48 protein-coding genes, 1 other RNA gene and 2 pseudogenes (1 of these 51 cut by a window edge) are annotated in these 57,671 nt (G+C 72.5%); 37 read left to right on the forward strand and 14 right to left on the reverse strand.

What is annotated here, in order from left to right:
* Positions 1-104 precede the first annotated feature (104 nt).
* Positions 105-1,073 carry a DUF8094 domain-containing protein gene (locus ABD811_RS29925; protein WP_344954459.1) on the reverse strand — a complete coding sequence of 323 codons (969 nt, stop codon included), beginning with the start codon at positions 1,071-1,073 and terminating at the stop codon, positions 105-107.
* A gap of 107 nt (positions 1,074-1,180) precedes the next feature.
* Positions 1,181-2,299 (reverse strand): peptide chain release factor 2, encoded by a 1,119-nt coding sequence (prfB, locus tag ABD811_RS29930; protein ID WP_344954461.1) that lies wholly within the window; start codon positions 2,297-2,299, stop codon positions 1,181-1,183.
* Positions 2,300-2,417: 118 nt separating this feature from the next.
* Here prfB and ABD811_RS29935 point away from each other — a divergent pair, with 118 nt between their 5' ends.
* Positions 2,418-3,533, forward strand: coding sequence for a DUF8094 domain-containing protein (locus ABD811_RS29935; protein WP_344954463.1), 1,116 nt, complete (start codon positions 2,418-2,420; stop codon positions 3,531-3,533).
* 74 nt (positions 3,534-3,607) lie between these two features.
* Here ABD811_RS29935 and ABD811_RS29940 read toward each other — a convergent pair whose 3' ends face one another.
* Positions 3,608-3,790 carry a hypothetical protein gene (locus ABD811_RS29940; protein ID WP_344954465.1) on the reverse strand — a complete coding sequence of 61 codons (183 nt, stop codon included), beginning with the start codon at positions 3,788-3,790 and terminating at the stop codon, positions 3,608-3,610.
* Between the two features lie 1,568 nt (positions 3,791-5,358).
* Between ABD811_RS29940 and ftsE the strand changes: the two genes are divergently transcribed.
* The 9 genes and pseudogenes from ftsE (at position 5,359) to ABD811_RS29985 (ending at position 15,618) form a co-directional block, all read left to right on the forward strand.
* A complete protein-coding gene (gene ftsE / locus ABD811_RS29945) occupies positions 5,359-6,048 on the forward strand; it encodes a cell division ATP-binding protein FtsE (RefSeq protein ID WP_285492260.1) in 690 nt (229 codons plus the stop codon).
* Positions 6,049-6,219: 171 nt separating this feature from the next.
* Positions 6,220-7,125, forward strand: coding sequence for a permease-like cell division protein FtsX (ftsX, locus tag ABD811_RS29950; RefSeq protein WP_344954468.1), 906 nt, complete (start codon positions 6,220-6,222; stop codon positions 7,123-7,125).
* 106 nt (positions 7,126-7,231) lie between these two features.
* A complete protein-coding gene (locus ABD811_RS29955) occupies positions 7,232-8,500 on the forward strand; it encodes a S41 family peptidase (RefSeq protein WP_344954470.1) in 1,269 nt (422 codons plus the stop codon).
* 4 nt (positions 8,501-8,504) lie between these two features.
* On the forward strand, positions 8,505-8,978 hold the full coding sequence (smpB, locus tag ABD811_RS29960) for an SsrA-binding protein SmpB (protein ID WP_344954472.1): 474 nt from the start codon (positions 8,505-8,507) through the stop codon (positions 8,976-8,978).
* Positions 8,979-9,101: 123 nt separating this feature from the next.
* Positions 9,102-11,012 carry a penicillin-binding transpeptidase domain-containing protein gene (locus ABD811_RS29965; RefSeq protein ID WP_344954474.1) on the forward strand — a complete coding sequence of 637 codons (1,911 nt, stop codon included), beginning with the start codon at positions 9,102-9,104 and terminating at the stop codon, positions 11,010-11,012.
* A 343-nt stretch (positions 11,013-11,355) separates the two neighbouring features.
* Positions 11,356-11,728, forward strand: a transfer-messenger RNA (tmRNA) gene (gene ssrA, locus ABD811_RS29970).
* Positions 11,729-12,817: 1,089 nt separating this feature from the next.
* Positions 12,818-12,963: pseudogene (locus ABD811_RS29975) on the forward strand (transposase); the annotation flags it as partial.
* Between the two features lie 104 nt (positions 12,964-13,067).
* A complete protein-coding gene (locus tag ABD811_RS29980) occupies positions 13,068-13,964 on the forward strand; it encodes an HD domain-containing protein (RefSeq protein ID WP_344954476.1) in 897 nt (298 codons plus the stop codon).
* 670 nt (positions 13,965-14,634) lie between these two features.
* Positions 14,635-15,618 (forward strand): MBL fold metallo-hydrolase, encoded by a 984-nt coding sequence (locus tag ABD811_RS29985; protein ID WP_344954478.1) that lies wholly within the window; start codon positions 14,635-14,637, stop codon positions 15,616-15,618.
* Positions 15,619-15,685: 67 nt separating this feature from the next.
* Here ABD811_RS29985 and ABD811_RS29990 read toward each other — a convergent pair whose 3' ends face one another.
* The 3 genes from ABD811_RS29990 to ABD811_RS30000 all read right to left on the reverse strand — a co-directional run bounded on the left by ABD811_RS29990 (position 15,686) and on the right by ABD811_RS30000 (position 18,630).
* Positions 15,686-16,936 (reverse strand): MFS transporter, encoded by a 1,251-nt coding sequence (locus tag ABD811_RS29990; protein ID WP_344954480.1) that lies wholly within the window; start codon positions 16,934-16,936, stop codon positions 15,686-15,688.
* Between the two features lie 135 nt (positions 16,937-17,071).
* Complete coding sequence (locus tag ABD811_RS29995; protein WP_344954482.1) at positions 17,072-17,797, reverse strand: haloacid dehalogenase type II; 726 nt, start codon at positions 17,795-17,797, stop codon at positions 17,072-17,074.
* Between the two features lie 116 nt (positions 17,798-17,913).
* Positions 17,914-18,630, reverse strand: a complete 717-nt coding sequence (locus ABD811_RS30000; protein ID WP_344954484.1) for a GntR family transcriptional regulator — start codon at positions 18,628-18,630, stop codon at positions 17,914-17,916.
* Between the two features lie 236 nt (positions 18,631-18,866).
* On the opposite strand from ABD811_RS30000, the gene ABD811_RS30005 reads away from it, so the two are divergent.
* Genes ABD811_RS30005 through ABD811_RS30060 form a run of 12 tightly spaced genes read left to right on the forward strand, consistent with a single transcriptional unit; the run spans position 18,867 to position 31,557 of the window.
* Complete coding sequence (locus ABD811_RS30005; RefSeq protein WP_344954486.1) at positions 18,867-20,051, forward strand: ABC transporter substrate-binding protein; 1,185 nt, start codon at positions 18,867-18,869, stop codon at positions 20,049-20,051.
* A gap of 24 nt (positions 20,052-20,075) precedes the next feature.
* Entirely contained in the window at positions 20,076-21,848 is a 1,773-nt protein-coding gene (locus ABD811_RS30010; RefSeq protein ID WP_344954488.1) for an ABC transporter permease, read from the forward strand.
* Positions 21,841-22,248, forward strand: a complete 408-nt coding sequence (locus tag ABD811_RS30015) for an ABC transporter ATP-binding protein (RefSeq protein ID WP_425549476.1) — start codon at positions 21,841-21,843, stop codon at positions 22,246-22,248. Before ABD811_RS30010 ends, ABD811_RS30015 begins: the two co-directional genes overlap by 8 nt.
* Positions 22,249-22,282: 34 nt before the next feature.
* Positions 22,283-22,969 carry an ABC transporter ATP-binding protein gene (locus tag ABD811_RS30020; protein ID WP_344954979.1) on the forward strand — a complete coding sequence of 229 codons (687 nt, stop codon included), beginning with the start codon at positions 22,283-22,285 and terminating at the stop codon, positions 22,967-22,969.
* A gap of 36 nt (positions 22,970-23,005) precedes the next feature.
* On the forward strand, positions 23,006-24,085 hold the full coding sequence (locus tag ABD811_RS30025; RefSeq protein ID WP_344954490.1) for an isocitrate/isopropylmalate dehydrogenase family protein: 1,080 nt from the start codon (positions 23,006-23,008) through the stop codon (positions 24,083-24,085).
* Entirely contained in the window at positions 24,085-24,792 is a 708-nt protein-coding gene (locus tag ABD811_RS30030) for an aspartate/glutamate racemase family protein (RefSeq protein WP_344954491.1), read from the forward strand. The genes ABD811_RS30025 and ABD811_RS30030 overlap by 1 nt, the downstream gene beginning before the upstream one ends.
* Positions 24,789-26,039 carry a 3-oxo-tetronate kinase gene (gene otnK, locus ABD811_RS30035; RefSeq protein WP_344954493.1) on the forward strand — a complete coding sequence of 417 codons (1,251 nt, stop codon included), beginning with the start codon at positions 24,789-24,791 and terminating at the stop codon, positions 26,037-26,039. The genes ABD811_RS30030 and otnK overlap by 4 nt, the downstream gene beginning before the upstream one ends.
* Complete coding sequence (gene otnC / locus ABD811_RS30040; RefSeq protein WP_344954495.1) at positions 26,036-26,671, forward strand: 3-oxo-tetronate 4-phosphate decarboxylase; 636 nt, start codon at positions 26,036-26,038, stop codon at positions 26,669-26,671. Before otnK ends, otnC begins: the two co-directional genes overlap by 4 nt.
* Entirely contained in the window at positions 26,671-27,744 is a 1,074-nt protein-coding gene (locus tag ABD811_RS30045; protein WP_344954497.1) for an Ldh family oxidoreductase, read from the forward strand. The genes otnC and ABD811_RS30045 overlap by 1 nt, the downstream gene beginning before the upstream one ends.
* Entirely contained in the window at positions 27,732-28,058 is a 327-nt protein-coding gene (locus ABD811_RS30050; protein ID WP_344954498.1) for a putative quinol monooxygenase, read from the forward strand. Before ABD811_RS30045 ends, ABD811_RS30050 begins: the two co-directional genes overlap by 13 nt.
* A gap of 41 nt (positions 28,059-28,099) precedes the next feature.
* On the forward strand, positions 28,100-30,781 hold the full coding sequence (gene acnA / locus ABD811_RS30055) for an aconitate hydratase AcnA (RefSeq protein ID WP_344954500.1): 2,682 nt from the start codon (positions 28,100-28,102) through the stop codon (positions 30,779-30,781).
* 59 nt (positions 30,782-30,840) lie between these two features.
* A complete protein-coding gene (locus tag ABD811_RS30060; RefSeq protein WP_344954502.1) occupies positions 30,841-31,557 on the forward strand; it encodes a MerR family transcriptional regulator in 717 nt (238 codons plus the stop codon).
* On the opposite strand, the gene ABD811_RS30065 is transcribed toward ABD811_RS30060, so the two are convergent.
* Positions 31,550-33,055, reverse strand: coding sequence for a DUF4419 domain-containing protein (locus ABD811_RS30065; protein ID WP_344954504.1), 1,506 nt, complete (start codon positions 33,053-33,055; stop codon positions 31,550-31,552). The two genes, ABD811_RS30060 and ABD811_RS30065, sit on opposite strands and share 8 nt — an antisense overlap.
* Positions 33,056-33,147: 92 nt before the next feature.
* Entirely contained in the window at positions 33,148-33,444 is a 297-nt protein-coding gene (locus ABD811_RS30070) for a hypothetical protein (RefSeq protein WP_344954506.1), read from the reverse strand.
* A 191-nt stretch (positions 33,445-33,635) separates the two neighbouring features.
* On the opposite strand from ABD811_RS30070, the gene ABD811_RS30075 reads away from it, so the two are divergent.
* Both ABD811_RS30075 and ABD811_RS30080 read left to right on the forward strand, forming a co-directional pair.
* A complete protein-coding gene (locus ABD811_RS30075) occupies positions 33,636-33,842 on the forward strand; it encodes a hypothetical protein (protein ID WP_344954508.1) in 207 nt (68 codons plus the stop codon).
* Positions 33,843-33,879: 37 nt separating this feature from the next.
* Positions 33,880-34,332, forward strand: coding sequence for a cysteine dioxygenase (locus ABD811_RS30080; RefSeq protein ID WP_344954510.1), 453 nt, complete (start codon positions 33,880-33,882; stop codon positions 34,330-34,332).
* 49 nt (positions 34,333-34,381) lie between these two features.
* On the opposite strand, the gene ABD811_RS30085 is transcribed toward ABD811_RS30080, so the two are convergent.
* Positions 34,382-36,511: a hypothetical protein gene (locus tag ABD811_RS30085; RefSeq protein WP_344954512.1), complete on the reverse strand. Its 2,130-nt coding sequence runs from the start codon at positions 36,509-36,511 to the stop codon at positions 34,382-34,384.
* 95 nt (positions 36,512-36,606) lie between these two features.
* Between ABD811_RS30085 and ABD811_RS30090 the strand changes: the two genes are divergently transcribed.
* The 10 genes and pseudogenes from ABD811_RS30090 to ABD811_RS30135 form a co-directional block, all read left to right on the forward strand.
* Positions 36,607-37,134, forward strand: coding sequence for an ArsR/SmtB family transcription factor (locus ABD811_RS30090; RefSeq protein WP_344954514.1), 528 nt, complete (start codon positions 36,607-36,609; stop codon positions 37,132-37,134).
* A 26-nt stretch (positions 37,135-37,160) separates the two neighbouring features.
* Positions 37,161-38,006 (forward strand): M23 family metallopeptidase, encoded by an 846-nt coding sequence (locus ABD811_RS30095; protein WP_344954515.1) that lies wholly within the window; start codon positions 37,161-37,163, stop codon positions 38,004-38,006.
* 179 nt (positions 38,007-38,185) lie between these two features.
* Positions 38,186-38,995 carry an EI24 domain-containing protein gene (locus ABD811_RS30100; RefSeq protein WP_344954517.1) on the forward strand — a complete coding sequence of 270 codons (810 nt, stop codon included), beginning with the start codon at positions 38,186-38,188 and terminating at the stop codon, positions 38,993-38,995.
* Between the two features lie 52 nt (positions 38,996-39,047).
* Positions 39,048-40,247, forward strand: a complete 1,200-nt coding sequence (locus ABD811_RS30105; protein WP_344954519.1) for a hypothetical protein — start codon at positions 39,048-39,050, stop codon at positions 40,245-40,247.
* Positions 40,248-40,359: 112 nt separating this feature from the next.
* A complete protein-coding gene (locus ABD811_RS30110) occupies positions 40,360-42,486 on the forward strand; it encodes an acyl-CoA dehydrogenase family protein (RefSeq protein ID WP_344954521.1) in 2,127 nt (708 codons plus the stop codon).
* Positions 42,487-42,570: 84 nt separating this feature from the next.
* Positions 42,571-44,244, forward strand: a complete 1,674-nt coding sequence (locus ABD811_RS30115) for an MmpA family trehalose lipid delivery protein (protein ID WP_344954523.1) — start codon at positions 42,571-42,573, stop codon at positions 44,242-44,244.
* Positions 44,244-44,375, forward strand: coding sequence for a hypothetical protein (locus tag ABD811_RS30120; RefSeq protein ID WP_344954525.1), 132 nt, complete (start codon positions 44,244-44,246; stop codon positions 44,373-44,375). Before ABD811_RS30115 ends, ABD811_RS30120 begins: the two co-directional genes overlap by 1 nt.
* 36 nt (positions 44,376-44,411) lie before the next feature.
* On the forward strand, positions 44,412-45,224 hold the full coding sequence (locus tag ABD811_RS30125; protein ID WP_344954527.1) for a glycosyltransferase: 813 nt from the start codon (positions 44,412-44,414) through the stop codon (positions 45,222-45,224).
* Positions 45,221-46,534 carry a glycosyltransferase family 4 protein gene (locus ABD811_RS30130; protein WP_344954529.1) on the forward strand — a complete coding sequence of 438 codons (1,314 nt, stop codon included), beginning with the start codon at positions 45,221-45,223 and terminating at the stop codon, positions 46,532-46,534. The genes ABD811_RS30125 and ABD811_RS30130 overlap by 4 nt, the downstream gene beginning before the upstream one ends.
* A 55-nt stretch (positions 46,535-46,589) precedes the next feature.
* Positions 46,590-49,703: pseudogene (locus ABD811_RS30135) on the forward strand (alpha-(1->3)-arabinofuranosyltransferase domain-containing protein); the annotation flags it as partial.
* 1,027 nt (positions 49,704-50,730) lie between these two features.
* Here the strand turns inward: ABD811_RS30135 and ABD811_RS30140 are convergent.
* Together ABD811_RS30140 and ABD811_RS30145 are read right to left on the reverse strand one after the other, a co-directional pair.
* Positions 50,731-52,023, reverse strand: coding sequence for an acyltransferase family protein (locus ABD811_RS30140; RefSeq protein ID WP_344954531.1), 1,293 nt, complete (start codon positions 52,021-52,023; stop codon positions 50,731-50,733).
* A complete protein-coding gene (locus ABD811_RS30145) occupies positions 52,023-52,820 on the reverse strand; it encodes a class I SAM-dependent methyltransferase (RefSeq protein ID WP_344954533.1) in 798 nt (265 codons plus the stop codon). Before ABD811_RS30145 ends, ABD811_RS30140 begins: the two co-directional genes overlap by 1 nt.
* Positions 52,821-53,003: 183 nt before the next feature.
* On the opposite strand from ABD811_RS30145, the gene pgfA reads away from it, so the two are divergent.
* Positions 53,004-54,176: a cell envelope lipid trafficking protein PgfA gene (gene pgfA / locus ABD811_RS30150; RefSeq protein ID WP_344954534.1), complete on the forward strand. Its 1,173-nt coding sequence runs from the start codon at positions 53,004-53,006 to the stop codon at positions 54,174-54,176.
* A 97-nt stretch (positions 54,177-54,273) separates the two neighbouring features.
* A complete protein-coding gene (locus tag ABD811_RS30155) occupies positions 54,274-55,389 on the forward strand; it encodes an NAD(P)H-dependent flavin oxidoreductase (protein ID WP_344954536.1) in 1,116 nt (371 codons plus the stop codon).
* Between the two features lie 85 nt (positions 55,390-55,474).
* On the opposite strand, the gene ABD811_RS44060 is transcribed toward ABD811_RS30155, so the two are convergent.
* Both ABD811_RS44060 and ABD811_RS30160 read right to left on the reverse strand, forming a co-directional pair.
* A complete protein-coding gene (locus tag ABD811_RS44060) occupies positions 55,475-55,879 on the reverse strand; it encodes a DUF6247 family protein (RefSeq protein WP_425549477.1) in 405 nt (134 codons plus the stop codon).
* Entirely contained in the window at positions 55,842-56,150 is a 309-nt protein-coding gene (locus ABD811_RS30160) for a DUF6247 family protein (RefSeq protein WP_344954538.1), read from the reverse strand. Before ABD811_RS30160 ends, ABD811_RS44060 begins: the two co-directional genes overlap by 38 nt.
* A gap of 204 nt (positions 56,151-56,354) precedes the next feature.
* Between ABD811_RS30160 and ABD811_RS30165 the strand changes: the two genes are divergently transcribed.
* Entirely contained in the window at positions 56,355-57,149 is a 795-nt protein-coding gene (locus ABD811_RS30165; RefSeq protein ID WP_344954540.1) for an oxidoreductase, read from the forward strand.
* Between the two features lie 372 nt (positions 57,150-57,521).
* Here the strand turns inward: ABD811_RS30165 and ABD811_RS30170 are convergent, their stop codons facing one another.
* Positions 57,522-57,671, reverse strand: the end of a protein-coding gene (locus tag ABD811_RS30170; protein WP_344954542.1) for a TetR/AcrR family transcriptional regulator. Its footprint extends 471 nt past the window's final position; the window shows 150 of its 621 coding nt (coding positions 472-621); its start codon lies beyond the right edge, outside the window; its stop codon occupies positions 57,522-57,524.

The following is a 57,671-nucleotide window of genomic DNA, read 5'->3' on the forward strand; positions in this document are numbered from 1 at the left end:
CCGGGACGCCCCGGGCGAGGACGAGTGAGGTGACCGTCGGGCGCCGGTGCGTCTCCACGGCAGCGGTCGGTGACGAGGGGGACCGCACCGGCACCCGACGGTGATCAGGAGGCGTTCGCCGCGACGGCCTTGCGGTACATGCCGCCGACGGCGGCGTGCCCCGTGGCCGGCACGGTGGCCAGGTACTGCACCAGAACGGTGGCGTCCAGCCGGGTGCGGGCCGCCTTGGCGGGGGCCAGGCCGGTCAGGTCACCGGTGACGGCGAGCCTGCCGAGCCGGGCCGACCGGTAGCTCTCGTGCTGGCGCAGCACGTACCACACCAGCGCGCCCCCGTCCTTGGTGCGCAGCGCGTACACGGGCGAGGAGTCGGGGACGAACCGGGTCTGCAGCCGCACGCCGTTCTTCCGCAACCCCAGCCGGGCCTGCCGCAGCGCGTCGTAGGACTGCGTGGTCTGCGGGCCCGGCGCCAGCACCGACGCGCCCGGCGCCTGCGGCCCGCCGCTCAGCAGCGCCGCGTGCGCCGCGCCGATCCGGGACGGGCTGACCGCCAGCCCGGACGCGCCCGGCGCCACCGCCTGGGCGTAGCCGTCGCCGTCCAGCCGCACCCGGGAGATCTCGTCGCCGCCCGGATACGGGGACGCGGCCAGCAGCCACGGCGCCCCCGCCCCGGCCTGCGTGAACACCAGCGCGTGCCGGGTGGTGCGGGGCTCCTTGGCACCGGGCCGCGTCGCGGAGGTCACCGTGTCGGCGGCGAACCAGCGCGGGTACCCGTCCATCCGCGGGATGTAGAACGCGGACTTGACGAAGCGCACCGGCGTGAACGGCTGCCGGGCGGCGCGGCCCAGCCGGAACGCGGCGCGGTCCATGGAGAGCTGCGGGTCGGTCTCGACGGCGGCGAGCGCGGTGCCGTCCAGCCGCTGCCCGGCCTTGTTGGCGGCGTCGGCGTAGCGCGCCAGCACGCGCTGCGCCTCGTCCTTGCTCAGCGCCGGAGCGGGCTCGGACCCGCCGCCCCCGCACGCGGCGGCGAGCAGCAGAACCGGGACGGGCAGGGCGACGGCAGGGCGGACGCGCATGGCAGGCCCCCATGAGGACGAGTGCAGAACCGTCCGTCATCATCGCAGAGTGACCATGAGGCCACGCAGCGAATTCGGAGAACGGCCCGAACTCGGGGGCCTCGCGGCTACTGGGCGGCCTCGGCCTCGCGCTGCCGCATCCAGCGGATCTCGGCCTCGATGAACTCGTCGATCTCGCCGTCCAGCACCGCGGCGGGGTTGCCCGCCTCCACGCCGGTGCGCAGGTCCTTGACGATCTGATACGGGTGCAGCACGTAGTTGCGGATCTGCGTGCCCCAGCTGGTGGTGCTCTCGCCGCGCAGCGAGGAGATCTTCTCCGCCTCCTCCTGCCGCTTGCGCTCCAGCAGCTTGGCCTGCAGCACGCCCATGGCGGTGGCCTTGTTCTGCAGCTGGCTGCGCTCGTTCTGGCAGGACACCACGATCCCGGTCGGGATGTGCGTGATCCGCACCGCCGAGTCGGTGGTGTTCACGCCCTGGCCGCCGGGCCCGGACGAGCGGTACACGTCGATGCGCAGGTCGTTCTCGTCGATGTCGATGTGGTCGCTCTGCTCCACCACCGGCACCACGTCCAGCCCCGCGAACGAGGTCTGCCGCCGTCCCTGGTTGTCGAACGGGGAGATGCGCACCAGCCGGTGGGTGCCGTGCTCGCCGCGCAGCGTGCCGTAGGCGTAGGGGGCCTTGACCGTGAACGTCGTCGACTTGATGCCGGCCTCTTCGGCGTAGGAGGTCTCGTAGATCTCCGTCGGGTAGCCGTGCCGCTCGGCCCAGCGCAGGTACATGCGCTGCAGCTGCTGCGCCCAGTCGGCCGCGTCCACCCCGCCCGCCTGGGCGTTGATGGTGACCAGCGCCTCGCGCTCGTCGTACTCGCCCGACATCAGGGTGCGCACCTCGAGCTGCTGGATCTCCTTGCCGAGCGCGGCCACCTCGTCGTCCGCCTCGCGGCGGGTGTCGGCGTCGTCCATCTCGGTGGCCAGCTCGTACAGCGTGGCCACGTCGTCCAGCCGCTGCCGCAGCCCCTCGACCCGGCCGAGCTCGCTCTCCAGGTACGACAGCCGCCGCGTCACCTGCTGCGCGCGCTCCTGGTCGTTCCACAGCTCGGGGTCGGCGGACTGCTCGCGCAGCTCGGCGATGTCGCGCCGCATACCGTCCAGGTCGAGGACCTGCTCGATGCCGGTCAGCGTCGAGTCGAGCTCCTTGAGCCGGTCTTCGGGATCGATGGCTGCCACACTGAGAGCTTATCGCCGTCCCGGCAGTGCCCCGGGCGGCCGCGCCCGTCCGTTCGATCAGGGGATTCGATCAACGAGTTCGATCAATAGGCTGTGGATGGCAGAATCACGGATCAGCATGGCGGATCGGATCAGCGGAACGGACCGCTCGGAACAGCCGGGGGCAGGCGTGGCGGCGAATGCGGTGTGGCAGTCGTTTCGCTCCACCTCGATCGTCCTGGCCGCCGTGACGCTGGTGACGGCCGGCTGTGCGGGCAGCGAGCCCGAGGCCCGTCCCACCGTGCTGGTCACCGCCACCACGCCCGAGCCCGAGCTGCTGACCCACCAGGTCGCCGAACGCGAGTTCCGCGCCTTCGTCACCAACGACGACGTCGCCCGCGCCGCCGGTGACGAACGGCTGGCCCTGACCTGGACGTCCGACGGGCAGTCCCAGCTGACCGCCGCGGAGTTCCGCAAGGCCGCCTACGACGGCGACCCGGTGAACCGCTACCAGTACGGCGAGCCCCAGCTGCTGGTGCCGAAGCTGAAGGCCGACATCTACCCGCACTGGTTCGTGGCGGCCGTGCCGCGCACCGTCCAGGGCGAGCCCAAGAGCACCCGCACCGCGCTCATGGCGTTCATCCGCCGCGCCCCCGGCGACCGCTGGCGCCTCAGCCTGACCACCGAACTGCTGCCCAAGGCCAAGCTGCCCAAGGTCACGGTGGACGACGAGGGCTACGCCACCGCGCTGAACACCACCGACAGTACGATGCTGATCCGCCCACGCGAGGTGCCGGGCATCCAGGCGACCCTCGCCTCCGAGGGCCCCGACAGCGTGGCCCGCAAGGTCATGCGGACGGGCAAGTACACCACCGGCTACTACAGCGAGGTCCGCCGGGCCACGCGCAAGGCCGCGGACAAGGACCTGACCCTCCAGATCGTGACGGTGGCCACGCCGTTCCCGATCTTCCCCCTGCGCACCGAGGACGACGGCGGGCTCGTCCTCTACTCCCTGGGCCGCAACAGCCTGCTGACCGTCAAGGACGGCAAGAGCGGCGCCAAGCCGCCGGTCCCGCCCGAGGCCGCCCACCTGCTCGACGGCACGGACGAGGGCAGCGACATCACCACGTCCGAGGTCTACCAGTTCGCCGCCACCGACCCACCCCGCACCAAGAAGGGCAAGGTCAAGGCCGACATCATCGCCCAGGCGGGCACCATCGCCAAGGCCGGCACCAGGCCGTCGCGCACCTCCTGACGCCTGCGCAACGGTCGTGCAAGTTTCGTGGGAGATGTCACGGCCCGGCGGAGGGCGGAACCCGTCGAGGGGTTTCAGTAAATCCGTTGCAGGGCCAGCGCCAGGAAGAACAGAACGACCAGAACCGCCAGGATCACGGTGGGGGAGAAGGGGCCGCCGTGACGGTGCATCTCGGCGCGGGCGTTTCGGCAGGTCGGGCAGCGACCCTCCACCACCGGGCCCGAGCAGCGGGCGCAGATCAGATGTTCGCAGCTCATTCGGCTGCCTCTCTCGCTGGGATGCGTACCTGTCGCTTGAGAACCAAAGCACTCGTTCGCCAGCATTCAGCCTATCCCGACTGTAAAGTCCCTAAGCGTGCCGGGGCGTGGACCGGTCGAGGCGATCGATCTCCGCCCCTACACTGCACGGGGGCCGATCGGTCCGGAGTTCGGACCGGGAAGCCCCGTCCATTCAAGGAGCCGAGCCGCCGGGAGCCTCGCACCCCCGGACACCGGCCGGCTCCCGCCCCCAGGGGCTCCGAGGGGCCTGCGGTCCCCCAGACAGGAACTGCCGGAACGAGGTGGGGAGTATGCCAATGGCCTACGACTACACCTCGATGGACCCCGGAGCTTCCAAGCCAACGTCGCGTCACTCCCCTGAAAAAACGACGCAGCATGGCGCCGCCATGCCAAGAGACCTCCCCCTGAATTCCCCACGCCTCTCCGCCGGCAAGACTGCGTGCGCCCACGACCACACCAACCGAGGTGCGGCAGAGGGTCACCCATCTTGGAGAGAGGCAGAGCGGAACAGGGAGCACCCCAACACCACGCCTCCACGCCTCCGCCCGAGCGGGTGGGTGTACGAGCCGCAGGTTCACAACCACGCCACCCAAGCTTGGGCGGAAGTACTAAGGAGTCGCCTCTCTAGGGGAGAGGCGGAGCAAGCCGGGGAGCACCCCCACGTAATGCGACCATGTCTCCCCCTGAGCCCAGTGGCGCCTGAGCCGCATGTCCCCGACCACATCAGCCGAGGTGTGACGGGCGCCCCAGAGGGTCGCAACCACGCCAGCCGTGGCGCGGCGGGCCTTCCAGGGGGTTACTCCCCTGGGGGAGAGGTGGAGCGAGTCGAGGAGCGTGCCAAGGGCATGCGACCATGGCTCCCCTCAAGCGCAGTGGCGGCTGAGCCGCGGGTCCTCGACCACATCAGCCGAGGTGTGACGGGCGTCCCAGGGGCTTACCCCTCTGGGGGAGCGGCGGAGCGAGTCGGGGAGCGTGCCCCCAGCATGCGACCATGGCTTCGCCCAAGCGCAGTGGCGCCTGAGCTGCAGGTTCCCGACCACGCCAGCCGGGGTGGGACGGGTCTCCCAGGGGGTTACCCCTCTGGGAGAGAGGTGGAGCGAGTCGAGGAGCGTGCCAAGGGCATGCGACCATGGCTGCCCTTGAGCGCAGTGGCGTTTGAGCTGCAGGTTCCCGACCATGCCAGCCGGGGTGGGGCGGGGGTTCCAGGGGGTCGCTCCCCTGGGAGAAAGACGAAGCGAGCCGGGGAGCATGCCCCCAGCATGCGACCATGGCTCACCCCGAGCGGAGTATCATCTCGCCCCAGGCGGGTTGACGGACGGGCCGGAGGGCGGCACGCTCGACCGGCGTCGGCCGGTGACCCGAGGGCGCGGAGTGCACGCTGCGGCTCCATGGCCCCGCCGGGTCGACGGCCCGCGGGGGTCGACGGCCTCCGCTCACGAACCGCTACTGACAAACTACAGTCCGCTTCATGCGGCGACAAGATGGAAGACGCGATTCCTCCCGTTCGTGACCGCGCGGGTCCCTCGCAGGAATGGTGCTGAACCGCCGTGATCCACTTCGACAACGTCACCAAGGTCTACAAGAGCCAGAACAGGCCCGCACTGCAGCATGTGAACGTCGCCATCGAGAAGGGGGAGTTCCTCTTCCTGGTGGGGCCCTCGGGTTCCGGCAAGTCGACCTTCCTGCGCCTCATCCTCAAGGAGGAGCGTCCCACCCAGGGGCACGTGCACGTGGCCGGCAAGGACCTCAACCGGCTCAGCAACTGGAAGGTGCCCCACCTGCGCCGCCGCATCGGCTGCGTGTTCCAGGACTTCCGGCTGCTGCCCAACAAGAACGTCTTCGAGAACGTGGCGTTCGCGCTGGAGGTCATCGGCAAGCCGCGGCGCTTCATCCAGAAGGTCGTGCCCGAGGTCGTCGACCTGGTCGGCCTGGAGGGCAAGGCGCACCGGATGCCGCACGAGCTGTCGGGCGGCGAACAGCAGCGGGTGGCCATCGCCCGGGCGTTCGTCAACCGGCCGATGATCCTGCTGGCGGACGAGCCGACCGGGAACATCGACCCGGCCACCTCGATCGGCATCATGAAGGTGCTGGACCGCATCAACCGCACCGGCACCACCGTCGTCATGGCCACCCACGACGCCGCCATCGTGGACGCCTTCCGCAAGCGCGTCGTGGAGTTGGAGGACGGCCGGGTCGTCCGCGACCAGTCGCGGGGCGTCTACGGCCAGGCGTACTGACGGGCCCGCTCGCGGTGAACCTGGCGCGGGCTCCGGGCGTACCTCCCGTCGCGTGGGAGCGGCCCGCCGCCGACCGACGAGACCCACCCACCCGGACCGACCGAAGAGACTGACAGAGCCTGACCGGACGCACGCTCCCGGCGGGGCACAGGCGATCAAGGACAGCGAGGCATGCGCGTACAGTTCGTTCTCCAGGAGATCTGGATCGGTCTCCGCCGGAACCTCACGATGACGGTCTCCCTGGTCATCACCGTCGCCATCGCCATGGCGCTCTTCGGCACCGGTCTGCTGGTGCGGGCCCAGGTGGAGTCGTCCAAGAGCTACTGGTACGACAAGATCGAGGTGTCGGTCTTCCTGTGCGCCCAGACCAGCTCCAATCCGCAGTGCAACAAGCAGGACGCCACCGAGGAGCAGAAGCAGTCGATCAAGGCGGACCTGGAGAAGCTGCCCGAGGTCGCCAAGGTCGACTACGAGAGCAAGGCGCAGGCGTGGGCGCGGTTCAAGGACCGCTTCTCCACCACCCCGGGGTTCGTGCAGAGCACCCGCGAGGGTGACATTCCCGACTCGTTCCGGATTCGACTGAAGGACCCGGAGAAGCACCAGGCGGTGGCGCAGGCGATGCTCGCCCGTCCCGGCGTCGACCAGGTGATCAACGAGAAGCAGATCCTGGACCGCTTCTTCCGCATCCTCGGCGGCCTGCAGTGGGCCGCGCTGGTGATCGCGCTGATCCAGGTGATCGCGGCGGTGCTGCTGGTGGGCAACACGGTGCGGCTGTCGGCGTTCAACCGACGGCGGGAGACCGGGATCATGCGGCTGGTCGGCGCGTCCAACACCTACATCCAGATGCCGTTCATCCTGGAGGGCGCGATCGCCGGCCTGATCGGCGGGCTGTTCGCCGCGGTGCTGCTGGTGCTCAGCAAGTTCATGCTGGTCGACCGGGTGGCGAGCCAGATGCAGTTCGCCAGCAACCTCGGCTGGGGGACGGTGATCGCCGTCACCATCGTGTCGATCTGCTTCGGCGTGCTGCTGTGCGCGATCGCCTCGTTCCTCACGCTGCGCCGCTATCTGAAGATCTGACGGTGCCGGGCCGCGGGCACGCCCCGCGCGTCCCGGCGTTCCGCCACGCCGCCCCCACCGACCCGCCGGAGCCTTCCGCCGGAGGCGCGATGCTTAAACTGACCGCATGTTCCGGTTGACCGGTCGCGGGCTGCGCGTGTCGGCCGTCGTGGTCGCGGTGGTGTGCGCCTATGCCGCCGGGATGATCACCGGCGGCGGGCCTCCCGTCGAGCGGCGGGCGCGGGGTTCGGCCGCGCCGTCGCTGCTGGACGAGGCGGCGACGCGGATCGGCCGTGCGGCGGCGCAGCCGGTCGACCGCGGCAGGCTGGATCGCGCGGCCATCGACGGCATGCTGCGCACCCTCGGCGACAAGTGGGCCCGCTACTACTCGGCCAGCGAGTTCGACGACTTCCAGGGACGTATGAACGGCCGTTACAGCGGTGTCGGGCTGTGGCTGGGCACGGGCGGGGGCGATGCGGCCGCGGGTGAGGCCGCGCGCACCATGGCCGCTCCGGACGGCCCCGGCGACCGGCGCGTCCGGGTGGCCAGCGTCCAGCCCGGGTCGGCCGCCGAGCGGGCGGGCGTACGGGTCGGCGACGTGATCACCAAGGTGGGCGACGCCGACGTCGCCGGCTGGGACGCGGGCCGCGTCGCGGCGGCGCTGCGCGGCCGGCAGGGCACCGGCGTGGACCTGACCGTCGACCGCGACGGCGCGGCGCAGCGGTTCCGGCTGGTGCGCACCCCCGTGGCCGGAAGCGACGTCACCGTCGCCGACCTGGCCGACCGCGCCCGGATGATCCGCGTCGGCGCGTTCACCCGCGGCGTGGGCCGCGAGGTGCGCGGCGCGCTGACCGGCGCGTCCGGCAGCCCCCGCGGCGGCGTCCTGCTGGACCTGCGCGGCAACCCCGGCGGGCTGCTGGACGAGGCGGTGGAGACGGCCTCGGCGTTCCTGCCCGGCGGGCCGGTGGTCACCTACGAGCGGCGCGGCGAGCGCGGCATGGTCACCGAGCGGCGCGACGTCACCCAGCCCGGCGACGCCGACACCCCGCTGGTCGTGCTGGTCGACGCCGGCACCGCCAGCGCCGCCGAGGTGGTCGCGGGGTCGCTGCGCGACCGCGACCGCGCGGTGATCGTAGGATCGCGTACCTACGGGAAGGGGTCGGTGCAGGAGCCCATCCGGCTGGCCGACGGATCGGCGATCGAGCTGACGGTCGGTCGCTACCGGACGCCCAGCGGCCGTAACCTCGACGGCGTGGGGATCGACCCGGACGTGGCGGTCTCCGCGGACCGTCCCCCCAAGGAGGCCGAGCGGCGCGCCCAGGAGGTGCTGCGCGGGCTGCTCGCCACGCTGCCCGAACGAGGCTCGGGCGGCGTGCTGGACAAGGACCGAGGCTGATCACGTGCCACGCGAGACAGGGCGCAAGCTCATCGCGCAGAACAAGCGCGCCCGCTACGACTACCACATCGACGACACGTGGGAGGCGGGCCTGGTGCTGATGGGCACGGAGGTGAAGGCGCTGCGCGCCGGCCGTGCCTCGCTCGCCGACGGCTACGCCCACGTCAGGAACGGGGAGGTGTGGCTGGAGAACGTGCACATCCCCGAGTACCTGCAGGGCACCTGGACCAACCACGCCCCCCGCCGCCCGCGCAAGCTGCTGCTGCACCGGCGCGAGATCGACAAGATCGCCGACAAGTCGGACGAGGCGGGGTGGACGCTGATCCCGCTGTCGCTGTACTTCAAGGACGGCAAGGCCAAGGTCGAGATCGGCCTGGCCCGTGGTAAGAAGACCTACGACAAGCGCCAGGCCATCGCCAAGCGCGAAGCCGACCGGGAGATGCGGCGGGCGGCCGCGGCACGGTTCAGGAGACGGTGAAGGGTGTCGATGAGCAGCCCGGGTCGGGGCAGTAGCGCGTCAGGCGAGTCGGTACGGCACGGTCGCGGGCGCTGGGGCCGGCGGCGGCGTCCCAGGTCGTCCACGCCGCGCCGGGTGGTGTCGGTGGCGGGATGCGGCCTGCTGGTCGCGTCCGTGACGTCGGGCTGCTTCGCCGAGCCGTCCGCGATGCCGACCGTGCGGGACTTCCTGATCGCCTGGGAGGTCGGCAACTACAAGGCCGCGGCGCGCAAGACCACCGGCGCCGACCGGAACGCGGTGGCCGCCCAGCTCGGCCAGTTGCGCCGCCAGCTGGACGCGGCGTCCCTGCGGCTCGGCCTCGGCCTGCCGGTGCAGCCGGGCGGCACGCCCGCCAAGGCCATCACCAAGAACGGCGACAACGCGGTCGCCCGGTTCGCGGTGAAGATCGACCTGGGCGAGAACGGCCAGCCGTGGACCTACGAGGGCCGGATGCGGCTGCGCCGGGTGGACGGCGACTGGAAGGTCATCTGGGACCCGTCCATCATCCATCCGCGGCTGCGGCAGGGCATGCGGCTGGCCGTGCTGACCGAGGTGTCGCCGCGCGCGCCGATCTACGACTCCGACGACAAGCGCATGCTGCGCAACGTCCGGACCGACATCGTCGGCGTCTATCCCGGGCAGTTGCGCGACCCGGAGAAGACGCTGGAGCAGCTCACCAAGGTCACCAAGATCGACGGTGGCCGCAAGCTGGACACCGAGCGGCTGGTCGGCCGGGTCAACTCGGCGCCGCCGGAGCGGTTCCTGCCGCTGCTGACGCTGCGGCACCCGCAGGGTGTGGCGATCGCCCAGCGGATGCCGCAGAGCTCCGGGCTGCGCGTCCAGACCATCTGGGCGCCGATCCAGTCCAACGCCGCGCCCGAGCTGGTCGGCCAGCTCGGCCCCGCCACCGCCGACCGGCTGCAGCAGGTGGGCGCGCCCTACCAGCCGGGCGACACGATCGGTGTGAGCGGGATACAGCTGCTGCTGCAGCGGTGGCTGGCCGGCACCCCGACGGTCCGGGTGGTCGCACAGGATCCGTCCGGCCGCAACGTCCAGGAGCTGCGCTCGTGGGTCGGCCAGGAGCCGCAGCCCGTCCGCACCACCCTGGACGCCACGTACCAGGACAGCGCGGACCAGACGCTGGCCAGGGTGCCCGCGCCGGCGTCCATGGTCGCCCTGCGCCCCAGTACGGGCGAGGTGCTGGCGGTGGCCAACAACAAGCTGACGGGCGGCCGCAACCTGGCGATGGAGGGCAGCTACCCGCCCGGTCTGACGTTCGGCATCGTCTCGGCGGAGGCGCTGCTGCAGCGCGGTCTGACCAAGAACACGCAGACCGAGTGCCCGGCGACCGCCACCGTGGGCGGCCAGACGTTCAGCAACCCCGGCGGCCAGGCCCGCGGCAAGCGGACCCTGCAGATGAACTTCGCCTATTCCTGCGCCACCACCCTCGCCCAGCTCAGCACCCGCCTGGACGCCGCGACGCTGATGGCCGAGGCGCAGCGCTTCGGCCTGGGCAAGGACTGGGGCCTGACGGTGCCCGCCTTCACCGGAACGGTGCCGAAGCCCCGTAACGACGCCGAGAAGGCCGCCATCGCGATCGGGCAGGGCGGGGTGCGCGTCAGCCCCCTGGCCATGGCCCTGGTCGCCGGGGCCGTGGACGTGGGCAGCTGGAGGCCCCCGTACCTGCTGCGTTCCCCGCAGGACCCCTCGTCGAGATTCCCTGCCCAGACGCTGCCGTCCGTGGCCACGTCCGACCTGAAGGACCTGGTGCGGCGCTCGGTGTTCCAGGGGACCGCCCGGGCCGCCGAGGTGTCGAGCGGAGGCAAGGTGTCGGGCGTGTACGCGACGGCCACCTACACCGAGAACGGCCGCGAGAAGGTCGTGTCGTGGTTCGTGGGCTCCCGCTCCGGCACGGCCTTGGCCATCGCCGTGGAGGGCCACTACAACGCCGCCCAGCTCGCCTCGACGTTCTTCCGGGGCGGCATCCCGGCGGCGCCCACCGGGGCGTCCCGCTGATCGCAGCTCCGCCGCTCCCGTTACGTCCTCCCGGACGCTCGTTGCAGCTTTGTTATCTCTTTACCCGGGGGCCGCAACCATCCGGGGGCTCCCGCTCGTCTTTACAGGTGACTGAGACACCGCTTGGGGGGTTGCGGACTCAGTCGCCGTGATGAGACCAGAGCCTCGTCTCGGGGGAGGCTCTGCCGTCCGGACCGGCCCGACCCTGCCGGTCGGCCCCGGTGGGCGCGTTCGTCGCCCACCGGGGCATCACGCTGTCCGGGGGAATTCCCTTGGCACGAAGCGCGTTATCCTTGTAGCGTCAGTCGACGGGACGCTTGCGTCCCGGTTGACAACTGAACATGGGGGTGACCGGTTTCGACTTCGGTAGGTCGAAGCAGGGGAAGCGGGTCGAGGGTTGCGGTCGTGACCTCGTAAATCCTGTGACCGCAAACCAATAACTGCCAACCAGAAGCAGTCCGAGTTCGCCCTCGCCGCCTGAGCGAGGAGCGAACTCTGTCGGCCCGGGAGCGTCTCCGATCCGGGATCCGGCATCATCAGGAGACTCAACCTCCGCACCCGGTCGCGGGGTGCGTAGGGACACCTAACAGCGACTGAGCCCGTCGGCGACTCGCCTGCGAGAGCGCCGGGGCTGAGAAAACGTCAAGCAGGCTGCACCCGGAGAAGCCCTGCCTCATCACCGAAGGACGCGGGTTCGATTCCCGCCACCTCCACTTCGTGGGCGACGTGTGGTCGCGGCCCCTGCCGGGGGCCGCTTCCCTCAGCTCGTTCCGGATTTCTCCCAGGGGGGCGACCCCCTGGAACCCCCGTTGGGCCCTGCGCTCGGCGAGCTCCGCTCGCCTTCGCACAGGGCCCGTTGTGCGTTTCGGGGCGGTTCCAACCCGCTGCCGTTGGCAGGCAGCCGTGCTCTGCCGGAGCGCTTCCCCATACCTGCTTTCGGGCTTCTGCCAGGGCGCGGCTCCCTGGAACCTCCGCTGTGAGGGCTTCGCCCTCACGCCGTGTGGTCTTGCGCCCATGGAGTGAAGTGCTTCCTCACCTTGTTCCGGATGTCTCCGGGGGCGGCCCCTGGAACCCTCGTTGGGCCTTGCGCTCGGCGAGCTCTGCTCGCCTCAGCACAGGGCCCGTTGTGCGTTTCGGGGCGGTTCCAACCCGCTGTCGTTGGCAGGCAGCCGTGCCCCGGCGGAGCGCTTCCCCATACCTGCTTTCGGGCTTCTGCCAGGGCGCGGCTCCCTGGAACCTCCGCTGTGAGGGCTTCGCCCTCACGCCGTGTGGTTCTGCGCCCTTGGAGCGCTTCCTCACCTTGTTCCGGATACCTCAGGGGGGCGACCCCCTGGAACCCCCGTTGGGCCTTGCGCTCGGCGAGCTCCGCTCGCCTTCGCACAGGGCCCGTTGTGCGTTTTGGGGCGGTTCCAGCCCTCTGTCGTTGGCAGGCAGCCGTGCCCTGCCGGAGCGCTTCCCCACACCTGCTTTCGGGGTTCTGTCAGGGCGCGGCTCCCTGGGACCCCCGCTGTGAGGGTTTCGCCTTCACGCCGTGTGGTTCTGCGCCCATGGAGCGCTTCCTCACCTTGTTCCGGATATCTCCCAGGGGCGACCCCCTGGAACCCCCGTTGGGCCCTGCGCTCGGCGAGCTCCGCTGACCCGTTGTGTTAGGGAGACGACAGCGGTGGTTTCGCTGCCGGGCAGCGGGACCACCGCTTCATTGGATGGCCTTATGTGTCCATGAGCCGTGTTGAAGGTCGGCCCAAGGCAGGTCGGGGCTGTCGACTCACCCGTTCTCGGGGCTCGGGTATGGCGGCGCGCAGCATGGAGTGGAGGTGGCTTCGGCCGAGGACAGCGCCGGCTGGCCAGCGTTCCTGCGTGGCCTGGTGGCCGGGGGGGGGGTGCACTGGTGATCTCCGATGCTCACGCCGGGCTGGTGGAGGAGGGCGGGGCCACGCTGCCGGGGGCGGCTGGCGCCAGTGAGTTGCCAGGCTTAAGCACGACTTCCTGTGGCTGCGCTCGTGTAGAGGCGGAGAGATTCTGCGTCGCCGCCGCTTGGCGAGAATCAGGTGCCCTTTGGCGTTTTTGCTGCTGTCTGGTGTGGTGATGGTGTTTGTACGCTCTCATCGTCAGTCGCTGACGGGAGGTATCGGCATGACCGATGAAAGCAATGACGCGAATGGGGTTGCTCGGCGCGCGGTGTTGCGGCGCAGTGCCGGCATTGCGGCAGCTGGCGCGGTATCCGCGTTTTCTGCTGCGGCGTCCAGTGTCGCACACGCCTCGGTGACGAGATCTGCGCCGAGTGGCATCGCTTCCAGTGCGAGTGTCGGCGCTCTGCCATCGGTGGTCGCTGGAATTCGCATTCCCAGCAGTAGAATTGCTCGTGAAGCTGCGGTGTTCGCGCGACAGGCGTACTCGGAGACGCTGTTCAATCATGTCATGCGGACGTATGTCTTCGGCTCTCTGGTGTTCGATCGGCGTGGTGTTCACTATGACCGGGAGTTGGTGTTCGTCGCAGCCGTCTTGCATGACCTCGGGCTGGTCGAATCGTTCCAGACCCCGGCTGAGCCGTTCGAGGTCGATGGCGCTGATGCTGCGCGCCGGTTCTTGCGGGAACGGCGCGTGCCGGCTGAACGAGCGGAACTCGTCTGGGATGCGATCGCCCTGCACACCAGCATCGGCATCGCGACTCGGAAGAGGCCTGAGATCGCCTTGGTCTCGGTCGGGTCGGGAATGGATTTCACTGGGAACGATCTGCGGCAGCTTCCGTCCGGCGCTCTTGAGGAGGTGCTTGCCGCCTTCCCGCGGAAAGGGTTCAAGCAAAATGCGCTCGATGCGATGATGTCGCTGTGCCGCACAAAGCCGCTCGGGGAGCTCATGCACCCCTTCGCGGAGGTCGGCCGACGCCACATTCCCAATTTCTCGGTGCCCACCGTCGAGGATCTGCTGCTCGCAGCGCCATTCAAGGAGTGATGCAGGTGTTCGCCGGGTTCCTCGTTGCAGGGGCCTGGTCGGCCCGCGCCACGGCGGCGATCTGAACGACCTCGTTCAGCCGATCATTCGGCTGGTGGGTCGGAGCATCGATGATCACGTTGCGCCAGGGGTCCGCGGCGCATTCCGCGTAAGGAAGGGCCCCCGGCACCGAGCCCAGCGAGAAGATGCGCTCAGGCCGTAGCACCCCGACCAGCTCGTCGACGATCCCAGGGAACACGGCGCGCCGAACGCGGGGTCGCCCCCCACGGACGTCCGTCGAAGCAAATACCCCACGCCGACCCTGTTCCGGGGGTGCTCCGCGACATCCCCCGCCTGCCAAGGTCCTGGCTGTCCCGAAGCTCGCCGACCTGCGCAACGCGTGCCGCTGGCGGCGACAGGTGGCGCAGACGGGAGCGGCCTACCCGGCCGGTCCTGCCGTGGTACGGGATGCCCGGCGCGCCCTGCGGGGAGTTGTGTCCATGCCGCTCAGGGCTCGTCCGAGCCGGTGGTCCGATGATCCTGAGCGGGTGCCTGACTGCGCCCGGACGGATTCATGGGCTTGCGGGGGCGGGCGGGGCATGTCGGCGGGGTGGAAAATCGGTGTGCCTGGGGTGGGGCGGGCGCTACGCTCGCGGGCACTTGACGCGGCCGTTCTTGAAAGGCGCCGATGATGCGTGTTGCGGAGCAAGGGGGCGACCACCCCGAACTGCTGGAGCGGGGGCATCCCTTCCGGCAGTGGAAGACGTGGCGTATTCCCGGTGCCGAGCTGACCCTCACCGGCTACTCCCGCGCGAACGACAAGACCTTCTTTCACATCCCCGAGCTGAGGTGCAGCCTCGACGCCGGGTTGTGTGAAGGGCGGCAGGTGGACACGGTCTTCCTGACCCACACACACCACGATCACTCAAAGGATCTCGACTACCTGGCTGCCAAGGCTTCCGGCACGGACGTCTACCTGCCCGCCGAGGCGGTGCCGTACGTGGAGTCCTACCTGCGTGCGTCCGCCGAGCTGAACCACGGGGCGGGATTCGACCCCGCGCTGGCGGGGGGCTACCGGCTGCATGGCGTCCGGCGGGACGACGAGTTCGTTTTCGGGCGCCGGGGACATCACGTTCGGGTGGTGGAGTGCCGGCACAAGGTGCCTTGTGTGGGATATGCGTTCTCGGAGCGGCGCAAGGCGCTGCGGCCGGAGTTCGAGGAGCTGCGGCGGTCCCTGGTGAGGGAGGGGCGGGGCAAGGAGTTCGGCCGGATCATGGCGCGGCGGCGTGAGGAGGGGGCCGAGGTCGACGTTGTGGTCCGCCGGCCGCTGTTCGCCTTTCTGGGTGACACGCATGTTGACGTGTTCGAGCGCAACCCATGGCTTTTCGAGTACCCGGTCGTCATCACGGAGTGCACTTTTCTCGACGACGCCGAACTCGACCGAGCGAATCGGGTGGGGCACACGGTGTGGAGTCAGCTCAGACCCGTGGTCGAGGCCCACCCGGAGACTCTGTTCGTCCTGATCCACTTCAGCCTGCGCCACTCGGACCGGGAGATCCTCACGTTCTTCCGGCGGCAGTGGCAGGAATCGCGGGGCGGGCGGCCGGACAACGTCCTGTTGTGGGTGCATCCGGACAGCCGCCTGCCCGAGCAGCACCAGCACAGCGGTTCCTGAGCGGCCGCCTCGGGCATCCCGGGCAGGCGACTGCCCGGGATGCCGACGCGGGCGACGGCCCGGATGATCAGGTGCGGGCGGGGGTCGGGGTGGGGTGGTGCTCGGTGGTCGCGCTGTCGGGGCGGATCACCGCGAGGGACACCGCGGCCGCGCCGAGGGCGCCGATGATGGCGAACGCGTAGAAGCCCCATGGGTAGGCGAGCCCGGCCGACAGCAGGGAGCCGCCGAGCAGGGGGCCGCAGATCGCGCCGATGCGTCCGACCCCGGCCACGGCGCCGAGCCCGGTCGCGCGGCTCGCCACCGGGTAGGCCCGGCTGACGGCGGCGTAGACCAGCACCTGCGCGCTGAAGACGAAGCAGCCCGCGAGGAAGACCGCCGTGTACAGGCCGACGCTGGGCAGCTTGACGCTGAGCAGCGCCAGGAACACCGCCGCGGCGCCGAACCAGCCGATCGTGGCCGGACGGACGCCCCTGCGGTCGGCCACGTACCCGGCGAACAGGAGACCGGCGACGGCGCCGAGGTTCAGCGTGAGCAGCAGGCCCAACGCGGCGCCGAGCGGGTAACCGGCCTGCCGCATGATCTCCGGCAGCCAGGTGTTCAGGCCGTACACCAGCAGCAGCCCCATGAAGGAGGCCACCCAGAACGCCAGCGTCGTGCGCAGCAGGCCGTCCCTGAACAGGGCGCGCACCGTGACGGCGGTGGTCGCCTTCGCGTCGCCGGACGTGCGGGCGGCCAGGAACGAGGTGGACTCGGGCAGGTATCGCACCATGAGCGGCACCAGCACCAGTGCGGGCAGGGCACCGATCACGAACATCGCGCGCCAGCCCAGCGACGGGATGACCGCCATGCCCAGCAGGGCGGTGAGGACGGCTCCGACGTGGTAGCCGGTCATGATCGTCGTGGTGGCGCTGCTGCTGCGTCCCCGCCGGGCGTGCTCGCCGACCAGTGTGATCGCGGTGGGCAGGCAGCCGCCCAGCCCGAGACCGGCCAGGAAGCGCAGCAGGCCGAACACCGTGGCCGACGGCGCGGCCGCGCACAGGACGGTGAACACCGAGAAGGCGATCACGGAGGCGATCAGCGCCTTGCGGCGGCCGACGATGTCGGTGATCGCGCCGATCGTCAGCGCGCCGATGGTCATGCCGACCAGCCCCACCGTGGTCACCGCCGACGCGGTGCCCGGGGTCAGGTCCCAGACGTGCTCGCGCAGGAGCACGGGCAGGACGGTGCCGAGCACCACCAGGTCGAAGCCGTCCAGGAGCACGGCCGCCCAGCAGAGCGGCAGCGCCCAGGAACGGGCGGGGTGGGACGGGGACGCCATGAGCGACCTCCTGTGAACTGCATCACGGAACGGGGTGGCGTCCATACTCTCCGCAGGTCAGCGCGTCGCCGCGGATCGTCTTCCAGTGGGTGGAAGGGCTCTGGAAACGATCAGTGGGAACGCGGTTGCCGCAGGTCAGCAGCCGAGCACGTCGGCGAGGTGGTCGAAGCCGGTCACGGCGAGATCGCTGGTGACGTCGGCCGCGCGGTCCGCCGTGCGGGCGGGGCCCTTCTCCAGCGGCCGTTCGAGGAACGCGGTGGCGAGTCCGGCCTGGCGGGCCCCGTCGATGTCCCACTTGTGCGCGGCGACCATGAGGACCTGCGCGGGATCGACGTCGAGCAGATCCGTGGCCGTGAGATAGGCCCGCGCGGCGGGCTTGTAAGCCCGGGCGAGCTCGGCCGACAGGATGCAGTCGAACGGCAGTCCCGCGGCCTTGACGAGGGTGGTGAGCAGCGCGAACCCTCCGTTGGACAACGCGGCCAGCACATAGCGTCGCCGCAGCCGCGTCAGACCCTCCACCGCGTCGTCCCAGGCGGGCAGACGGTGCCAGGCATGGACCAGCCGGCGACGCGCGGCGTCCGGGAACGCGTCCGCGACGCCGTGGACGTCGAGCAGTTCGTCCAGCGATTCGCGGTGCAGGGTGTCGAGGTAGGCCCAGTCGCGCTCGTGCCGGTTGACGCGTTCCATGGACGGCAGATAGCGGTCACGCCATTCGTCGGCGAAGGCGCCGGCGTCCAGCTCGACACCGTGATCGGCGGCCGTCCGGGCGACCTCCCGGGCCACTCCGGTGCGCCAGTCGACGGTCGTGCCGAAGATGTCGCAGGCCACCACTCGAATCGAAGCAGCGTCAACGCCGGTCATCCGCACCTCGCTCGTCGAGCTCCCGGTCTTCCATCATTACCTGACTCCCGCGTCCTCACACGGGTGCTCTTCCGGTCACGACTGAGCGGGCTTGCGGACGGGAGGCGGGGCCGCTCTCAGGCGTCCTGCAGGAGGGGAGCAGGTTCCGTTTCGCCGTCCGGTGCGTGGGCCGGTTCGCGGAGCCGGCGGGCCGCCTGGACGCCCAGGCTGGTGTCGATGTGCTCGCGCATGACCGCGGCGGCGCCCTCGGCGTCACCGCCGATGACGCAGTCCAGCAGCGCCTGGTGCTCGGCCGCCTTCTTGTCGCGCGCGGCCTGGCCGCGTTCGACCTCCAGCGCGAGCCGCCGGTAGCGGTCGGCCTTGTCCCACAGCCCGTCGAGGGTGGTGATGAGCAGGTCGTTGTGGGAGGCGCGGTAGATCGCGGCGTGGAAGCGGCGGTGCGCGACCAGTTGTTCGACCGTCGGCTTGCCGGGCAGGGGGCGCAGGCCGTGGGCGGACTCGCGCAGGACGCGGATGTCGTCCTTGGTGCGGCGTTCGGCGGCCAGCGCGGCCGCCAGCGGGTCCAGCGAACGCCGGATCTCCAGCAGGTCCCGGGCCTCCTCCGCGGTCAGCGGTGTCACCCGGGCGTCCCGGTGGGCGTCCAGGTCCACCAGGCCGTCGCTCTTGAGCCGGCGCAGCGCCTCGCGCAGCGGGGTGGTGCTGATGCCGATGTCGCGCGCCAGTTTCGCCTGGGCGATGACCGACCCCGGGGGGAGCTCGCCCGACAGGATCCGCTCCCGGACCTGCACGTAGGCGAACTCGGCCTTGGTCATGGGCTCCGTCGGCTGGCTCATGGGCCCCCCATCGCGTAGGTCACCGTTATAGCCTACACCACCGCCGTTGTCCGAACGCTCGTTTCGGGTGGTCGACTCTGCCTAGGAGCGTGGGCAAAACGCCTGGCCCGGTCGTATCGACGGGGAGGGGTGGCGGAGAAATTCTCGCTCCGGGGGTTGACGTCATAGGTTATAACGAAGCAGAGTGGCCGCCGTCACAAGAGACGGGTCCGCCCTGACCGAGGAGGGAAACCCTCATGCCTGCTTCGTCGATCCGGTGGCCGCTGCGCCCCGGGGGCCGCCTGGCGCGGCCCCGCCGTACCCGCCTGGCGCTGAGCCTGGGAGCCGCGGTCTCGGCCATGGGGCTGCTGGCCGCCTGCGGGGGCGGGGAGGCGCAGCCGGCCAACGTGGTGGCGACCGGGCAGGCGCCCTCGTACTACCCGGCGGACTACGGCCAGGTCATCGAGGCGTCCAGGCGGGAGGGCGGGACGCTCAACATCTACTCCAACACCGACCAGGAGAACTGGGCGCCGATCTTCCGCGACTTCCGGCGGAAGTACCCGTGGGTCACCAAGATCTCCGCCAACAACCTCGACAGCGACGAGGTGTTCCAGCGGGTGCTCAGCGAGCAGGCCACCAGCGGGTCGCCCGCCGACGTGCTGGTCTCCAACGCCGCCCAGGGGTGGGCGGAGTTCGCCGCCAAGGCCGGCGCGCTGATGCCGTACAAGTCACCGGAGGTGGAGAAGCTCCCCGACTTCGCCACCCTGCTGCCGAACGTCCACACGATGTCGATCGATCCCCTGGGCGTCGCCTACAACAGCTCACTGCTGCCCAAGGAGCCCACGAGCATCCAGGCCCTGGCCGACCTGGTGGCCGGCGACCAGGGCAAGTACCGCAACAAGATCACCACCCGGGACGTGGATGGGGCGTTCGGCTTCTCCGTCTCGCACGCCTTCACCGCCGCCCGCCCCGGCGCCTGGACGTCCCTGCAGCGGATCCTGCCGCTGGCCCGCCCCGAGACCTCCTCGGGCACCCAGCTGGAGAAGATCATCTCGGGCGAGTACCACGCCGGGTTCTTCATCAGCGCCGCCCCCGCCTACCCGATGATCGAGAACAGCGGCGGCCTGCTGAAGCTCGCCTTCCCCAAGGACGGGACGGTGGTGCTGCCCCGGGGCATCGGCATGAACGCCAAGGCGCCGCACCCGGCCACCGCCAAGCTGTTCACCGACTTCGTGCTGTCGGAGGAGGGCCAGCGGGCCGTCGCCGAGGGCGGCCTCACCTCCTACCGGGAGGGCGTGGAGGCCCGCGAGGACCGGCACACCTACCAGGACCTCGTCCGCCAGGTCGGCGCGGGGAACCTCGTGTTCGTCAAGTACGCCCGCGTGCCCGGCGACCAGGTCAAGGCGTTCGTGTCCCGGTGGAACGGCCTGCTCGGGCACTGACCCGGGCGAAGGGAACGCATCTCGATGACAACGATGATCGAACCGCCGCGCGCGGCCGGCCCGCCTCCCGGCGGCGCGGTGCCGGACGCCCCCCGCTACCGCCGACCGCTCGGGCTGGCGCGCGAGCAGTGGCTCCAGTACGCGGCCCTGGCCGGGCTGGCGCTGCTCGTGGTCGCCCCCGTGGTGCCCATCCTGTACCAGTCGCTGCTGGACCGGCCGCTGTACGAGGCCGGCGGCGTGGTGAGCCTGGACAACTACGTCCGGCTCTTCACCGAGGCCGGGTTCGGCGAGGTCGTGCTGAACACCGTGTACTTCTCCCTGCTCACGACCGTCATCACGCTGCTGATCGCGGTGCCGATGGCCGTGGTGGTGGTGCGGACCGACCTGCCCGGCGGCCGCCTGTTCGCCGCCGCCATGCAGTGGCCGTTCTTCATCTCCTCGCTGATCCTGGGCTTCGGCTGGATCACCATGTACGGCCCGGCCGGGTTCGTCAGCGTGGAGGTACGGCAGCTGTTCGGCTTCGTCCCATGGAACCTGTACTCCATTCCCGGGATGGCGCTGACCGAGGCGGTGGCGCTCGCCCCGATCGCCTACACGTTCTGCGCCAACGCGCTGCGGCAGAGCGACGCCTCGCTGGAGGCCGCGGCCCAGGTGTGCGGGGCGGGCCCGCTGCGGATCCTGACGTCGGTGGTGGTGCCGCTGCTGCGTCCCCCGATCGTCTACAGCTCCATCCTGGTGGTCAGCGTGTCCATCGAGACGCTGAGCGTTCCGCTGCTGCTGGGCCAGCCGGTCGGCATCGAGGTGTTCTCCACCTTCCTGTACCGGCACGGGCTGAAGTCGGTCGCCCCCGACTACGGGGTGCTGGGCGCGGCGTCGGCGCTGGTGCTGCTGGTCACGGCGGGGCTGGTGGTCGCGCAGGCCAAGCTGCTGCGGGACGCGCAGCGGTTCGTGTCGGTGCGCGGCAAGGCCACCCGGTTGCGCAAGCTCGACCTGGGGTGGCTGAAGTGGGTCAGCATCGCGGCCATCACCTGCTACGTGGTGATGGGGGCCCTGGTGCCGATCGGCGGGCTGATGTTCCGCTCGTTCACCCTGGTGTTCACGCCGCTGCAGTCGCCGTTGAAGACGCTCAGCACGGCCAACTACGAGCGGATCTTCACCTACGAGGCCTACGTCCAGTCGATCCGCAACAGCCTGGTCGTCGCCGCCGTCGGCGCGGTGGTGGTCGCCGTCCTGGCGATGGTGGCGGTGATGGTCTCGCGCCGTTCGGAGTTCCGGTTCGCCCGCACCGTGGAGTACCTGGCGCTGGCTCCGCAGGCGATGCCGGGGATCATCGTCGGCATCGGCCTGTTCTGGGCCCTGGCGTTCGCGCCGTTCGGCGTCGGAGGGGTGCTGCAGGGCACCCTGTGGGCCATCGTCATCGGCTTCGGGATCCGGGCCCTGCCCGGCGGGTTCGGGTCGATCGCCCCGCCCCTGATGCAGATCGGCCGGGAGCTGGACAACGCCGCCCGCGTCTCGGGCGCCGACTGGGTCCGCACGTTCGTCCAGGTGCTGGCCAGGCTGCTGCGTCCGGCGTTCGCCGGAGCCCTGATCCTCGTCTTCGTGACGATGCTCAAGGAGTACACGCCCGCGGTGTTCCTCGGCTCCGCCGACGCCAACGTCATCGGCACCACGATGCTGGAGCTGTGGGTCCAGGGGAACACCGGCTCGGTCGCGGCGCTGGCCACCCTGCAGATCGTCATCACCGCGGCGGTCGTCGCCGTCGCGGGGCTGCTCATGAGAGGGCACAAGGATGCCTGACGTCACCATCTCGCACCTGTCGAAGAAGTTCGCCGCCACCACGGTGCTGCACGACATCGACCTGACGATCAGGGACGGGGAGTTCTTCACCCTTCTCGGGCCCAGCGGCTGCGGCAAGTCCACCACCCTGTCGTGCGTCGCGGGGCTGGAGCGGCCCACCACCGGCAGCATCGCCGTCGGCGACCGGACGATGGTGGACACCGCCGCCCGCACGTTCGTCCCGCCCGAGGGACGCAACCTGGGGATGGTGTTCCAGTCGTACGCGCTGTGGCCGCACATGACGGTCGCCCAGAACCTGGCGCTGCCGCTGCGGATCCGCAAGGTCGACAGGCGGCGGCAGGCCACGCTGATCGGCGAGGCACTGGACAAGGTCGGCCTGGCCGGCATGCGCGACCGCTAACCCGCACCAGCTGTCGGGCGGACAGCAGCAGCGGGTGGCGCTGGCCCGCGCGCTGGTCTACTCGCCGACGGTGCTGCTGCTCGACGAGCCTCTGTCCAACCTGGACGCCCAGTTGCGCGAGCAGGCCCGCGCCTGGCTCAAGCGCCTCCAGGAGGAGCTGGGCATCACCACCGTCTACGTGACCCACGACCAGGAGGAGGCGCTGGCGCTCAGCGACCGCATCGCCGTGATGTCCGAAGGCCACCTGGTGCAGGTCGGCAGCCCCACCGAGATCTACCAGGAACCGGCGACCGCCGGGGTGGCCGCGTTCGTCGGGCGCTGCAACTTCCTGACCGGCAAGGTCGCCGCGGCCACCGCGTCCGGGGCCGAGGTCGTCCTGGACTGCAACGGCCAGAAGGTGCGGACCCGCGCCGCGGACGTCAGCGCCGGGCAGCACGTCACCGTCGCCGTCCGCCCCGAGCGCGTCAAGGTGCTGACCTCCGACCGGACGGCGCCGCCGGACGCCAACGTCCTCACCGGCACCGTGCTGTCCAGCTCCTACGTCGGCGCGCGCTTCGAGTACGACGTGCGCCTCGGTGACCAGGCCGTGCAGGTCGCCACCGGCCGTCCCGGCCTGACCGGCGAGATCACCCTCGCCGTCGACCCCGCGGTCTGCCTGCTGTACCCGACCACCGACGTCGTGTCTCCCGACGTCGAGGCCCTCACCACCGTTTCCGGCTGACACCCGAGTCCGGCTGACACGAAGGACACCACCACTGTGACCACCGACACCTACCGTCTCGGCGTCCTGCCGGGCGACGGCATCGGACCCGAGATCGTCCCCGCGGCCGTGCAGGTCGTGGACGCCGCGCTCGCCGCCGCCGGCGCCGGGGCCGTGGAATGGATCGAGCTGCCGCTGGGACGCGCGGCCATCGACGAGCACGGCGACGCCGTCCCCGCCGCGACCCTGGAGACGCTGGCGGAACTGGACGGCTGGCTGCTGGGGCCGCACGACAGCGCCGCCTACCCCGAGCCGCACCGCTCCAAGCTCAACCCCAGCGGCACCATCCGCAAGCACTTCGACCTGTTCGCCAACATCCGCCCCGCCAAGGCGCTCGACGACGCCGACGCCATCGTGCCGGGCACCGACCTGGTGATCGTCCGCGAGAACACCCAGGGCTTCTACGCCGACCGCAGCACCTACAAGGGCACCGGCGAGTTCATGCCGTCCCCGGACGTGGCGATCGCGATGGGCATCGTCACCCGCCCGGCGGTCGAACGCATCGCCCGCCAGGCGTTCGAGCTGGCGCGCCGGCGCCGCGGCAAGGTCACCATCGTGCACAAGGCCAACGTCCTCAGGCTCACCACCGGCCTGTTCCGCGACGTGTGCCGGGAGGTGGCCGCCGGCTACCCCGACGTGACCGTGGACGACTACCACATCGACGCGATGACCGTGCACCTGCTGCGCCGGGCCGCCGACTTCGACGTGGTGGTCACCGAGAACATGTTCGGCGACATCCTGTCCGACCTGGCGGGGGAGATCGCCGGGTCGCTGGGCATCGCACCGTCGATCAACGCCTCGCACGAGCGCGCCATGGCCCAGGCCGCGCACGGTTCGGCCCCCGACATCGCCGGGCAGGACAAGGCCAACCCCACGGCGATGATCCTGTCGGCCGCGATGCTGCTGGAGTGGCTCGGCGGCCGCCACGACGACCAGGCGCTGCGGACCGCTGCCGCCCTGGTCGAGCAGGGGGTGGCGGCGACCGTGCGGGCCGGCACCAAGACCCCCGACATGGGCGGCGCCACCGGGACCCGCGAGTTCGCCCAGTCGGTCGCGGCGACCATCAAGCGGCTGTGATGTCAGCGGAGCGGACCTCGTTCACGGTGGCGGTCGTCAACGCGGCCCCCGCCTCGATGGCCCCGGCCACCCGGGGCCTGCGGGACGGCTTCCCGGAGGCGCGGCCGTGGCACCTGCTGGACGACCGGCTGGTGACCGACGCCGACGCCGCCGGCGGCATGACACCCGCGCTGCGCCGCCGCATGCTCGCCCTGATCGACTACGCCGTCCGCGGCGGCGCGGACGCCGTCCTGCTGTCGTGTTCGATGTACGGGCCGGTCGTGGACGTGGCGCGCGAGCTGTACCCGGTGCCGGTGACGGGCTCGGACGAGGCGATGTTCGAGGACGTCGCCGCACGGCGGCCGCGCCGGGTGGCGGTGCTCGGCTCGCTGGACTCGGCCGTCGCCGACTCGGTGCGGCGCCTGGAGGCCGTGCTCGCCCGCACCGCCGGATCGCCCGGGGCGGCGCCGACCCGGGTGGTGGGCGTGACCGCCGCCGGAGCGGCCGACGCGGCGTCCGCGGGCGACCATGACCGGCTGCTGGAATCCCTCACCGCCGCGGCCGACGCCCACACCGGGACGGTGGACGCGTTCGTGATCGGCCAGTACTCGCTGACCCCGGTGCACGCCGCGCTGGCCGAGCGGCTGTCGATCCCCGTGCTCAGCCCGCCGCTCATGGCCGCGCGGGCACTGCGGCACCGGCTGCTCACTTCGGCGGCGGCGTCATGACCGTCGCACCGCAACGGGGGCCGCTGCTCGGGTGCGTCGCCGACGACTACACCGGCGGCACCGACGTCGCGGCCGCGCTGCGGCGGGCGGGGCTGCGCACCGCGCTGCTGTTCGGACGACCGGAAGCGGACACGCCGCCGCCGGAGTGCGACGCGGTCGTGGTGGCGTTGAAGACGCGGACGGCGCCGGTCGCCGAGGCGGTGTCCGCGTCGCTGGCCGTGCGGGAGTGGCTGGCCGGTCACGGCGTGCCCCGGGTGTACGTCAAGTACTGCTCGACGTTCGACTCCACCGACGAGGGCAACATCGGCCCGATCGTCGACGCCGTGCTTGACGCCGCCGGGACGGTCCAGACGGTGGTGTGCCCCGCCGCCCCCGAGCACGGCCGCACCGTCTACCAGGGACATCTGTTCGTCGGTGACCGGCTGCTGTCGCAGTCGCCGATGCGGCACCATCCGCTGACCCCGATGACCGACCCCGACCTGGTGGCCGTGCTGTCCCGGCAGACCCCGCATCCCGTCGGCCTGCTGCCGCTGCGGACGGTCCGGCGGGGTGGGGCCGCCGTCCGCGCCGCGCTGGACGAGCTGGGACGGCGGGGAGTCCGCCATGTCGTGGCCGACGCGACCTGCGACGAGGATCTGACCGCCCTGGCCGCCGGAACCGCGCACCTGCCGGTCGTCACCGGTGCCGCCGGGCTGGCCCGCGCGGTGGGGCACCTGCTCCCCGGCGCGGGCGCCGTCGAGCGGGAGGAGACGCCGCCGCTGTCGCGCGGGCCGGGCATCGTGCTCAGCGGCAGTTGCTCCGCCGCCACGCTCGGGCAGGTCGAGCACGCCCGCAAGGTGTTCCCGTCCTATCGGCTCGCCCCAGACGGCGCCCCCGACGAACTGGCCGCCGGAGTACGCGCATGGCTGGACGCCCACGCCGGGCGCGGCCCCGTCATGGTGTACTCCTCGGCCGCGCCGGGGGAGCGCGGCGACGCCCGCGCCGGCGAGGTGCTGGAGCAGGCGCTGGCCGAGGCCGCCCGGCACGCGGTGGGCCTGGGCGTCCGCCGGATCGTCGTGGCCGGGGGAGAGACCTCCGGCGCGGTCGTCCGGGGCCTGGGGATCGGCTCGGTCATCGTGACCGGCGAGGCCGACCGCGGCGTGCCCTGGTGCCTGACGACCGGCGAACCCCGCCTCGCGCTGCTGCTCAAGTCCGGCAACTTCGGCCGCGACGACCTGTTCGTCCGGGCCATGGAGGAGACCGAATGATCGGTGAAGAGATCGTCACGCTGGGGGCGTCGTTGTTCGCGCGGCGGCTGACCCACGGCCGCACCGGCAACCTCAGCGTCCGCGTGGACGAGGGGTTCCTCGTCACCCCGACCGGCGGGTCGCTGGCGTCGCTGAGCGCCGAGGACCTGGCCCTGGTCGGGCTCGACGGAACCCACCTGTCCGGGCCGCGCCCGTCCAAGGAGGCGTTCCTGCACGCCGCCGTGTACCGGGCCCGGCCCGGCGCGGGCGCCGTGATCCACCTGCACAGCACCTACTCGGTCGCCGTGTCGTGTCACGCCGGGGTCGATCCCGACGACGCGCTGCCGCCGCTGACCGCCTACTACGCGATGAGGGTGGGACGGCTGCCGCTGCTGCCCTACCACGCCCCCGGCGACACCGCGCTGGAGCCGCTCGCCGAGCGCACGGCCGCCACCGCCCACGCCTTCCTGCTGGCCAACCACGGCCCGGTGGTCGCCGGCGCCGATTTGGCCGCCGCCGCCGACACCATCGAGGAGCTGGAGGAGACCGCCCGCCTGTGGCTGCTGCTGCGCGACCATCCCACCCGGCCGCTGACCCCCGAGCAGGTGGCCGGCCTGCACGCCCGGCACGGCACGCCCACCGGGAGCCGCTGATGACCGTCCCCGTCCGTGACCTGGTGGAGCTCGGCAGCCGCATCCTCACCTCGGTCGGCGTCCCGCGCGACGACGCCGCCCTGGTCGCCGACAGCCTGGTCACCGCCGACATGTGGGGCCACCCGTCCCACGGCATGCTGCGGCTCGGCTGGTACGTCGAGCGCATCCGCTCCGGAGCGATGCGGCCGGTGACCGAGGTGGCGACCGTCGTCGACGCCGGGGCCGTCGCGGTGCTGGACGGCCGGGACGGCGTCGGCCAGGTCGTCACCGCCCGCGCGGCCCACGACGCCGTGCGCCGCGCCGGCGAACACGGCGTCGGCGCGGTCGCCGTCCGCGACAGCAACCACTTCGGCACCGCCGCCTACTTCACGCGGATGATGGCGGACGAGGGCTGCGTCGCGATCCTCACCACCAACGGCAGCCCCGCCATGGCGCCCTGGGGCGGGCGGGCCAAGACGGTCGGCGCGAACCCCTGGTCGATCGCCGTGCCCGGCGGTGTCGTTCTCGACATCGCCAACACCACGGTCGCCCGCGGCAAGATCTACGCGGCCCTGGAACGCGGCGAGACCCTGCCGGACGGCTGGGCCATCGGACCCGACGGCGCCCCGGCCACCGACCCGCGGACCGCCCTCGACGGCCTGGTGCTGCCCATGGCCGGTCACAAGGGCTACGGCATCTCCTTCATGATGGACGTGCTGTCGGGCGTCCTGACCGGCAGCTCCTATGCCACCGGCGTCACCGGCCCCTACGTGCCCGACCGGCGCAGCGGCTGCGGCCATCTGCTGATCGCCCTGCGGGTGGACGCGTTCATGGACCGGCAGGAGTTCGACCGGCGTCTGGACGACCTCATCGGCCTCACCAAGGCCGTCCCGCGCGCCCCCGGCGTCGACGAGATCTTCTACCCGGGCGAGATCGAGGACCGCAACGCCGAGCACGCCGCACGTCACGGGGTCGCGCTGCCCGCCAAGACCCGCCGCGACCTGGACCGCCTGGCCCGCTCGTGCGGCATCGACGCGGCGGACATGCTCGGCCTGCCCGACCCGCGGGAGGCCGAGCCCCGATGTTCGTCGTGATCGTCACGCTCCGGGTCCGGCCCGGCAGGCTCGACGAGTTCCTTGCCGGTATCCAGGCCAACGCGCGAGCCAGCCGCCGCGAACCCGGATGCCTGCGGTTCGACGTGCTGCGCACGGCCGAAGACCCGTACGAGTTCGTCCTGTACGAGATCTACCGCGACGAGGCGGCGTTCTACCGGGAGCACCGCTCCGCCCCGCACTACGCGGCCTGGAAGGCCGTGGCCGCCGAGTGCCTAACAGAAGGCGGGCACGTCAACAGATTCTGCGCACCGGCGTTCCCCGACGGCATCCCCGACGGCCCCCGCCCCCACTGACCGTCCACAACCCGACAACCACCAGGAGAGGCAGGCAGACCATGAGCTCCGCCCCCACCGCAACGGTCGCATCCGCGCACGACGCGTTCGGCACCCGCGCGACGCTGCGCGTGGGGGACCGGCGGCTGCTCATCCACCGCGTCGCCGACCTCGCCCCCGCGCACCTGCCGTACAGCCTGAAGATCGTGCTGGAGAACCTGCTGCGCCACCAGGACGGCGCCGCCTCCGCCTCCGCCGTCCGGGCGCTCGCGGACTGGCGACCGGACCGGGCCGCATCGCAGGTGCTGGAGCTGCGGCCCGCCCGGGTCTTCCTGCACGACACCAACGGCGTGCCGGCCCTGGTCGACCTGGCCGCCATGCGCGACGCCATGGTCGCCCTGGGCGGCGACCCGTCCCACGTCAACCCGCTGATCCCGGCCGAACTGGTGGTGGACCACTCGGTCATCGCCGAGGTGTTCGGCCGGCCGGACGCCCTGGCCCGCAACACCGAACTCGAATACGAACGCAACCGCGAGCGCTACCGGTTCCTCAAATGGGGACAGAAGTCGCTGCGGAACTTCACCGTCGTCCCGCCGGGCACGGGCATCATGCACCAGGTCAACGTCGAGCACCTGGCGCGCGTGGTGATGGTGCGGGACGGGTGGGCGTTCCCCGACGTCTGCCTGGGCACCGACTCGCACACCACCATGGTCAACGGGCTGGGCGTCCTGGGCTGGGGCATCGGCGGCATCGAGGCCGAGGCCGCGATGCTCGGGCAGTCGATCGCCATGCCGCTGCCCGCCGTCGTGGGCGTCCGGCTGCACGGACGGCTGCCGCCCGGCGCCACCGCCACCGACCTGGTGCTGACGATCACCGAGCTGCTGCGCGGGCACGGCGTGGTCGCCAAGTTCGTGGAGTTCCACGGCCCGGGGGTCACCGCGCTGCCCGTCGCCGACCGCGTCACCATCTCCAACATGAGCCCCGAGTACGGCTCGACCTGCGCCCTGTTCCCCATCGACGAGGAGACCCTCCGCTACCTGCGCTTCACCGGCCGCGACGCCGACCAGGTCGCCCTTGTGGAGGCGTACGCCAAGGAGCAGGGGATGTGGCACGACCCCTCGGCGCGGATCGCCTTCACCGAGGAGGTCGAGCTGGACCTGTCCACGGTCGTCCCGTCGATCGCCGGGCCGCGCCGCCCGCAGGACAGGGTGCCGCTCACGGCCGCCAAGTCCTCGTTCCGGGCTTCGCTGCCCCGCTCGGCGGACGCGGCGTCCGGCGTGCCGGTGGTGCTGGACGGGACCGAACACCGCCTCGGCCACGGCACCGTCGCCCTCGCCGCGATCACCTCCTGCACCAACACCTCCAACCCCGCCGTGATGGTGGCGGCCGGACTGCTGGCCAGGAACGCCGCCGCCAGGGGCCTGACCAGGCGGCCCTGGGTCAAGACCACCCTGTCTCCGGGGTCCAGGGTCGTCATGGACTACTACGCCAAGGCCGATCTCACCCGCCACATGGAGGCGCTCGGCTTCCACCTCACCGGGTTCGGCTGCATGACCTGCATCGGCGCGTCCGGGTCACTGGTGGACGAGGTCTCCCGGGCGGTCCGCGAACACGGCCTCACCGTGGCCGCCGTGCTGTCGGGCAACCGCAACTTCGAGGGACGCGTCCAGCCGGAGGTCGCGATGAACTACCTGGCGTCCCCACCGCTCGTCGTCGCCTACGCCATCGCCGGGACGATGGACGTCGACCTGCTCACCGAGCCGCTCGGCGTCGGCTCCGACGGCCGGCCCGTCCACCTGCGCGACATCTGGCCCGCCGACGCCGAGATCCGCGACGTCGTCGCGTCGTCGCTCGAACCGGCGATGTTCGCCCGCCGCTACGCCGACGTCTTCGGCGGCGACGACCGGTGGCGGCGCCTGGACGCGCCGGAGTCGGAGACCTTCCCCTGGGACGAGGCGTCCACCTACATCCGCCGCCCGCCCTACCTGGACGGCCTGACGTCCCGGCCGCGCCCCGCCGAGGACATCGTCGGGGCCCGCATCCTGGTCAAACTGGGCGACTCGGTGACCACCGACCACATGTCACCGCCGGGAGCCATCCCTCCCGCCAGCCCGGCCGGCCGGCACCTGACCCGGCTCGGCGTCACCCCCGACCGGTTCAACACCTACGCCTCGCGCCGCGGCAACCACGAGGTCATGATGCGCGGCGCCTTCGCCAACGTCCGGCTGCGCAACCAGGTCGCCCCCGGCACCGAGGGCGGCCTCACCCGCGACTTCCTGGACGGCGGCAGGGTCACCTCCATCTTCGAGGCGGCCCTGTCCTACCGGGACGCGGGCGTCCCCACGGTGGTCGTCGCCGGAGCCGCCTACGGCACCGGATCGTCCCGTGACTGGGCCGCCAAGGGCCCCGCCCTGCTCGGCGTCAAGGCGGTCATCGCCGAGTCCTACGAGCGCATTCACCGCTCCAACCTGGTCGGCATGGGCATCCTGCCGTTGCAGTTCCCGCCCGGCCAGGGTGCCGACGAACTCGGCCTGACCGGCGAGGAGACCGTCACCGTCACCGGTCTGTCCGCCCTCAACGACGGCGTCGTGCCCCCGCACGTCACCGTCCACGCCGGAGACGTCACGTTCCAGGCGCGGGTACGGCTCGACACCCCCCGCGAGGTCGAGCACTATCTCCACGGCGGCGTCATGCCCTACGTGCTGCGTGCGCTGGCCTCGCCACCCGGCCCCGACGGCTCGTGACCGGCCCCGCGCGCTTGCGGCTTGACCTTCGAGCCGGGTCGAAGGTCTAGCGTCGGGACATGACGACGATGCGGATATCCCAGCTGGCCGAACGGACCGGTGTCCCGGCCACCACGTTGCGGTTCTACGAGTCCGCGGGGCTGCTGCCGGCCGACCGCACACCCGCGGGATACCGCGTCTACGGGCAGGACGCCGTCGAGCGGCTGGCGTTCATCGGCGCGGCCAAGGACCTGGGCCTGCCGCTGGAGGAGATCGCCGAACTGCTGCGGGTGTGGGCGGCGGGGGCGTGCGCCGAGGTCAAGGCCGAGCTGCGGCCGCGCGTGGCCGCCCGGCTGACCGAGGTGGAGCGCCGCGTCGCCGAGCTGACCGCTCTGACCGTCTCGCTGCGCCGGGCCCTGGCGCATCTGGACGCGCTGCCGGACCGGTCGCGGCGGTGCGATCCGCGGTGCGGCTTCCCCGGCTCCGGCCCGCCCGCGGGGACGGGTGAGCGGTGGCGCCGCGAACCGGTGGCGTGCTCGCTGTCCGGCGACGGCATGGCCGAACGCGCCGGGCGATGGCGGGAAGTATTGGACGGCGCCGAACGGGAGGAGATCGACGACGGGGTGCGGCTGACGCTGCCCGCCGATCGCACGGCCGCCGTCGCCGCGCTCGCCGCCGACGAGCAACGGTGCTGCCCGTTCTTCGACTTCCGTCTTCACCTGGACGGTCCGGTGGTGCGTCTGGAGGCACGTGCCCCGGCCGACGCCGCCGGGCTGCTGGCCGCGCTGTTCACCTGACGTCTTGGCGTGAGGCGGCCAGACGGTCGAGGCGGCCGGTTTCCAGGTGGGTGATGTCGCCGCCGGTGTCCAGTGCGGCTTCCAGCAGCAGGGCCAGCGAGGTGCCGTAGACGGGGACGTCGCCGGGGGCGTCGGCCAGCCACAGGTCGTCGCCGGTCACGGGCTTCCCGATGCGGCAGACGACCCAGTGGACCGTCTGCGTGGCGAAGTCGACGGCGCCGCCGAGGCTCCGGCCGTCGGCGAGGTCGATGATCGTGACGATCGGAGGGTGGTCCTGGCCGCGCCACACCCATCTCAGCTCGCTGACCGGGCGCAGCCGCCACGCGCCGTCGAACAGGGTCGCCGAACCGATGCGGCGGTAGACCGCCAGCACGTCGGCGGGCAGGTCGGACAGGAAGTGCGGCTGCGGCGAGGTGGTGTCGTGGTCGCGGATGATCCGGTCGACCACGTCGTCGATCTCGGCCGTCGCCGGCGCCAGGTACCAGCCGGCGACCGGGCGCAGCGCGCCGTCGTCGTCCTGGGCGACGCCGACCAGGCCGGCGTGCAGGGCCACGGATCGGTTGCCGCCGCCCAGCCGGTCGTTGAGGTCGATCCGCACTCGCGAGAGGGTGGCGGGGACGCTGTCGCTGCGGATCCCCGGGCCGCCGTAGACCGCGCCGTCGACGGTGACGTCGCGCGGCTCGCCGATCGGCAGCTCCAGCAACGGGTTCGGCCGGTCGGCCACGCCGTCACCGGTCAGGTACGGGTACAGCCGGGCGATCCAGCCGGTGATGACCTCGCCGCCGTAGGCGTCGGCGGGGTTGTAGACGCGCCGCCAGAACGCGGTGTCCACGTCACCCGCCGCGGCCCGGACGAACTGGTCGGCGATCGGCGCGAGCGACCGGCACCAGGTCTCCAGGCCGAACCCGGCGATCGCGTCGACCCGCGCCCGGATCCTCCGCCAGTCCTCGACCGTGCCGGTCAGGGTGATCGACGGGATGCCGCAGACGGACGTCATCCACAGCGAGAAGTACGGCGAGTAGGCGTCCAGCAGGACGATCCGTCCGGCCGTCCGCTCCACGTCGGTGCTGGTGGAGAAGTCGCATTCGAACACGTCGGCGTCGTCGATCTCCCCGGCCAGAAGCTCGCCGAACAGCTCCACGACGTTCTGCCACGAATCCGCGTCCTGCGGTATCGGTCCGTCGAGCACCACCGTGATCCGCTTGCGGCCGGCGTGGCTCACCAGCCGCGGACGCAGTTCCTCGGCGTGCAGGCGCACGTGCTGGGCGACACCCTGCAGGATCGTCAGCCACACCGCGTCGGGTGACAGCACGAGCGGCCGGTGGTCGGCGAAGGCCCGCGCGGCGGCACCGAGCAGCGGATGCACCCCGTCCGGCGCGAGGACCGGCAGCGCCGGATCGCCGCCGACGAGCAGCGCATCGGTGAACCGTTCGCCCAGCGGCCGCGTGGGGAGGGCCTCGGCGGCGGGCACGACGTCATCGACCCGGAAGGTCACCATCCGCCCACCCTAGGACAGGTGATGGCGAAAGCCGCGGCGCCGACCACGCCGGTCCGCGCACCGGCATGGTCGGCGCCACAGGCGGTCCGGACTCAGCCGGTTCCCTCGTTGACCATCAGCGCCCAGTGGTCCTTCGTGTAGTCGTGGAAGCCGTGATATTCGCACCAGGCTCCGGTCGATCCATCCTGGATCACGGAGGCGTCGTACCGGCAGGACGTCAAGCCCGCGTTGGTCGGCGGATACTGCCTGGCCTCGTAGATGCCCTGGATCGAGTAGTCCCGGCCGGACGGGGTCGTCTCGGCGGACGCGGCTCCCGCCGCGATCGTCGAGCCGATCGAAACGGCCGTTCCCAGGAGCAGGGTGGCGGTGACGGCCTTCGGTTTCCTCATGTGCACCTTCCGATGGCTGCGGTACGAACTGACTCGCCTGCTGTGCCGGGATCGACCGTAGGGATCGCCGCTGTCGGATCGGCGACGGCGCGGCGACGTCGTACTGACATGGCGCGCCGCCCGGCGGACGGGCGCTGACCTTCCTCATCGGCGACGACCCCGGGCTCCCCGCCGGACGGGCCGATCGCACCATGATCGAGAAGTGGCTGCGCGCGGGCGCCGTCCTCCTGTCCGGCGACCGGCCCCGGGGGCCGGAAGGGGCAATCCACAATTCCGACTGGCATGGTCCGGAAAGCGGTATGCTGGTCGCCATGCGTCCCGGACTTCCTCTCTGGTCGCGCCTGCACGTCGACTTCCGGCGGCAGGCCAGCGATCTGTGTCGCCGCGCCGTGCGTTGAGCCGAGCCGAAGCGACGAGGAAAGGGACCCAGAGCAGATGACCGTGAGCACGACCGCGCCCGCCGCGAACAAGCTGGCCGAGATGGCCGGCGCCCTGGCCGCCGCCCCGGGCGACTGGCTGTGGCGCGTGCGGCTCAACCCGGACGGGCGCTGGTACGAGCGTCTGCACCAGGACGAGGAGCACGAGGTCTGGCTGATCAGCTGGCTGCCCGGCCAGGCCACCGGCCTGCACGACCACGGCGGCTCGCGCGGCGCGTTCGCCGTCGCGCTGGGCGAGCTGGAGGAGGACGACCTGGGCGGCACGCGGCAGGTCGGCACCGGGCAGACCCGCGCGTTCGGCCCCGACTACATCCACGACGTGCGCAACACCTCCACGGCGCCCGCCGTGAGCGTGCACGTGTACTCGCCGCCGCTGTCGGTGATGAACCGCTACGAGCGCACCGACTCCGGTCTGGTGCGGCTGGCCGAGGAGAGCGCCGAGCAGTGGTGACCCGGAAGGAACTCGGGCTCGGGGAGAGCCTCAGCACGGGTACCGGCCGTCACCGCGAGGGCGAGCCTTCCTGAAGTCCTGATGCGGCGGGGCGAGCCGTGCTCCCCACGGCGGTCGTGCGCAGGCGCCAGCGGCCGGGGCCGTCGGTGCTGACCTGGAGCAGCGTCCACGGTTGCAGGTCGATCGGCTCGTCGCCGCCAGTGCCAGCCGGTGCGAGCCCTTCGGTGAGGCGGTGGACGGCGAAGGCGCCCTTCCCCAGGTAGGACGTCTCCAGCCGCGCCGAGGGGCCGGTGTAGAGCAGCACCGCCGGGTGGGCGCCCTGCACGGAATCGTCGAACGTGTGGACGTGGTCCGCTCCCGGCCCTTCCAGCAGGTCCGGGGTGCCCGGTATCTGCCGCAGCGGCAGGATCTCGATGTTCCAGTCGCCGTCCGCGCGCAGTTCCAGGACGGCTCCGGACGGGACGGCGAACGAACAGAGGGAAGCGAGGGCGGCCGGCTCCGTTCCCCGCCGCTCGGCGGGGACGACCTGACCCAGGCTGTGGCGAAGGGCGAGATCGGAGCCGCGCAGGAGCATCTCCCCGACCTCCCGGCCGCCTCCGGTGAGGATGCCGATTCCCGGCGGCCCCTCGTACCTGACGACGTCGGATCCGCGGCCCGAGATCGTCCGGTCGAACGCGCGGGCCGTTTCCGGGCCGCCGAGCGTGACCGTCCAGGCGCCCGCCGCCTTGACCCGCAGCCGCGTCTCGCCGTCGACGACGAGCCGGGCGGCGGACGCGCCGCGGGGGACCGACGCCAGCGGGGCCCCCTGGCGCAGGCCGCTGCGGCCGGCGAGGACGCGCACGCGGGGAGCGCCGTCGTTGCTGATCTCGGCGAGCACGGGCTGCGGAGACGTCCCCTTGATCGTGAGGGACTGGTCGCCGGTTCCGTCGTGGACGGCGTGCCTGCCCCGCAGGAAATGGTCGGCCGGTTCGAAGCCCGGTCGGCGGGGCGAGGTCTCCGGAACCCCCAGCCAGCGCTGGAGGTCGCCGGCGACCCGTTCCGGGTCGCGGACGCGCAGGGAGATCCGGCGGTACTGCTCGCCGCGCCGCGGCACGAGAGGGCGGTCGGCCAGGCGCCGGTCCAGGCCCCGATGCAGGAGCCAGAGCCAGTTGCCCCATCTGCGGCGCCGTCCGGGCAGGCGCACGCCGGTGCGGAGCAGGAGGTCGAGGTTGAGCGGTTCCCGGAACGGCGTCAGTTCGGCATGCCCGCCGACGCCCAGGTGGCCGCCGGGGCCGTCGCCGGTGGGACGGACGGCGGCGACGTCCTCACGCCGGAGCCGCGCCGCCTTCCACAGCAGCACGCTGTCACGGATGACGATCTCGTCGCCGAGCACCCGCAGCCTCGGCCGCAGCAGCAGCATCCGGCCGATCTGCGCCGCCAGTGCGGCGGGCAGCAACAGCACGACGACGAGCCACAGGTTGATCAGGCGCATCTCGAAATCGGCGGGGGTGTCGTCCAGCAACAGCCCGACGCCCGCGCCGACGGAGACGATCGCCACCAGCAGCACGAACGGATAGGCGATCGCCCAGGCGAGCGTCCGCAGCGGCGCTCGCACGATCTTCACCGGCACCGCGGACGGGCCCCGGGCGCTCCACCCCCAGCGGTCCGGGGTGAGCAGGTCGCGGGCCCACGCGCGCACGGTGTCCGCCGCGTCGAAATGCCGTAGCCGCTCGGGCAGTTCGGCCCACGGCGTCCGCCGGAGCATGATCGCCGCTCCGGCGAGACCCAGGGCGCCGAACACCAGGCCGAACAGCAGTGCCGAGACGGCCTCGTCCCGGTCCGGGGAGCCGTCCGCGGCGTACACGAAGTCACGTGCCCCCACGTCGAGTGCGGCAACCCGCTCGTCGCGGGCGACGGCGTCCGCGTCCACGCCGCGCAGCCGGATGCCGGGGGTGCCGGCATTCGGGGCGCCCCCGGGAGTGAACGTCCCGTACCAGGAGCAGCCGCCGCGACCGCAGCTCCGCGACTCGGCGACGAACACGCCCGCACGGCCGTCACCGGCGGCGACGCGGTCGGCCGCGCGGTCCTCGCGGACCGCCTGGCCCAGCCCGAACACGGCGAACGCGAGCGCGGCGAGGATCCCGGCCCAGGCCAGGGAGGGCGAAAACGATTCCGAGCGACGTACCAGGGCGCCGGACACGCGCATCACCCTCAACGCACGAAGGGGGACGTGGATCACACCATGATCGCATACCAAGTTTTCGTCGTATATACGTAACTACGTATAATGTCGTCATGGATCTGGAGCGGCGTGTCGCCGAGCTGGAGCGGCGGGTGGCGGCACTGGAGTCGGGGGACACGGGGCATCCCGGGCAGCGGCCCGGCGCCGAACCCGCGCCGGAGGGCGGCACCTTCTGGGCGCTGGAGCAGCTGAAGGCCCGGCTGGACCGGATGGACGGAGCGGACGACGGCGGCGTGCTGTTCACCGGGGCCGTCCGCGTGCCCACCGGCGAACGGTACGAGTGGCAGTACGGGCTGACCGTCGGCGAGCTCATGGACGCCGACTGGTCCGAGGCCGCCGAGTCGTTCGCGGCGCTCGGGCACCCGGTGCGGATGCGCCTGCTGCGCGAAATCCTCGGCGGCCGGGGCGCCGTCGCGGAGCTGGCGGCGCTGGAGGACCTCGGCACGACCGGCCAGATCTACCACCACCTGCGGCAGCTCACGTCCGCCGGCTGGCTGCACACCGCGGCGCGCGGCCGCTACCGGGTCCCGCCGAAACGGGTCGTCCCGCTTCTGGTGGCCCTGGCCGCGGCCCAGCCGTGACGACGACGGCGACGATCGGAGAACCCATGCGCAAGGGGATCAAGACGCTGATGGTGCTCGGCCGGCTGAGCTGGCTGGCGTTCCTCGTCGTGCTGGTCGCGGACTTCTTCGCCGACCTGCCGATGGCGTGGGGGTGGACGGCGATCGGCCTGGCCCTGGGCGCGCGGTTCCTGGCCGTCCGGCTGGCGGCCGCCGGCCCTTCCCGGCCGCCGGAGGAACCCGTCGAGGTGGACCCGCCGGTCGCCGGGCGCTGGACGGCGCTCAACAGCCCCGCCAGCAAGATCCCCAGCCACGGCACGCGCATCTACGGGCAGGCGTACGCGATCGACATCGTGGCCGACCCGCAGGACCGTACCCGCCCCCCGTTCGCCTGGCTGTGGCCGCTGGTCCGGCGTAACAGCGCCTTCCCCGCGTTCGGGGAGCCGCTGCTGGCCTGCGCGGACGCGACCGTGGTGCGCGTCTCCGACAGGCAGCGCGACCATCTCAGCCGCAACTCCCTGCCGGCCCTGCTCTACCTCTTCTTCGAGGGCGCCTTCCGTGACCTGGCCGCACCCGCGGGGGTGGTCGGCAACCATGTCGTCCTGGACCTGGGCGACGGCACGTTCGCCGTCTACGCGCACCTGCGGCGCGGCTCGGCAGCGGTCCGGGCGGGCGACCGGGTACGGGCGGGGCAGCACATCGCCGACTGCGGCAACTCCGGCAACTCCACCGAGCCGCACCTGCACTTCCAGCTCATGGATGGCCCGGACCCCGACACCGCGCGCGCCGTGCCCTTCACCTGGCGCGCGGTGGGCGTCCCCGCCAACGGCGAGACCTTCTCGGTGCCCGCGCCGGACGACCGGGTGGAGGAGGGCCGGCCGTACCGGGCGTAGCCGCCGATGCCGCCGGAGGCGGGCATGACGGACGGCGGAGCGCGACGCCGTGATCGCGGAATGATCCCGGGGGCCGCTAGGTTGGGGGCGTGGTTCAGCCGTACGAGCAGCACGGGCCGGGGCCGGGCGACCGCCTCGGCCAGATGGGGCAACCGGTGCCGATGGGCCAAGGAGGTCCGGTGGGCCCGCAGGGGCCGATGGGCCACATGAGCGCGCCGGGCGGCGCGGAGGCGTCCCGCCCGTCGTCGTTCAAGGACCTGTTCAACGGGGTCGGCTACCTGTTCCGGGGGCTGGCGTGGGTGGCGCGGCACCCCGCGCAGTGGCTGTTCGGGCTGATCCCGGCGCTGATCGTGCTCGTGGTGTACGCGGCGGCGCTGGGCGCGCTGGCGTGGAACCTGGGCGACCTGGCCGGGTGGGTGACGCCGTTCGCCGACGGATGGGCATCCGAGCTGCGGGACGCCACGCGGGTCGTCGCCGGTCTGGCGATCTTCGGGGCGGCGCTGTTCCTGGCGGTGGTGACGTTCACCGCGGTGACGCTGCTGGTGGGTGACCCGTTCTACGAGAGCATCGCGGTGAAGGTGGAGGAGTCGCAGGGCGGCGCCCCGCCGGAGCCGGACGTCCCGCTGCTCACCCAGATCGGGCGGGCGATCGGCGACACGCTCGTGCTGGGCCTGGTGGCCCTGCTGTTCGCCGTGCTCTTCTTCGCCTGCGGGTTCCTGCCCGTCGTCGGCCAGACCGTCGTGCCCGTGGTGGCGGCCTGCGTGTCGGGCTACCTGCTGGCCGGTGAGCTGACCTCCGTCGCGTTGGAACGCCGCGGCCTGCTGCGGCGGGACCGCTTCGCGGTGCTGCGCCGGTACCGGCCGCTGGTCGTCGGGTTCGGCGCGGCGACGTTCGTCACGTTCCTCGTGCCGCTGGCGGCGGTGGTGATGATGCCCGCCGCCGTGGCGGGCGCCACACTGATGGTGCGGGAACGGCTGATTGTTTCCTGAGTGTGACTGGGGGCCGGAGTGCCCTCAGTGATCTTCGCGTAACGTGTGCCGCATGTCCGATCAGGGGGAGCGCGACACGCGCTGGACCGAGATGAGCGACGGTAACGAGAGGGGAGAGCGCTCGGGCGCCACGCCGCCGGAGGCCGAGGACGTCAAGGTCGCGCCCGTTCCGTCCGCCAGGGCCGCCACCGCCGAGCCCGCCACCGCCGAGCCCGTGACCGCCGGGTCCGGCGACCGGGCCGGGCAGCCCGCGCAGCCGGCGGACGAGGAGCACGCCGACCGGGGCGACCGGTGGGAGGGCGAGCTGTTCGACGGCTCCGGGCCGGACGCGGACGGCGCCGCCGATCCGCGGTACCAGGCGCCGACGTCGGGCGCCGGGACCCCCGCCAAGCCGGGCCGCCCCAGCAGCGGCAACTGGCAGATGCCCGAGTGGATGGCCGACGAGGCGGCCGCCGACGCCAAGCTGAACGGCCCCGTCAGGCCCGACGGCGACGAGGAGGGCGGCCGGTCGAAGCTGGCCCTGTACGGCGGCGTCGGGCTGCTCGTCCTCGGGCTGCTGGCGGCGGGCACCGTCTACTACGTCAAGCAGCGCGGCGACGACTCCGACTCCGGCTCCGGCAAGGAGAAGGGGGCGACGACGCGCGGCGTCCAGGCGCCCGCGGTGTCGATGCCCGCCGACCGGCCGCTGCGCCGCTTCCCCGGGCAGCCCAGCAAGGTGCTGGCGCAGGTCACCGACGTCCACTCGGGCCTGTCGTACCCGCGGCTGGCGCGGCCCTGGCAGGTGCCGGCCAAGCGGAGCAAGCTGGCGGTGTCCGGTTGGTCGGGTCAGCAGATCCTCGTCACCGAACGCGACGGCGGGCGGATCTGGTACGGGCAGCTGCTCACCGGCACGCTCAGCCCGGCGCTGCGCGGCTCCTACGACGGGCCGGAGAGCGTCCGGTCGGTGGCGGCGCTGGCCGCCAAGAACTTCGAGACCACGTACTACCAGTTCCCGCACAGGACGGCGCCGCTGGCGTCGCAGGCGCTGCCGGTGGGCGGCCGCCGGGGCTGGCTGGTCGCCTCGTACCTGACCTACAAGCGGGCCGGGGTGCGCGCGACCGGCGAGGTGGTCGCGACCGCCGTGATCGACACCGGCAAGCCCGCCCCGGCGGTGGTGTTCGTGTCGCTGCCGAACACGCACCGCAAGATGTGGCCGGACGTCAACCGGTTCCTGGCCGGGTTGAAGCCCGCGCCCCGCACCGGCACCGCCTGACCGGCGCCGCCGGGCCCGCCCGCCCCGTTCGTTCCCCTGGGGGCGATCTCTCTCTCGGCAACCGAATGTCGTTCTACTAGGCTGTGCCGCACGCCGAGGAGAGGGGCCGGGCATGGCGATCGGGCTGACCGAGGAACACGAGCGGCTGGCGGAGGCGGTCCGCGGCTTCGCCGGACGGCACGTCACGTCGCGGGCCGTGCGGGACGCCGACGACGGCGGGTTCCGCGCGGCCCTCGTCGCGCAGGGGCTGCCGGGGCTGCACCTTCCCGAACGGTACGGCGGCCAGGGCTTCGGCCTGCTCGAACAGGCCGTCGCGCTGGAGGAGCTCGGCCGGGCCCTCACCCCGGGCGCGTACCTGCCGACCGTCCTGGCCTCCGCCGTCATCGACGCGGCCGGGTCCGAGGCGCTCAAGGCCGAGCTGCTGCCGGGGCTGGCGGACGGCTCGCGCACCGGCTGCGTGGCGCTCGGCGGGCTCGGCGGACCGCCGGTGCTGGGCGCGGCGGCCGCCGACGTGTTCGTCGTGCCGGTCGGGGACCGCTGGGCCGTCGTCGACCGCGGCCGGGTCGAGGTGACGGAACTGGAGTCGCTTGATCTGACGCGTCCCGTCGCCGCGGTCACGACAGCCGGCGCGCTCGCCGACGTACCGGAGGAACGCCTGCTCGCCCCGGATGCGGACGTGCACGCCATCGCCGTCGTCCTGCTGGGCGCCGAGGCGTGCGGCGTGGCGGGACGCGCGCTGGACGACGCCGTCGCCTACGCCAAGACCCGAGAGCAGTTCGGCCGCCCCATCGGGCAGTTCCAGGGCGTCAAGCACAGGTGCGCACGGATGCTGATCGCGGTCGAACGCGCCCGCGCCGCCGTGTGGGACGCCGCCCGCGCGCTGGCCGGCGCCGACGCGCCCGAGCAGCGCCGGTACGCGGTCGCCGTGGCCGACGCGCTGGCCGCCGACGCCGCCGTGTCGTGCGCCGAGGGCAACATCCAGGTGCACGGCGGCATCGGCTACACCTTCGAGCACGACGCGCACCTGATCTACCGGCGGGCGCTGACGCTGCGTGCCCTGCTCGGCCGGGCGAGCGCGGCCCGGGCGCGGGTCGCGGAGCTGGCGGTCGCGGGCGTGCGCCGCCCGGTCGACGTCGACCTGCCCGAGGAGGAGGCCGGGCCGCTGCGCGCGCGGATCCGGCCGCGGGTCGCCGAGATGGCCGCGATGGACGTCCCGCGGCAGCGGGCGGCGATGGCCGAGGGCGGCTGGGTGACCCCGCATCTGCCGAAGCCCTGGGGCCGCGGCGCCGGGCCCGTCGAGCAGATCGTCATCCGGCAGGAGCTGGCGGCGGCGGGCGTGCGGCCGGTGCCGCTGATGATCGCGGCGTGGGTGGTGCCGTCGCTGGTCCAGTACGGCACGCCCGGCCAGCGCGAGCGGTTCCTGCCGCCGACGCTGCGCGGCGAGATCGTCTGGTGCCAGCTGTTCAGCGAGCCCGGCGCGGGCTCGGACCTGGCCGCGCTGTCCACGCGCGCCGAGAAGGTCGAGGGCGGCTGGCGGATCACCGGGCAGAAGGTGTGGACGTCGCTGGCGCGGGACGCGCAGTGGGGCATCTGCCTGGCCCGCAGCCACCCGGACCGGCCCAAGCACGACGGCCTCACCTACTTCCTGGTCGACATGGCCTCCGAGGGCGTCGACATCCGGCCGCTGCGCGAGTGCACCGGCGACGCCGTCTTCAACGAGGTGTTCCTGGACGGCGTGTTCGTCCCCGACGAGCTGGTGGTCGGCGAGCCGGGGGAGGGCTGGCGGGTCGCCCGCAACACCCTGGCCAACGAGCGGGTCGGGTTGACCAGCACCTTCCAGCTCGGCGGCGACCTGCCCGGCCTGGTGCGGATGGCCCGCGAGCTGGGCCTGTCCGACGACCCGGTGGTGCGCGACGAACTGGGGCGGCTGGCCTGCGACGAGCACGCCTTCGCGCTGCTGGGCCTGCGCGCCACCCTCAAGCAGATCTCGGGCACGGACCCGGGCGCGACCGCCAACGTCCGCAAGCTCGTGGCGATGGAGCACGGGCAGCGCGTCACCGAGTACGGCTTCACGCTGCTGGGCGAGGAGGGCGCCCTGACCGGCGACTGGAGGTCCGACCTGCGCCGCCGCTGGACCCGGCACCTGCTGGCGTCCCGCGCGATGACCATCGGCGGCGGCACGACCGAGGTCAACCTGAACGTCATCGGCGAACGCATCCTCGGCCTTCCCCGCGGCTGAGCGGACGGACATTTCACTACGGTTCGCGCTAGCGTCGGACGTCTGATGACAGCGGGGGGACGGACCTGGCGGGCGGGGTGGCCCGTGCCCGCACTGACCGGGCTGGGGCTCGGGCTGCTCGTGCTCGGCCCGGGGCTCGCACCCGGGTTCGTGCTGTCGTACGACATGGTGTTCGTGCCCGATCCCGGGTTCACGTCGATGACGTTCGGCGTGACCGGGACGGTGCCCCGGCACGTCCCCAGCGACGCGTTCGTCACGGCGCTCGCCACGGTGCTTCCGGGGGGCGTGGCACAGAAACTCGTCCTGCTCGCCGTTTTCGTGATGGCGTGCGTGGCGGCGGCGTCGCTCGTCCCCTCGTCGCGGACGCTGCCGAGGCTGGCGGCCGGGGTGTGCTACGCCTGGAACCCGTTCGTGGCCGAACGTCTGCTGCTGGGGCAGTGGGCGTTGTTGCTGGGGTACGCGGCGCTTCCCTGGGTGGTGGCAGCGGCGGCGGACGCGGACGCGCGGGGCGGCGGGCGTCGTCTCGTACGCGCGTTGCTGCCCGCGGCGATCGGCGGATTCGCCGCGTTGACCGTCTCGGGCATCACCGCGTTGGTCGTGGCGTCGGCGCGGCGGCGTGGCGCGGGGGTGCGGCGGGTCGTCCTGGCGCTGGCCGTGCTGAGCCTGCCCTGGCTCATCCCGGGACTGCTGCGCGCCGGGGGTGTGCCGGGGGACGGCAGCGCGGTGGAGGCGTTCGCGGCGCGCGCGGACACCCCGTTCGGGACGCTCGGCAGCCTGCTTCTGCTGGGCGGCGTATGGAACGGCGAAACCGTGCCCACCGCGTACGGGAACGTCGTCACCGCAGGGCTGTGGCTGGCCGTCGTGCTGGTGGCGTTGTTCGCCTACGGGCGGTGGTGCGCGAGCGCGGACGCCCCCTGGAAACGTGGTCTGGCGGGGGCGGCGGCCGCCGGGTACGTGGTGGCGGCTCTGGGGGCTGTGGCGGCGCCCGTGCTGGAGGGGCTGATCGGGCTGTGGTCCGGGTTCGCGGTGTTGCGGGACGGGCAGCAGTACGTGGCGCCCCTGGCCGTCGTCGTCGCCGTGGGGCTGGGCGTGGCCGCCGACCGGGCCGCGCAAGCGCGCTTGGGCGTGGTCACGGGATGCGCGGTGCTCGCCCCCGTGGTGCTGCTGCCGTCGTTGGCGTGGGGGGCCGCCGGGCACCTGCGCGCCGTCCACTACCCGGCCGACTGGGCGCGGGCACGCGACATCGTCCACGCCGACAAAGAGCCTGGGGCGGTGCTGCTGCTTCCCTGGGCCGCCTACCGGAGCCCGGAGTGGAACCACGGACGGCGCGTCCTGGACCCGCTGCCCCGCTACCTGCACCGCAGGGTCATCGTCAACGACGCGGTGACCGTGGACGGCACCACCGTCGCGCCCGAGGACCCGCGCGCGGTCCGCCTCGACCCGCTGATCGGATCGGGCGCCCCGCTGACCGAGGCGCTGCGCCGCGAAGGCGTCCGCTACGTCGCCGTCGACGACCCCGCGAACGCCGGCGCCGGAGCAGAACGGCTGGCCGGCGCCGAGGTCGTGCTCGACGGCCCTGACCTCGTCCTGTACCGCATCCAGGGGGCGGCGGACGTGCGGGACGCGCGGGTTCCGGCCGCGGCCGTCGCGGGCGCCTGGATCGTCACGAGTATCGCGATCGTCTGGTCATGTCTGGGCGCAGCCATTACTCTGGGCACCCCGCTACTCGGCCGTAACCCCCGTCGAAGGGTCGACTGATGCGCATCGCGATCTCCGCTCTGGTCGGCGTTCTGCTCGCAGCCGGTGCCTCGTTCGGCGCGGTGCAGCTGGCCAGCGCCTCCCAGAAGGACCCGGTCATCAAGCCGCTCTACAACTACGGCTCCCGCTGACCGCGGCGCGACCGCGGTCCGCCGTCCGGAGGCCCCATGGCCGCCCCCACCCCCGGCCCCGCCGTCCTTGAGATCGTCGTCCCGGCCTACAACGAGGCCGAGCGGCTTCCGGCGGGGCTGTCGCGGCTGTGCGCCGAGCTCGCCGCCCTGCCCCTCGCCGCGGGCGTCCTCGTCGTCGACAACGCCAGCACCGACGCCACCGCCGCCATCGTGCGCGGCTGGGACGGGCCCGTCCCGGTCCGGCTGCTGTCGTGCGAGCGGCGCGGCAAGGGCGCGGCCGTGCGCGCCGGGATGCTCGCCACGCGCGCGCCCTACGTGGGGTTCTGCGACGCCGACATGGCCACGGAACTGTCGGCGCTGCGCCGCGTGCTGGCGCTGCTGAGCGCGGGACGGCCGGTGGTCGTGGGGTCGCGGCGCCACCCGGAGTCGGTCGTCGACGGGTACGGGCAGCCGCTGCGCCGCCTGGGCGCCGTCACGTTCAACCGGCTCGTCCGCGACCTGGCGGACGGCGTGGCCGACACCCAGTGCGGCTTCAAGTTCTTCGCCGGCCCGCTGGCGCGCGCGGCCGCGGCCGACCTGCGCACGACCGGCTTCGCGTTCGACGTCGAGCTGCTCGCGCACTGCGTGCGGCGCGGCGCGTCGATCACCGACATCCCGGTGGTGTGGCACGACCGTCCGGGCAGCACGTTCTCGGTGCGCCGCCACTCGGTGGAATGCCTGCGCGACCTGCTCCGGATCCGGACGGGCCCGGCGGCGCGCTCCCGCCCGGGCCGGGTCAGGCTGCCGGTGCCCGTCGCGCGGGCGGAGGGCGCCCCGCTGCCGACCGTCTCGGGCGCCGGACGCGGATGAGGGCCGATCTGGACGGCCTGCGGCTGGCGGTCGTCAACTGGCGCGATCCCTGGCATCCGGCGGCCGGCGGCGCCGAACGGTACGCCTGGGAACTGGCGCGGCGGCTGGCCGCACGCGGCGCCCACGTCCGCTACGTGACGTGCCGCGCCCGGGGGCAGCGCCGCCGCGAGGCGGTCGAGGGCGTGCGGTTCGTGCGGATGGGCGGCCGGTTCACCGTCTACCCGCTGGTGCTGGCGTGGACGGCGGCGCGGCGCCGGTCCCTCGACGCGGTGATCGACTGCCAGAACGGCATCCCTTTCTTCACCCCGTGGGCGCTGCCCCGCCGCGTCCCGGTGTTCTGCGTGGTGCACCACGTGCACGACGCCCAGTTCGGTCTGTACTTCCCGGGGTGGCTGGCGCGGTTCGGCCGGTTCCTGGAGGGGCCGGTCAGCCGGTGGACGTACCGTCGGCACGCGTTCGTGGTCGTGTCGCCGTCCACCTTGCGCGCGGTGCGGGACCGGCTGGGCTGGGACGGGGCGACGTATGTCGTCCCCAACGGCGCCGCCACCCCTGCCCCCACGCCGCCCGACGGCCTGCCCGAGCGCGGCGACCCCGAGCTGGTGTGCGTGACGCGGCTCGTCCCGCACAAACGGACGCATCGCCTGCTCGACATGGCGGAACACCTGGCCGCAGCCCATCCCGGCCTACGCCTCCACATCGTGGGCGACGGGCCCGAGCTGGCGGCCCTCACCGCCGAGGTCGCCGCCCGGGGGCTCAACGACACGGTGACGTTGCACGGCTACGTACCGGAGGACGTGAAGGCGGCTCTGGTGGCGCGCGCCGACCTGCATCTGAGCGCGTCCCAGGGCGAGGGGTGGGGGCTGAGCGTCATCGAGGCCGCGGCGCACGGCGTGCCCACGGTCGCCTACGACGTCGACGGCCTGCGTGACGCGGTACGCGACGGCGTCACCGGCTGGCTGGCCGCCCCCGACGAGCCGTTGGCAGACACCGTCGAACGCGCGCTCAAGGAGCTGGACGACCCGTCACGGCGAGAGCAGCTCGTCGGCGCGTGCCGCCACTGGGCGGGCGAATTCGACTGGGCGCGCACCACCGACCGGATGGCCCGCCTGGTGACCGCGGCCGTCCGCGCGGGGACGGCGGCCACCGAAGACAAGCGCGCGCTTGTCGTCGCCCAGGACGATGCCGTGCAGGTCGTCGAGGGGCCCGTCCGCGACATGCTCCTGGCCGAACACGGCGGCACGGTACGGGTGCTGCGGACGGCGACCCCACTGGAACGCCTCCTCGGCCACCCAGAGGGCGGTTCTCCCTGACGACCTCGCCGCCGAAGCGACGATGTGGGGAATCCGGAGAGGAACGGGGGGCGAGATGGCCGTGGGAGAGGTGGACGCGTCTCCCTCCGCCCTGCCGTCCGCCGCCGGGCCGAGCGCCGAGGACGCGGCGGCGCGGCTGCGCGACCGGCTGCGGGCTGCCGTGTGCTGCCTGGCCCTGACCGCGCTGGCGTTCTCCACCCGTCCCGGGATGATCCTCGCCGACACCAAGATCGACATGCCGGTGCGTCCGCTGGGGTTCCTCGGCCGGTCGCTGCATCTGTGGGATCCCGAGCAGTTCGGCCAGCTGCAGAACCAGGCCGTCGGCTACCTGTTCCCGATGGGCCCGTTCTACGTGCTCGGCGACCTGGCCGGCATGCCCGCCTGGATCACCCAGCGGTGGTGGCTGTCGCTGCTGATGTGCGCGGCGTTCCTCGGCGTCCGGAAGCTGGCCGCGCGGCTCGGCGTCGGCACGCCCGGGGGCCGCCTGCTGGCCGGGATGGCGTACGCGCTGGCGCCCGGCGCGGTGGCGGCGCTGGGGCAGCTGTCGTCGGAGTACATGCCGGTGGCGATGCTGCCGTGGATCGTCCTGCCGCTGGTCGGCGCGGTGCGGGGCGGCGGCCGGATCCGGGCGGCGGCCTGGTCGGGCCTCGCCGTCGCCTGCTGCGGCGGCATCAACGCCACCGCGACGGTCGCCGTGCTGGTCGTCCCCGTCCTTTACCTGCTGACCCGGCCGCGCCGCGCGCCCCGCCTGCGCATCCTGGCGTGGTGGTCGGCGGCGGTGGCGGCGGCGACCGCGTGGTGGCTGGTCCCGCTGCTGCTCACCGGCACGTACGGGTTCTCCTGGCTCACCTACACCGAGAAGGCCGCCACCACCACCGGCCCGACCGGGCTGGTCAACGTGCTGCGCGGCGCCGAACGGTGGATCAACTACCTGATCGTGGACGGCACGGTGTGGTGGCCGCTCGGCAACGGCCTGGCGCTCGACCCGCTGCCGATGGTCTGCACGGGCGTCGTCGCGGCGCTGGGCCTGGCCGGGCTGCTCGGCCGGCTGCTGCCCGAACGCACGTTCCTGCTGGTCACGCTGCTGACTGGGCTGGCGATCCTCACCCTCGGCCACGGCGGCGACCTGCCCGGCCCGTTCGCCGCGCAGTTCCGCGACCTGCTGGACGGGCCGCTGGCGCCGCTGCGCAACCTGCACAAGTTCGACGCGGTGGTGCGGCTGCCGCTGGCGCTCGGCCTGGCGCACCTGCCCGTCATGGCGGCCGCCGTGAGACGCGACCCCGGCGCCCCGCCCGCTCTCCGGACCCGTGCGCGGACGCTGCTCACCGCGCAGACCGCGGCGATCGTGGCCGTCGGCGGCATCGGCGTGACGGCGGTGCGGCACGGGCTTTCGGGGCCGGGCGAGTTCCCGGACGTGCCCAGGTACTGGCGGGACGCGGCGTCCTGGCTCAACGCGCGCGCCGGTCAGCAGGCCGTGCTGGCGCTGCCGGGGTCGTCGTTCGGCGAGTACCTGTGGGGGCGGCCGATGGACGACATCGTCCAGCCGCTGCTGTCGGCGCGCTGGGGCGTGCGCCAGCTCGTGCCCGCCGGTTCCCCCGGCTACACGCGCGCGCTGGACGCCGTCGACCAGCAGGTCAGGTCGGGGCAGGGCTCGCCCGGACTGGGACGGTTCCTGGGACGCATGGGCGTGCGGTACGTCCTGGTCCGCAACGACCTGCGCCGTGAGACATTGCGCGGCGCATGGCCCGCGCGCATACGCCAGACGCTCGACGCCTCACCCGGGCTGCGCAGGGTCGCCGCGTTCGGCCCGCCGGTGGGCGGCGCGGTCGTCGACGACGCGGTCTCGGCCCACGACCAGCGGATCGCGCCGCTGGAGGTGTACGAGGTGTCCGGCGCCGACGCCGTGGCCGCGCTCGCGGACGCGACCGGCCCGCCGCGCGTGTACGGCGGGCCGGAGTCGTTGCTGGCCATGGCCGACGGCGGCGTGCTGCCGCACCGTCCCGTCCTGCTCGATGACGACGCCTCCGACCTGCGCGGGCCCGCGGTGGTGAGCGACTCGCCGCGCCTGCTGCACCGCGACTTCGGCGAGCTGCACCACACCTCGCAGACCCTGACCGCCGCCGAACGCGCCAGGGCGTCCGACGTGCTCGACGACGGCTGGCAGCGTTACGCCACCGTTGCCGAGTACACCGGAATCCGTAACGTCACGGCGTCGTCGTCGGCCGCCGGAGCCGACGGGGTGGCGCAGGCGCACGACCCGTCCGCCGCCCCGTACGCCGCCGTCGACGGCGACCCCGGCACCGCATGGAAGACCGGCGGCTGGAACGGCCCGGTGGGGCAGTGGCTCCAGGTCGACTTCGAACGTCCCCGCGAGATCGGCGTGCTGACCGCCGCGTTCGTCCGCGACGACGCGCTCGGCCCCGCCGTCACGCGCGTCGCCGTGCAGACCGAACGCGGCGTCCTCGACCAGGCCGTCCGCCCCGAGAGCGCCCCGCAGCAGCTGCGCGTCCCGCCGGGCACGACCCGCTGGGTGCGGCTGCGCGTCACCGGCCTGGCCTCGCCGCCCGCGTTCCCGGCGCTGACCCGCGCGGCCGTGGCGGAGCTGTCCATCGACGGGCTGAGCATCGGCCGCACGTACCGCCTCCCGAACGTCCCGGCGTCCACGTACGTGATGAGCCGCATCCCCGGAGGCGCGCCCGGCTGCATGAAGGGCGCCCAGCGCTGGGTGTGCTCGGACGACCTCGGCGTCCGCGACGAGGAGGGCGGCGGCTTCGACCGCACGTTCACGGCCGCGGCGGCGCGCCGCACGCGGCTGTCCGGTACGGCCGTGCTCACCGACCGGCGTCTCATCAGGCAGTACACGATCTCGCGCGGCGGCCCCTGGGTGACCGCGACCTCCGTCATCTCCGGCCACCCCGTGGCCCAGCCGCGTTCGGCGTTCGACGGCGACCCCGCCACCACCTGGATCGCCGACCCCGACGACGCCGCCCCCGCGTACGTGCTGCGATGGCGCAGACCCCTGCGCGTCTCCACGATCACGCTGCGGCGGCCGCCCGGAGCGAACGGCCCGGTGCGCGTACGGGTGGAGGGGCGCGGCGGCCACAGCCGCGAGCTGGTGACCGACGCGCGCGGCAGGCTGACGTTCGCGCCGATGACCACGGACCGGCTGACGCTGACGTTCCCCCGCGACGGCCGCCTGCAGCCCATCCAGATCAGCGAAGTGCAGGTTCCGGGTCTGCGCGCGCTGCCCGACATCCGGTCGTCGCCGTTGCGGCTGGACTGCGGCCTCGGCCCCGAGCTGCGGCTCGGCCGCGCCACGGTGCGGACGCGGGTCGAAGGCACCCTCGGTGACGTGCTCGAAGGCCGCCCCCTGCGGTTCACCGCCTGCGGGCAGGTCGCTCTCCATCCCGGAGACAACCGCCTGACCTCCGTGCCGCGGGACGCCTACCGCGTCGAAACCGCCGTCGTCGGCGACGGTGCGGTGACGGCGGCCGACGCGGCGAACCGGCCCGTGCGCGTGCTCGAATGGTCGGCCGGGGCGCGCCGCGTCCAGGTCGACGCCGACCGCCGCTCGTTCCTCACCGTGAACGAGAACTTCAACAGCGGCTGGCGGGCCACCGTTGGCGGCACCGAACTGAGGCCCGTCCGGCTGGACGGGTGGAAGCAGGGCTGGGTCGTGCCCGCCGGGACGCACGGCGTCGTCCGGCTCACCTACGAGCCCGACCGCGCCCAGCGCGTCTCGGTGATGGGCGGGCTGGCGCTCCTGCCGGTTCTCCTGCTGCTGGCGCTGTGGCCGTCCCGGCGCCGCAGGCCGGAACCCGGTCCGCTGACTGCCGGGCTGGGCTGGCCCGCCTGGGCGGCGCTGGCGTCGGCCGCCGGGCTGGGCGGCCTGATCTCAGGGCTGCCCGGGGTGGCGGTCGCGCTGCCCGTCGCGCTGGTGTGCGGCTGGGCGCGCACACGGGACGCCGCGTACGTCCGGATTCTGGCGTCGCCCTGGGGGGCCGCCGTGCTGATGCTGGCCGGCACGGGTTCTCTGGTCGCCTCGGTGTGGCCGAACGTCCTCGGCAACCCGGCGTCGCCGTCCGGCGCCCTGGGCAGCCTCGTCCCTCAGCTGCTCGGCCTGGCCATCGTCGGACGTCTGGCCGTCGAACTGTGGCGGCCCGGAGCCCGCCGCCGGACCGACGACGCCATCCGGCTCAACTGGGCGGCACCGGACCAGCGGCCGCCTCGGTCCGGGCGTCCGCCGCGGGATCCGGAGCCTTCCGGGCCTTCCGAGCCTTCCGCCGAGCATCCGCCCGCCGATCCCACGCCCGCGCCGCCAGCAGAACCGGACGCTCCACCAGGTAGTGGCTCGCCGTCGCCGCTGCGATGGACGCCGCCAGCAGAAGCGGAAGATCAGGCAGAAGATCGCCCCGGAACACCCGGTCGCGCCACTCGTACCAACCGACGATGATCAGCATCTGCCACAGGAACAGGCCGTAGGAGACGCGGCCGAGGAAGCGCATCACCGGGTTGCCGAGCGCCGCGCCGATCGCGCCGTGCCCGGGCGGCGCCAGCGCCACCGGCGCCACGAACGCCAGCGCGCACAGGCCGTTCAGCACCAGGTCGAACAGCGAGGTCCACAGCGCGTCGGGCGTCACCAGGTCCAGCGGGCCCGTCACCGGAGTCGCGGCGATCACGTACAGCAGGGCCGCGCCGAGCCAGCACACGCCCCACGCGTCGGCCACCGCGCGGCACACGCCCGCCACCGGATGACGGGTGTCCGTCCGCGCCCACACCGTCACCACGGCCAGGGCCATGCCGATCGCGAACCAGACGAAGAACCGCGGCACCCACAGGCCCAGCAGCAGACGCGGCTCCGGGACGAACATCGCCACCGTGTAGGCCAGAGAAACGAACGCGTAGGCGGCAAGGCCGAACAGCAACCTGCGGGCACGCGCGTCGACGTCCCCGGACGGGACGCGCCGCGCGTACCACCCCAGCACGGCCGCCGTCACCGGCAGCAGCGCGTACCAGGCGACCTCCACCGACAGGCTCCACATCTGCCCCAGGTGCGGCGGCCCCAGGCTCGCGCCCCACCACGGGTCCGGAAGGTACGTGTGCGTGAGCGTGAGCAGGAACCCCCACGTACCCGTGTCGCCGCTGTGGTCCTTCGCCACCAGCAGCATGAAGCAGACGACCACCACCCAGTAGGCGGGCAGGATGCGCAGCGCGCGCTTGCGCAGATAGCCGCGCACGCTCGGGGAGGGCCGTCCGAGCAGCACCGCCGCCGCCCAGGGACGGTAGAGCAGCAGCCCCGAAAGCGTGAAGAACAACGGCACGCCCACCTGGCCGCCGTTGAACAACCAGTTGCCGCCAATGGCGCCGGCCGTACTGGCCACGTGGTAGACGACCACGGCCAACGCGGCGACCGCGCGCACCCCGTCGAGCGTGCTCTGATGCCCCGAGATCTGGGGCAGGCCATCGTCGTCGCTCGGCTCGCTGGACATCAGCCCGCCCTGAGACGCCGGCGCAGCACCAGCACCAGATTCCACGACGCCACCTCACGCAGACCCCGAACACGCACGACGCCCTTGGCCCAGCGCGGGTGGTAGCGCGGGAACGCGTCCAGCACCTCCACGTCTCGTCGTGCACGCGCCCAGGCGAGAGCCTTGCCCGCCGTCACGGGATACAGGCTCTCGCCGTAACGGTTCTTGGGGGGACGGCCGTGCCTGCGTTCGTATCGCCGCGCCGCCCGCTCGCCCCCCAGGTAGTGCCAGGGGGAGGTCTCGTGCCCGCCCCAGGGCGACAGCCAGGGAGTGAACGCCAGGTACACGACGCCCCCGGGGCGGGTCACCCGAATCATCTCCGCGCCCATCCGCCAGGGGTCCGGCACGTGTTCCAGCACGTTGGACGACACGCACACGTCAACGACACCGTCCCGGAACGGCAGCGCGAGGGCGTCCGCCGCCAGCACGTTGCCCGCCGTGGGCACGGTGAGTTCCGCGACGTCGACGTCCATTCCGGCGCACCGGGCCCCGGCCGCGTTCAGCTCCCGCGCGAGCGCTCCCGAACCCGTGCCCACGTCCAGCGCCACCGCCCCGTCGAGCCGGGCGTAGGCGGAGAGCTGCGCAACCGTGTCGCGTGCCAGGAGCCGATAGAAGCCGTCGGGGTCGTGCTGCTCACGGAGGAACGCGCGCAGCAGCCGCACCGAACGGGCCAGCGTCGCACGACGCGGGCGGGGCTGCTCCAGCGCGGCCGGGCGCGTCGGCGAGGCCGCGGACGGGGGGCGCTGCGCGGCGACCATGGCCCCGGAGCTTACCTGTCGGTAGCCTACCGGCGGGATGTCTCCTCAGTTCAGCGACCGAAGCTCGCTATTCAGGGCGTCCGAATATCGGTTCGCGGCATTGGTCTATTAGACGGACGGTTCGACAGGTCCGGTAGGGTGACGCGCACCACGCCGGACCCGGCGGTCCTCCCGGAGGTGTACGTGCGACGACCGGTCGGAATGGCCCTCATCGGCTTGGGCGCGTTCTTCCTGACGCTGGGCCCGCTGGTCCGGTTCTACGTGGCCGACAAGGTCGTCGTCGCGCCGCTCAATCGTTACGCGGTGACGCGGCTGGAGGCGCGCAACGCCACGTACTTCGACACCTCCACCCTCAAGACCCGCTCGGGCGCCACCCTGCTGGCCACCAACACCCTGCGCGGGGACGTGCGCGCCAACAACGGCAACGAGAACGTCGCGGTCTGGGACTCCACGACCAACATCGTCGACACCGCGAACCCCGACAAGCCCATCCAGATCCAGGGCTATCGCATGGCCTTCGACCGCCGCACCTCCGAGCTGGTCAACTGCTGCGGCGTCAACGTCGACGGCGACAACAACGTCCGCATGTCGGGGTACGGGCTGCTGTTCCCGCTCGGCAACGTCGACAAGGTCGACTACCCGTTCTTCGACATGACGACCCGGCAGCTCGCGCCGATGCGCTACGACGGCGAGGACACCGTGCAGGGCATGACCGCCTACCGGTTCGTCCAGCAGATCCCCAACACCAGGACCTCGTCCCTGGACGTCAAGATCCCCGGCCGCATGCTCGGCCTCGGCAAGGACAGCCCGCCGCAGAAGGTCGACCGCTACACCCAGGCCACCAACACCGTCTGGGTGGACCCGCGCACCGGCATCCCGGTCCGGCACCGGCAGAACATCTACAGCACCGTCCAGACCCCCGACGGGCGCGGCCGCATGGTCGTCGCGCAGGCCGACCTGGCGACGATCGAGCGCGACCAGCAGTCCCTGGTCGACCTGGCCGACGCCAACGCCCTCAAGATCACCGCCGTCCGCGGCTACCTGCCGTTCGGCGCCCTGGCCGCGGGCCTGATCCTGCTGGCCGTCGGCGGCCGGCTGGCCCTCACCGCCGCCCCGGGCCGCCCGGCCGCGCCCCCGCCGCCCCGCCGCGCCGACGGCCGCTTCAAGACGGTGCCCGCCGCCCCCAAAGCCACCGCGGGAGCCACGGCCGCGACGACCGCGACGGCCGCGACGGTCGCCAAGCCTTCCGCGGCCGACGCCGCGTCCGGTGCCGCCCCGCCCCGCGGCCCCGGCGAGCAGGACCCGCCCCGCCACCCACCGGCCCCGCCCGGCTCCTATGCCGCCCGCCACCGCTGATACCCGTTCTAAGAAAGGCTTCCAACGCCGACCGGTGATCACAGCCCACAACTAGAACCTGTTGCAGTTTCGGTGTCCGGCGCCTAAGGTCGAGGCTGTGCGGACCCGAGTCACCGAACTGTTCGGCATCGAGTACCCGATCTTCGCGTTCAGTCACTGCCGCGACGTGGTCGCGGCGGTGAGCCGCGCCGGCGGCATGGGCGTCCTCGGCGCCCTGTACTTCACCCCCGAGGAGCTCGAACTCGAGCTGAAGTGGATCGACGAGCACGTCGGCGGCAAGCCCTACGGCGTCGACGTGGTGATGCCCGCCAAGTACGAGGGCGCCGACGTGGGCGACGCGGCCGAACTGCTCGGCAGGCTGCAGGGCATGATCCCCGACCGGCACCGGCAGTTCGTCGAGGACCTGCTGGCCGAGCACGGCGTCGAACCGCTCGGCGAGGAGGGCGCGGGCAAGGTGCTGCTCGGCTGGACCGACGCCACCGGCCGTCCGCAGGTCGAGGTCGCCCTCCGGCACCCGATCGCGCTGCTGGCCAACGCCCTCGGCCCGCCGCCCGCCGACGTCGTCGAGCAGGCCCACCGGCACGGCGTGAAGGTCGCGGGCCTGGCCTCCAACGCCCGGCACGCCCGCAAACAGGTCGAGGTCGGCGTCGACATCATCGTCGCCCAGGGCACCGAGGCGGGCGGCCACACCGGCGACGTGTCCACCATGGTGCTGATCCCCGAGGTGGTCGACGCGGTCGGCGCGGACACCATCGTCCTGGCCGCCGGCGGCATCGGCCGCGGCCGTCAGGTCGCCGCGGGCATGGCCCTGGGCGCCGACGGCGCGTGGACCGGCTCCATCTGGCTGACCGTCGACGAGGCCGACACCCCCGAGCGGCAGCGCGCCAAGCTCCTGGAGGCCACCTCCCGCGACACCGTCCGCTCCCGCTCCTGGACGGGCAAGCCCGCCCGCATGCTCAAGACCGCCTGGACCGAGGCGTGGGAGAGCGACAAGTCCCCCGGCCCCCTGCCGATGCCCATGCAGTTCATGCTGATCTCCGACGCCCTGCGCCGCATCAACCGCTCCGGCGACGGCGAACTGGCCACCTTCCCCGTCGGCCAGATCGTCGGCTCCATGAACCAGGTCAAACCCGCCGCCCAGGTCGTCTACGACCTCATGGAGGAATACGTCGAGGCCATCGAACGCCTCAACACCCTCACCACCACCGACTGACAACCGGCGGGGCGGCCCACACCGCCCCGCCCCATGACTTCACCCAAGCCACGTGACGTCGGTGATGCACAATCGGGCAGACCGTTCAACTCCAGCAGGCCGCGCCCGTAGAACCCGCCGAACTAGAGGGTTCTGCCCAGCCGGGAATCAGGTCGGCCCCGACGAACTCCTCGTCCCGTCCTTCTTTGGCGGCCCGAATGGCCTCCTCGTGGTGAGGACGGGAATATGCCACCGAGCGCAACCGCCAGAGATGCAGTACTTCGCGAATGCACTTGAACTGGTCGAAGTCGTGTGCTGCGTCCAGGGCCGCCTCATAGCCGGCCCGGAAGTCCTCCCGGAACCGCGGCGGCAATGCCTGGAAGACCGCGGCCGGGTCGTAGCCGGGGTCGAGCGGCTGGGCAGGCCATGCAGCTCGTGCAGCGCACGACCGTGGAAGCCGTCGAACTTGTAGGTCACAGCTTTCCGGCCCAGCCGGGGACCTGGTCGGCACCGAAGAATTTGTCGTCCCGGCCTTCCAGGGCGTCCCGGACCGCCTCGTCGTAACCGGGACGCGCGTAAGCCATCGCCCTCAGCCGCCACTGCTGCAGTACCTCGCGAATTCGCGCGAACTCGGCGAAGTCATGCGCGGCTTCCAGCGCGGCGTCGTAGTCCGCCCGGAACTCGCCGCGATACCGGTCAGGCAACAACCGGAAGATCGCGGCTGGGTCGTAGCCGGGGTCGTGCGGCTGCTCGGGCGCGGGGTCCACGGGCTGAGCGGTCATGGCTGCCAGCGTACTCATCGGGGTGCTCTCGTCCTGGGCCGTCGCCGGCCTCGTCATCACACTCTGGCGCCGAAGATACCAGCGTAGATAGCACTCTGAAGTCATATCGCTACATCTGGTGACGGTCTCCCTCTCGGCTCCTGTCCGGACGTGACGGCGGATTTCTGCCAGAAACCTTTTCAGGGGGCCTGCACGATGAAGTGCATGGATCTTGGCTTGAAAGGCAAGGTGGCCGTGGTCACCGGGGGCAGCAAGGGGATCGGCCTGGCCATCGCCGGGAAGCTCGCCGACGAGGGTGCGCATGTCGTCGTGGGGGCGCGTACCGTGACCGACGAGCTCGCGCAGATGCGCGACGAGCGGGGCGTCGCCGTCGTCGCGGTCGATCTCGCGACCGCCGACGGCCCGGCGGCGCTACCGGCCGAAGCGGCCGAGCTGCACGGTGGGGTGGACATCCTGGTCAACAATGTCGGCGCCAGCGAACCCGGGCCGACCTTCGCCGACATCACCGACGCCGCCTGGCAGCGGATCTTCGACATCACGTTCTTCAGCGCGGTCCGGGCGACCCGTGCCGCGATCCCCGCGCTGAAGGCACGGGGCGGCGGCGCCATCGTCAACATCGGCTCCGTCAACGCGCGGCAGCCCGACCCGGCGGTCGCCCACTACAGCGCGGCCAAGGCGGCCCTGGTGAACCTCGGCAAGTCGCTGGCGATCGAGCTGGCCCCCCACGGCATCCGGGTCAACACGATCTCGCCCGGGCCGGTGCGCACCCCGTTCTGGACCGGGCCCGGCGGCTTCGCGCACGTGGTCGCCGGTGCGGCGGGCACCACCCCCGAGCAGGCGGTGGACGAGGTGGTCCCGGCCGGCATGGGCATCCTCACCGGACGGTTCAGCGAGCCGGAGGAGGTGGCCTCACTGGCGCTGTTCCTGGCGTCCGGCCTCGCGGCCAACATCACCGGAGCGGACTACGTACTCGACGGCGGCACGATCAAAACCGTCTGACGCGCGCATCGAGAGCCGAACCTGTACGCCGGAGGCGGGGTCCGCCGCAAGGATGTCCGCTCCTCCACCACGGCCTGCCGGCCGCCATGAGCCTGGGCCGGACCATCGGCGAGCATCTCTCCTCGACCCTGCCGTACGGTGACGTGGTGAGCCATGACGCGAGGGTTCTCCTGCGGGAGTTCCGTGGGCTTCCCCTCCTGTCGGCCGCCCTCGCCTGCTACCTGCTCGACCGCGGCCTCCGCTTCCGCCGATGACCGTCTGCCGCCGGTGCGGCTGCGGCGCGCCGCCGGCCGGTTGGCGTGGGTCTTCTGGGAGGCGCCTGCACTGCTGGACGGGCCGGCCGGCAACAGGCCCCTCCTGAGGCGGCGACTCTCAGGCGTCTGCGGGCGGGGGGAGCAGTGCGGTCAGGACGGTGGCGAACGCCCGCTCGATGACGTCGGCCGTGACGGCTTCCGGGTCGGCGAGGTGCTCGTTGACCAGGCCGTTGGTGAGGCAGTGCAGGATCAGCCCGGCCAGCTCCGC

This window comes from Actinomadura miaoliensis, from assembly GCF_039536785.1.
GTDB lineage: Bacteria > Actinomycetota > Actinomycetes > Streptosporangiales > Streptosporangiaceae > Spirillospora > Spirillospora miaoliensis.

Coding starts and splice junctions, on each gene's coding strand:
- ABD811_RS30095 (WP_344954515.1), top strand. CDS start 37,161: ATGCGCAAGGGGATCAAGACGCTGATGGTGCTCGGCCGGCTGAGCTGG.
- ABD811_RS29925 (WP_344954459.1), bottom strand. CDS start 1,073: ATGCGCGTCCGCCCTGCCGTCGCCCTGCCCGTCCCGGTTCTGCTGCTC.
- ABD811_RS29935 (WP_344954463.1), top strand. CDS start 2,418: ATGGCGGATCGGATCAGCGGAACGGACCGCTCGGAACAGCCGGGGGCA.
- ABD811_RS30045 (WP_344954497.1), top strand. CDS start 26,671: ATGACCGTCCCCGTCCGTGACCTGGTGGAGCTCGGCAGCCGCATCCTC.
- ABD811_RS30145 (WP_344954533.1), bottom strand. CDS start 52,820: ATGGTCGCCGCGCAGCGCCCCCCGTCCGCGGCCTCGCCGACGCGCCCG.
- ABD811_RS30130 (WP_344954529.1), top strand. CDS start 45,221: ATGAGGGCCGATCTGGACGGCCTGCGGCTGGCGGTCGTCAACTGGCGC.
- ABD811_RS29940 (WP_344954465.1), bottom strand. CDS start 3,790: ATGAGCTGCGAACATCTGATCTGCGCCCGCTGCTCGGGCCCGGTGGTG.
- ABD811_RS30070 (WP_344954506.1), bottom strand. CDS start 33,444: ATGAGGAAACCGAAGGCCGTCACCGCCACCCTGCTCCTGGGAACGGCC.
- ABD811_RS30160 (WP_344954538.1), bottom strand. CDS start 56,150: ATGACCGCTCAGCCCGTGGACCCCGCGCCCGAGCAGCCGCACGACCCC.
- otnC (WP_344954495.1), top strand. CDS start 26,036: ATGATCGGTGAAGAGATCGTCACGCTGGGGGCGTCGTTGTTCGCGCGG.
- ABD811_RS29995 (WP_344954482.1), bottom strand. CDS start 17,797: ATGACCGGCGTTGACGCTGCTTCGATTCGAGTGGTGGCCTGCGACATC.
- ABD811_RS30140 (WP_344954531.1), bottom strand. CDS start 52,023: ATGTCCAGCGAGCCGAGCGACGACGATGGCCTGCCCCAGATCTCGGGG.
- ABD811_RS30030 (WP_344954491.1), top strand. CDS start 24,085: ATGTCAGCGGAGCGGACCTCGTTCACGGTGGCGGTCGTCAACGCGGCC.
- ABD811_RS30050 (WP_344954498.1), top strand. CDS start 27,732: ATGTTCGTCGTGATCGTCACGCTCCGGGTCCGGCCCGGCAGGCTCGAC.
- ABD811_RS29985 (WP_344954478.1), top strand. CDS start 14,635: ATGCGTGTTGCGGAGCAAGGGGGCGACCACCCCGAACTGCTGGAGCGG.
- ABD811_RS30110 (WP_344954521.1), top strand. CDS start 40,360: ATGGCGATCGGGCTGACCGAGGAACACGAGCGGCTGGCGGAGGCGGTC.
- ABD811_RS30065 (WP_344954504.1), bottom strand. CDS start 33,055: ATGGTGACCTTCCGGGTCGATGACGTCGTGCCCGCCGCCGAGGCCCTC.
- ABD811_RS30015 (WP_425549476.1), top strand. CDS start 21,841: ATGCCTGACGTCACCATCTCGCACCTGTCGAAGAAGTTCGCCGCCACC.
- ABD811_RS29990 (WP_344954480.1), bottom strand. CDS start 16,936: ATGGCGTCCCCGTCCCACCCCGCCCGTTCCTGGGCGCTGCCGCTCTGC.
- ABD811_RS30120 (WP_344954525.1), top strand. CDS start 44,244: ATGCGCATCGCGATCTCCGCTCTGGTCGGCGTTCTGCTCGCAGCCGGT.
- ABD811_RS30005 (WP_344954486.1), top strand. CDS start 18,867: ATGCCTGCTTCGTCGATCCGGTGGCCGCTGCGCCCCGGGGGCCGCCTG.
- otnK (WP_344954493.1), top strand. CDS start 24,789: ATGACCGTCGCACCGCAACGGGGGCCGCTGCTCGGGTGCGTCGCCGAC.
- ABD811_RS30125 (WP_344954527.1), top strand. CDS start 44,412: ATGGCCGCCCCCACCCCCGGCCCCGCCGTCCTTGAGATCGTCGTCCCG.
- ABD811_RS30105 (WP_344954519.1), top strand. CDS start 39,048: ATGTCCGATCAGGGGGAGCGCGACACGCGCTGGACCGAGATGAGCGAC.
- ABD811_RS30060 (WP_344954502.1), top strand. CDS start 30,841: ATGACGACGATGCGGATATCCCAGCTGGCCGAACGGACCGGTGTCCCG.
- ftsX (WP_344954468.1), top strand. CDS start 6,220: ATGCGCGTACAGTTCGTTCTCCAGGAGATCTGGATCGGTCTCCGCCGG.
- ABD811_RS30000 (WP_344954484.1), bottom strand. CDS start 18,630: ATGAGCCAGCCGACGGAGCCCATGACCAAGGCCGAGTTCGCCTACGTG.
- ABD811_RS30010 (WP_344954488.1), top strand. CDS start 20,076: ATGACAACGATGATCGAACCGCCGCGCGCGGCCGGCCCGCCTCCCGGC.
- acnA (WP_344954500.1), top strand. CDS start 28,100: ATGAGCTCCGCCCCCACCGCAACGGTCGCATCCGCGCACGACGCGTTC.
- ABD811_RS30165 (WP_344954540.1), top strand. CDS start 56,355: ATGGATCTTGGCTTGAAAGGCAAGGTGGCCGTGGTCACCGGGGGCAGC.
- ABD811_RS30075 (WP_344954508.1), top strand. CDS start 33,636: ATGATCGAGAAGTGGCTGCGCGCGGGCGCCGTCCTCCTGTCCGGCGAC.
- ABD811_RS30080 (WP_344954510.1), top strand. CDS start 33,880: ATGACCGTGAGCACGACCGCGCCCGCCGCGAACAAGCTGGCCGAGATG.
- ABD811_RS29955 (WP_344954470.1), top strand. CDS start 7,232: ATGTTCCGGTTGACCGGTCGCGGGCTGCGCGTGTCGGCCGTCGTGGTC.
- ABD811_RS30090 (WP_344954514.1), top strand. CDS start 36,607: ATGGATCTGGAGCGGCGTGTCGCCGAGCTGGAGCGGCGGGTGGCGGCA.